General features: G+C 40.2%; 47 protein-coding genes (2 of these 47 cut by a window edge). 22 read left to right on the top strand and 25 right to left on the bottom strand.

Annotated features, from left to right (window positions below):
- On the top strand, positions 1–533 hold the 3' portion of the coding sequence (gene ltaE, locus MHO82_RS01625; protein ID WP_239182275.1) for a low-specificity L-threonine aldolase. 472 nt of this gene lie to the left of the window's left edge; only the last 533 of its 1,005 coding nucleotides appear in the window; its start codon lies off the left edge, out of view; the stop codon is at positions 531–533.
- An 86-nt stretch (positions 534–619) separates the two neighbouring features.
- Here the strand turns inward: ltaE and MHO82_RS01620 are convergent, their stop codons facing one another.
- Together MHO82_RS01620 and MHO82_RS01615 are read right to left on the bottom strand one after the other, a co-directional pair.
- Positions 620–3,691, bottom strand: coding sequence for an efflux RND transporter permease subunit (locus tag MHO82_RS01620; RefSeq protein ID WP_239182102.1), 3,072 nt, complete (start codon positions 3,689–3,691; stop codon positions 620–622).
- A 9-nt stretch (positions 3,692–3,700) separates the two neighbouring features.
- Positions 3,701–4,798: an efflux RND transporter periplasmic adaptor subunit gene (locus MHO82_RS01615; RefSeq protein WP_239182101.1), complete on the bottom strand. Its 1,098-nt coding sequence runs from the start codon at positions 4,796–4,798 to the stop codon at positions 3,701–3,703.
- 309 nt (positions 4,799–5,107) lie between these two features.
- Here MHO82_RS01615 and MHO82_RS01610 point away from each other — a divergent pair, with 309 nt between their 5' ends.
- Positions 5,108–5,290 (top strand): hypothetical protein, encoded by a 183-nt coding sequence (locus MHO82_RS01610; RefSeq protein ID WP_239182100.1) that lies wholly within the window; start codon positions 5,108–5,110, stop codon positions 5,288–5,290.
- Here MHO82_RS01610 and yieH read toward each other — a convergent pair.
- Both yieH and MHO82_RS01600 read right to left on the bottom strand, forming a co-directional pair.
- Positions 5,287–5,952, bottom strand: coding sequence for a 6-phosphogluconate phosphatase (gene yieH, locus MHO82_RS01605; protein WP_239182099.1), 666 nt, complete (start codon positions 5,950–5,952; stop codon positions 5,287–5,289). The genes MHO82_RS01610 and yieH overlap by 4 nt on opposite strands.
- A gap of 149 nt (positions 5,953–6,101) precedes the next feature.
- On the bottom strand, positions 6,102–7,856 hold the full coding sequence (locus MHO82_RS01600) for a bifunctional UDP-sugar hydrolase/5'-nucleotidase (RefSeq protein ID WP_239182098.1): 1,755 nt from the start codon (positions 7,854–7,856) through the stop codon (positions 6,102–6,104).
- 238 nt (positions 7,857–8,094) lie between these two features.
- On the opposite strand from MHO82_RS01600, the gene MHO82_RS01595 reads away from it, so the two are divergent.
- Entirely contained in the window at positions 8,095–9,732 is a 1,638-nt protein-coding gene (locus tag MHO82_RS01595) for a DUF2813 domain-containing protein (protein WP_239182097.1), read from the top strand.
- Positions 9,733–9,844: 112 nt separating this feature from the next.
- Positions 9,845–10,195: a HopJ type III effector protein gene (locus MHO82_RS01590; RefSeq protein ID WP_239182096.1), complete on the top strand. Its 351-nt coding sequence runs from the start codon at positions 9,845–9,847 to the stop codon at positions 10,193–10,195.
- A gap of 42 nt (positions 10,196–10,237) precedes the next feature.
- Here MHO82_RS01590 and MHO82_RS01585 read toward each other — a convergent pair whose 3' ends face one another.
- From MHO82_RS01585 to MHO82_RS01575, 3 genes are all read right to left on the bottom strand, one after another.
- Positions 10,238–10,606 (bottom strand): NADH:ubiquinone oxidoreductase, encoded by a 369-nt coding sequence (locus MHO82_RS01585; protein WP_239182095.1) that lies wholly within the window; start codon positions 10,604–10,606, stop codon positions 10,238–10,240.
- 382 nt (positions 10,607–10,988) lie between these two features.
- Positions 10,989–11,285: a YkgJ family cysteine cluster protein gene (locus tag MHO82_RS01580; RefSeq protein WP_239182274.1), complete on the bottom strand. Its 297-nt coding sequence runs from the start codon at positions 11,283–11,285 to the stop codon at positions 10,989–10,991.
- Between the two features lie 259 nt (positions 11,286–11,544).
- Positions 11,545–12,321 (bottom strand): helix-turn-helix transcriptional regulator, encoded by a 777-nt coding sequence (locus MHO82_RS01575; protein WP_239182094.1) that lies wholly within the window; start codon positions 12,319–12,321, stop codon positions 11,545–11,547.
- 402 nt (positions 12,322–12,723) lie between these two features.
- Between MHO82_RS01575 and MHO82_RS01570 the strand changes: the two genes are divergently transcribed.
- Both MHO82_RS01570 and MHO82_RS01565 read left to right on the top strand, forming a co-directional pair.
- A complete protein-coding gene (locus tag MHO82_RS01570; RefSeq protein WP_239182093.1) occupies positions 12,724–13,581 on the top strand; it encodes a hypothetical protein in 858 nt (285 codons plus the stop codon).
- Between the two features lie 31 nt (positions 13,582–13,612).
- Complete coding sequence (locus MHO82_RS01565) at positions 13,613–17,749, top strand: M66 family metalloprotease (protein ID WP_239182092.1); 4,137 nt, start codon at positions 13,613–13,615, stop codon at positions 17,747–17,749.
- A gap of 70 nt (positions 17,750–17,819) precedes the next feature.
- On the opposite strand, the gene MHO82_RS01560 is transcribed toward MHO82_RS01565, so the two are convergent.
- Positions 17,820–18,569: a ribonuclease H family protein gene (locus MHO82_RS01560; RefSeq protein ID WP_239182091.1), complete on the bottom strand. Its 750-nt coding sequence runs from the start codon at positions 18,567–18,569 to the stop codon at positions 17,820–17,822.
- A 230-nt stretch (positions 18,570–18,799) separates the two neighbouring features.
- Between MHO82_RS01560 and MHO82_RS01555 the strand changes: the two genes are divergently transcribed.
- Entirely contained in the window at positions 18,800–19,105 is a 306-nt protein-coding gene (locus tag MHO82_RS01555) for a hypothetical protein (RefSeq protein ID WP_239182090.1), read from the top strand.
- Between the two features lie 382 nt (positions 19,106–19,487).
- Here the strand turns inward: MHO82_RS01555 and MHO82_RS01550 are convergent, their stop codons facing one another.
- From MHO82_RS01550 to MHO82_RS01530, 5 genes are all read right to left on the bottom strand, one after another.
- Positions 19,488–20,105, bottom strand: a complete 618-nt coding sequence (locus tag MHO82_RS01550) for a hypothetical protein (protein ID WP_239182089.1) — start codon at positions 20,103–20,105, stop codon at positions 19,488–19,490.
- The gene (locus MHO82_RS01545; RefSeq protein ID WP_239182273.1) at positions 20,102–22,915 is read right to left on the bottom strand and encodes an EAL domain-containing protein; all 2,814 of its coding nucleotides are present in this window, start codon (positions 22,913–22,915) and stop codon (positions 20,102–20,104) included. Before MHO82_RS01545 ends, MHO82_RS01550 begins: the two co-directional genes overlap by 4 nt.
- A 173-nt stretch (positions 22,916–23,088) precedes the next feature.
- Complete coding sequence (locus tag MHO82_RS01540) at positions 23,089–23,631, bottom strand: DUF924 family protein (protein ID WP_239182088.1); 543 nt, start codon at positions 23,629–23,631, stop codon at positions 23,089–23,091.
- A gap of 37 nt (positions 23,632–23,668) precedes the next feature.
- A complete protein-coding gene (locus MHO82_RS01535) occupies positions 23,669–24,307 on the bottom strand; it encodes an HAD-IA family hydrolase (protein ID WP_239182087.1) in 639 nt (212 codons plus the stop codon).
- A gap of 14 nt (positions 24,308–24,321) precedes the next feature.
- Positions 24,322–25,881: an EAL domain-containing protein gene (locus MHO82_RS01530; RefSeq protein ID WP_239182086.1), complete on the bottom strand. Its 1,560-nt coding sequence runs from the start codon at positions 25,879–25,881 to the stop codon at positions 24,322–24,324.
- 335 nt (positions 25,882–26,216) lie between these two features.
- Here MHO82_RS01530 and MHO82_RS01525 point away from each other — a divergent pair, with 335 nt between their 5' ends.
- Positions 26,217–27,035, top strand: coding sequence for an alpha/beta hydrolase (locus MHO82_RS01525; RefSeq protein ID WP_239182085.1), 819 nt, complete (start codon positions 26,217–26,219; stop codon positions 27,033–27,035).
- A gap of 70 nt (positions 27,036–27,105) precedes the next feature.
- On the opposite strand, the gene MHO82_RS01520 is transcribed toward MHO82_RS01525, so the two are convergent.
- The 3 genes from MHO82_RS01520 to MHO82_RS01510 all read right to left on the bottom strand — a co-directional run bounded on the left by MHO82_RS01520 (position 27,106) and on the right by MHO82_RS01510 (position 32,357).
- Positions 27,106–30,255 carry a multidrug efflux RND transporter permease subunit gene (locus MHO82_RS01520; RefSeq protein WP_239182084.1) on the bottom strand — a complete coding sequence of 1,050 codons (3,150 nt, stop codon included), beginning with the start codon at positions 30,253–30,255 and terminating at the stop codon, positions 27,106–27,108.
- A gap of 11 nt (positions 30,256–30,266) precedes the next feature.
- A complete protein-coding gene (locus tag MHO82_RS01515) occupies positions 30,267–31,379 on the bottom strand; it encodes an efflux RND transporter periplasmic adaptor subunit (RefSeq protein ID WP_239182083.1) in 1,113 nt (370 codons plus the stop codon).
- A gap of 177 nt (positions 31,380–31,556) precedes the next feature.
- Positions 31,557–32,357: an EAL domain-containing protein gene (locus MHO82_RS01510; RefSeq protein WP_239182082.1), complete on the bottom strand. Its 801-nt coding sequence runs from the start codon at positions 32,355–32,357 to the stop codon at positions 31,557–31,559.
- A gap of 229 nt (positions 32,358–32,586) precedes the next feature.
- Between MHO82_RS01510 and MHO82_RS01505 the strand changes: the two genes are divergently transcribed.
- On the top strand, positions 32,587–32,763 hold the full coding sequence (locus MHO82_RS01505) for a hypothetical protein (protein ID WP_239182081.1): 177 nt from the start codon (positions 32,587–32,589) through the stop codon (positions 32,761–32,763).
- A 71-nt stretch (positions 32,764–32,834) separates the two neighbouring features.
- On the opposite strand, the gene MHO82_RS01500 is transcribed toward MHO82_RS01505, so the two are convergent.
- Complete coding sequence (locus tag MHO82_RS01500) at positions 32,835–33,710, bottom strand: PhzF family phenazine biosynthesis protein (protein ID WP_239182080.1); 876 nt, start codon at positions 33,708–33,710, stop codon at positions 32,835–32,837.
- 335 nt (positions 33,711–34,045) lie between these two features.
- Between MHO82_RS01500 and MHO82_RS01495 the strand changes: the two genes are divergently transcribed.
- The gene (locus tag MHO82_RS01495; RefSeq protein ID WP_239182280.1) at positions 34,046–34,186 is read left to right on the top strand and encodes a hypothetical protein; all 141 of its coding nucleotides are present in this window, start codon (positions 34,046–34,048) and stop codon (positions 34,184–34,186) included.
- A 55-nt stretch (positions 34,187–34,241) separates the two neighbouring features.
- Here the strand turns inward: MHO82_RS01495 and MHO82_RS01490 are convergent, their stop codons facing one another.
- Positions 34,242–35,948, bottom strand: a complete 1,707-nt coding sequence (locus MHO82_RS01490; protein ID WP_239182079.1) for an SgrR family transcriptional regulator — start codon at positions 35,946–35,948, stop codon at positions 34,242–34,244.
- Positions 35,949–36,179: 231 nt separating this feature from the next.
- On the opposite strand from MHO82_RS01490, the gene MHO82_RS01485 reads away from it, so the two are divergent.
- The 3 genes from MHO82_RS01485 (at position 36,180) to MHO82_RS01475 (ending at position 39,608) form a co-directional block, all read left to right on the top strand.
- Positions 36,180–37,202, top strand: a complete 1,023-nt coding sequence (locus MHO82_RS01485) for a YdcF family protein (RefSeq protein ID WP_239182078.1) — start codon at positions 36,180–36,182, stop codon at positions 37,200–37,202.
- 223 nt (positions 37,203–37,425) lie between these two features.
- Positions 37,426–38,535: an EAL domain-containing protein gene (locus MHO82_RS01480; protein WP_239182077.1), complete on the top strand. Its 1,110-nt coding sequence runs from the start codon at positions 37,426–37,428 to the stop codon at positions 38,533–38,535.
- Positions 38,536–38,786: 251 nt separating this feature from the next.
- Positions 38,787–39,608: an AraC family transcriptional regulator gene (locus tag MHO82_RS01475; RefSeq protein WP_239182076.1), complete on the top strand. Its 822-nt coding sequence runs from the start codon at positions 38,787–38,789 to the stop codon at positions 39,606–39,608.
- Between the two features lie 7 nt (positions 39,609–39,615).
- Here the strand turns inward: MHO82_RS01475 and MHO82_RS01470 are convergent, their stop codons facing one another.
- Together MHO82_RS01470 and MHO82_RS01465 are read right to left on the bottom strand one after the other, a co-directional pair.
- Positions 39,616–40,236: a DsbA family protein gene (locus tag MHO82_RS01470; protein WP_239182075.1), complete on the bottom strand. Its 621-nt coding sequence runs from the start codon at positions 40,234–40,236 to the stop codon at positions 39,616–39,618.
- Positions 40,237–40,354: 118 nt separating this feature from the next.
- Complete coding sequence (locus tag MHO82_RS01465) at positions 40,355–40,702, bottom strand: DUF3024 domain-containing protein (protein ID WP_239182074.1); 348 nt, start codon at positions 40,700–40,702, stop codon at positions 40,355–40,357.
- Positions 40,703–40,872: 170 nt separating this feature from the next.
- On the opposite strand from MHO82_RS01465, the gene MHO82_RS01460 reads away from it, so the two are divergent.
- Together MHO82_RS01460 and MHO82_RS01455 are read left to right on the top strand one after the other, a co-directional pair.
- Positions 40,873–42,741 carry a methyl-accepting chemotaxis protein gene (locus MHO82_RS01460; RefSeq protein ID WP_239182073.1) on the top strand — a complete coding sequence of 623 codons (1,869 nt, stop codon included), beginning with the start codon at positions 40,873–40,875 and terminating at the stop codon, positions 42,739–42,741.
- Between the two features lie 188 nt (positions 42,742–42,929).
- Positions 42,930–43,748: a phosphate ABC transporter substrate-binding protein gene (locus MHO82_RS01455; protein WP_239182072.1), complete on the top strand. Its 819-nt coding sequence runs from the start codon at positions 42,930–42,932 to the stop codon at positions 43,746–43,748.
- Between the two features lie 80 nt (positions 43,749–43,828).
- Here MHO82_RS01455 and MHO82_RS01450 read toward each other — a convergent pair whose 3' ends face one another.
- Positions 43,829–44,674, bottom strand: coding sequence for a rhodanese-like domain-containing protein (locus MHO82_RS01450; RefSeq protein WP_239182071.1), 846 nt, complete (start codon positions 44,672–44,674; stop codon positions 43,829–43,831).
- A 214-nt stretch (positions 44,675–44,888) separates the two neighbouring features.
- On the opposite strand from MHO82_RS01450, the gene MHO82_RS01445 reads away from it, so the two are divergent.
- Positions 44,889–45,899, top strand: coding sequence for a lipid A deacylase LpxR family protein (locus tag MHO82_RS01445; protein ID WP_239182070.1), 1,011 nt, complete (start codon positions 44,889–44,891; stop codon positions 45,897–45,899).
- Positions 45,900–45,983: 84 nt separating this feature from the next.
- Positions 45,984–46,268: a pyrimidine/purine nucleoside phosphorylase gene (locus MHO82_RS01440; RefSeq protein ID WP_239182069.1), complete on the top strand. Its 285-nt coding sequence runs from the start codon at positions 45,984–45,986 to the stop codon at positions 46,266–46,268.
- Positions 46,269–46,334: 66 nt separating this feature from the next.
- Here MHO82_RS01440 and MHO82_RS01435 read toward each other — a convergent pair whose 3' ends face one another.
- Positions 46,335–46,520, bottom strand: coding sequence for a YtxH domain-containing protein (locus tag MHO82_RS01435; protein WP_239182068.1), 186 nt, complete (start codon positions 46,518–46,520; stop codon positions 46,335–46,337).
- Between the two features lie 167 nt (positions 46,521–46,687).
- Here MHO82_RS01435 and MHO82_RS01430 point away from each other — a divergent pair, with 167 nt between their 5' ends.
- Positions 46,688–46,870 carry a hypothetical protein gene (locus MHO82_RS01430; RefSeq protein ID WP_239182067.1) on the top strand — a complete coding sequence of 61 codons (183 nt, stop codon included), beginning with the start codon at positions 46,688–46,690 and terminating at the stop codon, positions 46,868–46,870.
- A gap of 80 nt (positions 46,871–46,950) precedes the next feature.
- Here MHO82_RS01430 and ppsA read toward each other — a convergent pair whose 3' ends face one another.
- Positions 46,951–49,320, bottom strand: a complete 2,370-nt coding sequence (gene ppsA, locus MHO82_RS01425) for a phosphoenolpyruvate synthase (RefSeq protein ID WP_239182066.1) — start codon at positions 49,318–49,320, stop codon at positions 46,951–46,953.
- A gap of 649 nt (positions 49,321–49,969) precedes the next feature.
- Here ppsA and MHO82_RS01420 point away from each other — a divergent pair.
- A complete protein-coding gene (locus MHO82_RS01420; RefSeq protein WP_239182065.1) occupies positions 49,970–52,486 on the top strand; it encodes an EAL domain-containing protein in 2,517 nt (838 codons plus the stop codon).
- A gap of 71 nt (positions 52,487–52,557) precedes the next feature.
- On the opposite strand, the gene MHO82_RS25845 is transcribed toward MHO82_RS01420, so the two are convergent.
- Entirely contained in the window at positions 52,558–53,517 is a 960-nt protein-coding gene (locus MHO82_RS25845) for a chitinase (RefSeq protein ID WP_343299941.1), read from the bottom strand.
- Between the two features lie 846 nt (positions 53,518–54,363).
- On the opposite strand from MHO82_RS25845, the gene MHO82_RS01410 reads away from it, so the two are divergent.
- Entirely contained in the window at positions 54,364–55,197 is an 834-nt protein-coding gene (locus tag MHO82_RS01410) for a pyruvate, water dikinase regulatory protein (RefSeq protein WP_239182063.1), read from the top strand.
- A 79-nt stretch (positions 55,198–55,276) separates the two neighbouring features.
- The gene (locus MHO82_RS01405; RefSeq protein ID WP_239182062.1) at positions 55,277–55,819 is read left to right on the top strand and encodes a DUF1415 domain-containing protein; all 543 of its coding nucleotides are present in this window, start codon (positions 55,277–55,279) and stop codon (positions 55,817–55,819) included.
- A 68-nt stretch (positions 55,820–55,887) separates the two neighbouring features.
- Here MHO82_RS01405 and MHO82_RS01400 read toward each other — a convergent pair whose 3' ends face one another.
- Complete coding sequence (locus tag MHO82_RS01400) at positions 55,888–56,859, bottom strand: D-2-hydroxyacid dehydrogenase family protein (protein ID WP_239182061.1); 972 nt, start codon at positions 56,857–56,859, stop codon at positions 55,888–55,890.
- Positions 56,860–57,063: 204 nt separating this feature from the next.
- Between MHO82_RS01400 and MHO82_RS01395 the strand changes: the two genes are divergently transcribed.
- On the top strand, positions 57,064–57,671 hold the 5' portion of the coding sequence (locus MHO82_RS01395; RefSeq protein ID WP_239182060.1) for a methylamine utilization protein. It continues 64 nt past the right edge of the window; the window shows 608 of its 672 coding nt (coding positions 1–608); it begins with the start codon at positions 57,064–57,066; its stop codon lies off the right edge, out of view.

Raw genomic sequence — 57,671 nt, 5'->3', positions numbered from 1 at the left:
ATAATTTACAACTGCACCTAGATGGGGCCCGTGTCTATAACGCAGCGACAGCTCTTGACGTTGATATTAAAGAAATAGCCCAATACTTCGATTCTATGACGATTTGTTTGTCTAAAGCCCTTTGTGCACCTATCGGTTCATTACTTTTAGGAAGTAAAGAGTTCATTTACAAAGCGCGTCGTATCCGAAAAATGCTTGGGGGCGGTATGAGACAAGCGGGTATTTTAGCCGCAGCAGGCAAGCTAGCATTGACAGAACAAGTACCACAATTAGCCACCGATCACGCGAACGCAAAATTACTCGCTCAAGGCTTAAGTCAACTTGATGGTTTTCAGGTTAACAGCGATTTAGTTCAAACCAATATTGTATTTGCCAAGTTGGATAGCAGCATCGATATACAAAATATCGCCGAACAATTAAAACAAGATGACATCATCATTTCTCCGGGTAACCCTATCCGATTTGTGACTCATAAAGACGTAGCTCAAAGCGATATTGAACACTTCTTAACGAAACTATCTGCTTTGCTATAGCCTGCCTTTATAGAAATAAAAACGGCCAGAAAGTCACATACCTTCTGGCCAATTTTATTTATTCACACGATGTAATTCACTGAAAGTTACGCCGCTTTCATTACCGCAACATTCCACTTTTTATCTCTAAAAAACAAGCTGTACAGTACTGGCACCACACCCAGTGTTAAGAACGTGCCCACTGCCATACCAAAAATCATCACAATTGACATGGAATACCAAAACTCACCACCTGAAATGGCTAATGGCACTAAACCTAAGATTGTTGTTAGAGTCGTCATCATAATTGGACGTAAACGAGTCATACACGCTTCAACAATCGCGGTTCTCAAATCACTTCCATCTTCTCGGTTAGACTCAATACAATCAATCAACACAATACCATTATTAATAATAATACCAGCCAAACTAAAGATACCGAGCATGGCTGGGAAGGTAAAATACGCGTCCATAACGAGCAACCCAGTCACCGCGCCAATTAACGACAGTGGAATCGTCAGCAGGATAATAGTTGGCTTTCGAACTGAATTAAATTGCAGCAGTAGCAATAAGATCATCACGGCAAAACAGTGAGGTAAATACCCAAATAACGCACCATTGGCCTTACTGGCTCCCTTTAGTTCACCACCTAACACAATAGAATATCCGTTAGGCAAATCCAGCTCTGCCAGCACCAATTCTACTTTTTTATGAAGCTCACTGGCCTGTAAATATGCATGTTTTGCACTCACCGTCATGGTGCGCTGCAAATTTTCTCGACGAATGACGGCAGGCTCACGCACAGTTTCAAAATCAGCAAATTGAAGCAAAGGTAATGCCTCACTCCCTGTTCCAGCAACAATCTTCATGCTGAATAATTTACCAATTTCATTACGATCATTCTGACCTCGGATCACAACAGGAATGACATCATCACCTTTTCGGTAACTGGTGACTTCATGTCCTTCTAGGTAGCTATTTAAACTGATGGCAATGTCTCGACTCGATACCCCTGCACGTTGCGCGCGGTTTTGATCAATATCGATAATGATTTTCGGAACGCTGTTTTCCCAATTATTTTCAATACCAAGTGTGCCCGGGATTTCATGCAAAGAGGTTTGAATTTGCTTAGCGATAGAACGTAATATCAGCTCGTCTTCACCCACTACTTTATATTCCACTAAGCCAAGCTCTGTGCCACCAAGCCACATGCGTTTGGCTTGGCCACTTGCTTCTGGTAATTCCTCTTGAATAAACTGATTAGTTTTCTCAATCATGGCGAGTGTGGCATCAATGTCTGTGGTATTGACCACTAAAAAGGCACGGTTAGTGGCTCTGTCTACCGGGGATAACGCTAAGAAAAATCGTGGACCACCATCTCCGACATAAGCAATTGTACTGGTCACATCTGGGTTTGATTTTTCATCCAGCAACCAAGTATTTAATCGCTCAGTCACTGTTGTGGTTTCTCCCACCGTCGTTCCTGCTGGCAAATTTAAAAATACAAGATATTGATTGCGTTCAGAGCCAGGCATAAATTGCACCGTCACAAATTTAAAGCCATAGATAGCACAGAAGAACAAAACCAACACCAAAGAGACAAAAATAACTCTAAACCGAAGGGCTAATTGTATCGCCGCTTTATAACCGTGTTGAAATACGCTCAGTTTTTGATCTTTACAGTGTTGCTGGCTTTGAGGTTCAGCTTTCATGAACCATACACACATGACTGGCGTTGCAAACAAACACAAAAACCACGATGCCAAAAGCGCCAATGTAATCACCTGAGACAAAGAACGTAAGTACTCGCCAGATACGTCTTCGGCCAGCAGCAGTGGCATAAAAGCAAGAATACTGGTGAGGGATGATGTTAATAGCGGTACCGCCATGGTTTTTGATGCCAGTAATGCAGCATCCACTTTTACCATGCCTTCAGAGACTTTACTCTTAATGAACTCAGCCATCACGATGCCATTATCCACCAGCAGGCCAAGCGCAATAATAATGGCAGCAATGGACATCCGTTGCAGTTCAACGCCCCAAAGAGTCATGCCGATAACGGTCATTAAAATGGTCAATGGTACGATACTACCAACAATTAACCCCATTCTGATACCAAGAAACAACATCACAACAGCTAGCACTACGATTACGGTTTGCAGTAAGTTAGATGTCGCTGAAGAGACCGATGCCTGTACTTTCTCTGGCTGGAAGGTGGCAATATCTAACGTCATCCCCAGTGGTAATTGCGATTGTTGCTCTTTAATAAAAGCTTTGATGTCTGAACCAAAAACATCGCTGGTCACACCATCGTTCATGGAGGCAGCTAAAATAATAGCTCTTTCCCCATTAAAAAACACCGGAGTTTTAAATGAGTCTTCATAACCACGAATCACTGTAACCAGATCGCGAAGGTAAACACTGTTACCACTGTCACGTTCAAGTAACACCATGTCTTTAATTTCTTCAACCGAATCAAAGTTACCCGTAGGTTCAATGGTAACCTCTAGTGTACCGGCATCGATGCCACCACCGGGTAACACTACATTTCGATTCTGTAAGCCACTGCTTATCTGTTTGGCTGAAAACTTATTTTCTGAAATGCCCCCTTCATTTGGCTCCAACCAAATACGTTCTTCTTGAACCCCATATAAAGCTACCTGAGAAATCGTTGCATAACTACTTAGCTTATCTTGTAAAGACTCAGCGGTTTTACGCAGCTCTCTTGGTGTGAAAGCATCACCAGTTAAGGCAATTGTTGCTGAATACACTCGTCCAAAGTCATCATTCACGTATGGGCCATAAGTGCCTTCTGGAAGGTCCGTTTTCACTTCTTCCATTCGATTACGTAATGTGTCCCAGATAGGCTGTAAGTCAAAATACTTATCATGAACGGCAACACTGATCTGTGTAACGCCTGTTCGCGCCCACGATTTAATTTCCGTAACCTCTGGAATTTGTTTAATTTCCCGCTCTAATGGCTTGGTAATTAGCTGTTCAATGCGATCCGGAGACATACCGGGAAACTGAGCCACAACCACTGCGTTACGGATCAGAATTTCAGGGTCTTCTTTGCTGGGTGCTTTTAAAAAAGTGGGCACCCCAATAATAAAAAGCAACAGCAAGAATACTTGCGTAAACCGCGGGTTAGAAAAAGCAAAACGCGTAATATGATTCATGACGGCCCCTTACTTGCTCTGCCAAATTTTTACTTTTTGGCCTGGGTATAAGAAAGGAACACCCGCCACAACCACTTTTTCTCCTTGAGCTAAACCTTCAAACACACGAAATTCGTTATCAAGAGTACGTTCTGTTGAAACATAGCGCTTTTCCAATTGCATGGTTGTTTCATTAACCACATAAATAGAAGCATGGCGACGCTCTTTCGCTGCACTAGTGTCATCGAAATTAACGGCCGATAACGGTAAAATAATGGCTTTTGAATCCGTACCGCCAAAGTTAACAATAATATTGGCCGACATGCCATTACGAATGGTGGTGTCTGGGTTTAAAATACTCACAGTTACCGCATAAGCATTGCCTTTTTGCACAACAGCACCAATTTCTGCAATTTCCCCCTGAACCACTTTATATTGCAGAGCTGGGATCTCTATATCCACTTTCTGCTCAAAAGATAAATACTTAATCAAACTCTCTGGCACCAATACATCAACATCTAAAGAATTCGCATTAACCAGCTCAATGACTTTTTGGCCAGAGGATACCTTTGTGTAATCATCAATCAGCACTTCGCTAATCAAACCGTCAAACGGTGCAATCAGCAGCGTACGCTCAAGATTTAGCTTCGCATTACGTACATCGGTTTCAGATAACTTTACTTGCTGCTCTTTCGCATTAAAGTCGGCTTTAAATCCCGTTAACTCTGAATCACTGACAAACCCCTTCTGATTCAATTTTTCCGATCGTACGTATTTATCCTCTGCTTGAATTAATGCCGCTTTCGCTGCCCCTAGTGACGCTTGTGCTTTATTGTAAGCAAGGGTGAACTCTTCTTGCCCTAGCCGAGCTAAAACCTGCCCTTGAGTAACCAAGGTGCCTTTAGTCACTAAAATTTTATTGGCGGTCCCACTTACTTTGAAACTAAGTGGCGATGTTTGTGTGCTTTTAATGACGCCCGCTAACTCACGCTGTGTGGTATGAGAAACAAACTGCGTGTTAATGGTTTTTACGCTACGAATGACATCGACAATGTCTTCTTGTGCTTTTTGATCGGCTTTACAGCCCAAGAGATAGAAGCAGAAAGAAATGATAAAAAAATATTTCATTTTGTTGACAACTCATTTAACGTACACCATTCAAGTATATTATTCGGTAACGTAAAATAAAAGTAGAAAACGATATTTTGGGAGCAATTAGAACAATTGGAAATGCAAGAGACACAAACAAAAAAGCCTACAAAAAGGTAGGACTAGAACCCATAAAATGAGACACTGTAAAATAATTAAGATTTTATTTGCATATTTATGAGAGTTGAAAGGCAAAATCAGAACAAAATATCAGGTGGTCGTTTTCTTTATTCTAAAACACCTATATTTTATAAGCTATTAACATAATAAAAACAGTAGGAGCATGTAATGACAGAAACTACTTGCCCATCTTGCCACTGCGATGAATTTCTTATTTCTGATGATAATCAGATTTTTATTTGCGCTGACTGCGGACTTATTAAAACCCATTTTGGAACATGGAAATCAACTAATCTACCAGCCCCATCACTACAAAATGATGCAATCAATGAAGGTGAGCGACTCCATTAAGAAATAAACCTTTCGATATCTTTTAACTCATAAATCCTCGTAACTAAAGGGTGCTCAATATCAACGGCATCCTTGTTCGACTGAAAATAGATGGTTTTCATTCCCGCGTTGATGCCAGCCTGAACCCCATTTGGAGTATCATCAACAAACAAGCACTCATTCGTTTTCACCCCCATATTCATTGCTGCGTAGTACAGTAGATCCGGTTCGGGCTTCCATGTGTTGGTATCAAATGCACTAAACAGTCGACCGTGGAATTGAGCTAATAGGCCAGTTAACCCTAAAGAATGTTCTAGCTTACTAACAGGGGCATTAGAGGCGACACACATCTCTATCTTTTTATTTTGAAGAGACTCAATTAGCTCTACTGCCCCATTAATGGGTTGCAAATATTGTTCAAATAGCTCTGATACTTCTTTGCGGTATAACGGCTCTAATATATCTAAAGAGACACTAACCCCAGTTAACTGACGTGTTGCCATTAATATATCTGCTAACTTCCCACCTTGAAAACGCGCTAAGCACTCATCAAGGGTTATGTTCGCCCCATAGTTGGTGAAGATATTCACTAAAGCTTGACAGCACAAAGTCTCACTATCCACCAGCGTTCCATCGCAATCAAAAATGACACACGATACCTTATTATTCATGCTTTTTGTCATGACATATTCCTAACCAAAGCCCAGATTTAGCATGGTTCAGACTTTATGGACACAAAAGAAACACAAACAAAATTTGTTATCTGCGTAGCAGTTAAATCAACAATATATGGCTGATGTCGCATTTATACCGCAACACCAACCTGAAGCACTCACGCAACTGATGCTTCCGCAGCTCCAGCAATATATCGGTTCACACTAACTTCAAGCTTACTCAGACCTTTTTGATCAACAATGTAATCATTAAAACAATCAGCCATTGAGAATGGGGTAATAACTGGCTCTGACTCCACATTTAAAAGTGCCGAATAGCCTTCTTTCCCTTTAATGGTATACGCAGAAGATACCCCTCTGTAAACACGATCCGGTTGCAAATCCAACCACTCCCCAGCTCCTGTTTGAATTTGAATGTAAGTTAATCGGCTTCCTGAAGGCTGATTCGCGTCATATTCGTAACGTAGCCCAGCAGAATAAGGAAAGCTGCCACTACCAGTGCCTACAACACCATTATTTGTTGCGTTATCAATGGCACTTTCAATAGCAAGAGCTAAGTACTTTCCTTTAATCTCATACACAGATACAGGAACAGCAAATGGTAAAACTTTACCTGCAATATCAGCACTACTTACGGAACCTTCAGGAATTGACGCTCTGACTCCACCCGCATTATGTAAAGCAAAATCAGCTTCAAAGCCTTCTTGATTTGCTTTCCACAAAAATGAGAGAGTCACTAAAGGGGCAACTTCACTCCCCCCTTTTTCATCAGGAATACGCACATGACGTAAGCTGGATTGAACAACTCCAATCTCAGTGTTTTGCAAAGCTTCCACTTCCGGGCGATAACGTTCATTCATTAACTTTTCAACTTGCTCATCTTTCTTACAAAAATAAACATTTGGCTGAGCCATTAAATACTCTCGGGCTTGCTGGTATAAGTCTTCTTCTAACTCTGTCGTTCTTATCGCATCCAAACATAAACGTTGACCAAACAATAATTCATTGGCCCCTTCAAAGCTCACTACATTACCGTCAGTATCAAATTCAATTTCCATATGGCCCATTGCTAGAGCATGACATCCTGCTTGAACAACTCGGGTACCATTTATTTCTACGCCATAGTTATCTTGCTGGGAAAAACCTAAGTTCGAGAAATCCCCTTGCAGTACATGGCTGTGCCCACCAATAATCAGACCTATACCGTCTGTTTGCCGTGCTAACTCTAAATCGCCTTCATAGCCTAGGTGACTAAGTAAAATAATATTATTGATCCCTTCATTATGGAGCATTGCCACCGTATTTCTGGCGGTTTTTAATGCATTCACAAAAGGCGTATCAAAATCAGGGTTCGCGATATCAGCCATCATATCGATAGACAAGCCAAAGATCGCAACTCGCTCCCCATTTACCCATTTAGTCAGGTAATTCGCTGTTTTTGATTTTGGACTGTAAGAAAGTAAGTTAGATGCGTCTGATAGCCTTTTCTCTTTTTCTTTGCTTTCATTAGACAAATCCCAGTTCCCAGCGAGCAAAGGGAAATTAATATGCTGAATAAAATCCGCAACAGGCTCATTCCCCATATCTAGCTCATGGTTACCTAATGCCATCGCATCAATACCAATTTCATTTAATAAATCAGCATTAGCTAACCCTTTATACAATGAGTAATACAATGTGCCTTGAAAACAATCTCCAGCATGCAAGAATAAAAACTCAGAACCATTGCGAACAGATTCCGCTTTCAACTGTTTTACACGAGAGGCGATTCGAGAGAACCCGCCACAGCTAACATAAGCATGTACAGGATCTTTATGTTCAATCGACAACTGGAGGTAAACAGAGCTAGGGTCAAAATAGGAATGGGTGTCGTTAATATGGGCAATTGTTAATTTTGTGGTCTTTTTCGTCATTGCAATATCTTTTATCTTAAATACTCACTTCTCATGTTAGCAGCTTCGCGACTCAGCTCACAGACGTGCATATGATCTTTTCATGAATATATTTATTTCAAGCATATTGAAGAAAGAATAAGCACAAAAAAACAACGATCCATTGAATACCTTCACTAACTCTTTGATTACCTGAAACTGTGAAGTGTATTGCCTCTAATAATAACACTCTGATATATGCTTACATTAGAGGTGAATTATGAAATTAGACCGAATTGAAATTACAGGATTTAGAGGAATAAAACGTCTATCCCTTGCCTTTGACGATTTAAGTACCCTTATCGGTGAAAATGCTTGGGGCAAATCATCACTACTAGACGCCCTTAGTGTTGCCTTTCCACCGGACAATCAGCCTTACATGTTCACTAAACATGATTTTCATCTTGATCATGCCACCTCCCACCCTATGTCTAGCCACTTACAGATTGTGACTCGATGGATAGAAAGTTACCCTGAAGAGCACAAAGCTGGGCGATACAGAAAACTTCATCCCTTGTGGTCTACCGCGACTAAAGCCAATAAAAAAAAGTCATTGCACTATCGCCTTAGTGCCACTCTCTCTGATAATAAAGTAGAGACTCATTATGTTTTTTTGGATCACAATGGAGAGGTGCTTCCAACATCAAATACTGACGTACTTGTGAAAGAGCTTGTTGGCCTCCACCCTGTTATTCGACTACGAGATTCAAGACGACTACAAGACCACCATAGCCCAGACCAACTGCCCAATAGCCGTATGGAGCGAAGAATAAACAATACATGCCGAAGGCTGATATCAACACCGGGTCATGTCAATGATGGTGAAATAAGAAGCTCAATGAATGCAATGGAAAGCCTAATTGATCATTACTTTGCTTTTAAGCCCCACAATCGACAACGTTCAAAACAAATTCACGATGGACTGTATTTTGGTCGAATGACGGAAACCAGCCAGCTACGCCATATAGTAACGAAAGGACAAGACAAACAGATTAAGCTATTACTGCTAGGATTATTAAACGCCTACTTGCGCGCCAAAGGCCCAACTGTTCTACGGCGTTCAGCAAGGCCGATCTTATTAATAGAGGATCCTGAAGGTCGGTTACACCCAACAATGCTCAGCCAAGCTTGGTCTTTATTGTTACAAATTCCGATGCAAAAAATATTGACCACCAACAGTAGCGATCTGTTAACAACCGTGCCGCTATCTTCTCTACGACGCTTGATACGTCAGTCAGACAGAACCATCGCCCTTTCAATCAATAACAAAGTTCTATCCAACGATGAACTTCGCAGAATTACCTTCCATGTTCGCTTTCACCGCCCAGGAGCTTTGTTTGCTCGATGTTGGCTGCTAGTTGAAGGGGAAACAGAAGTATGGCTGTTTAACGAATTAGGCCGGATTTGTGGCTATAACTTTGCGGCTGAAGGAGTCCAAATAATCGAGTTTGCCCAATCAGGTCTACGTTCATTAATAAAAATAGCCAAAGCACTGCATATAGACTGGCATGTTGTTAGCGATGGCGATGCTGCCGGAAAAAAGTACTCCCACACCGCCAGAAGCTTATTGGGCACAGAGCAAGAAAGACATCGTCTTACTCAACTCCCAGAAAAAGACATTGAGCACTTTCTTTACAAAAATGGATTTGAGTCTTTGTTCAGAAAGCTGGCTAATATCTCCCCAGACCATACCATTCCTGCCAAGAAGGTCATTACTAAAGCACTCAAAAAACACGCAAAGCCTGACGTTGCTCTCAGTATCGTGGAATACAGTGAACAAAATGGCGTTGAAAGCATTCCACTACTGATTCGCTGGACTTTAAAGCGCGTTGTAAGCATGGCAAAAGGCAATACCTGATCACACCTCATCCGTGAATAAACATAATATTTGGATTATTAACATATATATTGACCACTTATCGCTGATTCAGTAGGCTCGATGCTTCTTTTATCATGATCAAGGACCGACTATGGACAGTATACTTTCTACCATTAAAGCTTCTCCGCAATTAGTGACATTTGAGCAAGTCATCGAGCACATCAATGAAAATTACGAATTTACACCAACTCGATTCACCAACGGAATAGGTCAAAATATCGTCATTAATGAAAAAGGCAGCAATGAAGGCTCCCTTCGTATTTTTTCATTTGCGAGGCTAAACAATTTAACGGAAGAACAGACACTGTCTTGTTTTGGAAAGTACTACAGAGAAGATGTTTTACAAAACCCTGACGGTGATGACCATGGAAATATTCGTAACTTCATGCGATACGGCTGGTCTGGGATTTCATTTGATAACAATGCTTTAGTTAAAAAATAATAAAGGGGCACTCAGCCCCTTTTCACAACAAATTAATATCACTTAAGACGCTTTCAATAAACCTTTCTCAACCATTAAGCGGTTCTGCTTAAGATCTTTAAACTTGAAATAGCCATATGTAACCACCCCAGTAAAGAATAAATAGGAGAACGCAAACGTGAGTGGGGAAGTGATAAGTTCAGCCTGGTAGCTCATCGCAATACCCGCCACTGTAATCACAAGCTTAGAAATCATCCCACATATTAATAAAAACAATGCCAGCTGTGGGTATCGGGTTGAACGAAAGGCAAACCAATAGCAGCTACCTACTGCTAAAGAAGCAATACTCAACCCAAGGAAAAAAGAGTGATAGTGCTCACCAGATGCCATACCACCAGCCATTGACACTAACATAATCAAAAGTAATTTCATGGAAGAACCTCATACAAGAAAATTAAGAAAGCATCCTTTCACTTATGAAATCTAAGTTTCCGGGTCATTTTCCACGATTAACAAAAAATTACAAGTCGTTCAAAAAACAAACAGCGCGCTTTAATTGTTTAAAAATGTTACAAGTTTGACCAATCAAGAAAAAGATCAAATACAGATCCCACTACGCAGGCGTTAATGTTAATGGCATGATAAATTATGGTTTCTAGGATGTTTCTGTAGAAGTTTGGGGCATTCTTTATCTTTTTTTGATGAATGTGAGCCAGCCGATAAATTGTATTTAATCATTTTTTCTTTTAAGCACTTAAGAAAAGCAGAAGACAAGAAAGTAATATCGGTGAAAGAATCCTATCAGAATACAGAGCTACATATTAGCAAGGCGCTCATCAATACATTCAGGTGAGGCCATTTCAAATTCACGGCAGATAAGGGGGCGGACTTCGTAAATCGTACACATAAGAGTGTCTCGGTCTAGAGCGGCACACCAACCATCATCTAAACGAGCCATTACTTCCCCACCCCAATCATCGGCATCGATAAACTGTTCTGGCACCCCCGTCTCTGTTATCAGCATAACTTCTAATCGACAACAGCAAGCTTGACAGTTAGAACAAGTAACTTGTGGCTCAATAATAGGAATAGAATGCACATCAAATTTCATAAAGCAGTTATAGTTGTATAATTTGGCTTCCAGCATACCGTATTAACGCCTTACTATGCGATCCATTTCTATATTTTATTGTAATAAGCACTTAACCAAGAAAAGAAAACGTTTGCTAATTTATTTTTTAATATAAAATACTGGCTCTGAAAGTATAAGGTTTTAGAGGAAGAATACCCAACTAAAACCTTATTCAAAAATTAATTTATTTTGTTAATAAAAATCAATCTCAACTTAAATAATTATATAAACTTCGGTGTCAGCATTCACTACTAACTGTAGCAAACATACCTTTCAAAATAGATGGTTCTATATTTTTTATACCATCAGATAATTTCAAATAATGACCATCAGTTACATTTAGTAATACATTTTTTCGCATTTCTTTATCATTCTTACTGTCTTTATTTTGAAAATGAAATTGTTGTACTTTTTCATACACACTTTCTGATATTTGCTCTATCTGCTCATTCGTTAAACAAACACGAGACATACCAATCTCTGGCCTTTTATCATATCGAAAAACTTCTTCTTTTAGTTTTTGCGTAAATAGCTCATCCAAAGAAGAGCCTTCATGAAATGAGTAATATGGTGGAGTGAGGAAATTCACTTTGCCATCTGGCTTCATTGCTAAAATCCCCATCATTTCAAGGGCTCGCAAATAAACATAGACACTTTGCTCTGTTAAATCATACTCTTTTGCCACGTCTGGTATTGGCCTTTCCATAACGCGTATTTCATAGAAGAAATCATATAGATATGGATGCTCATAGAAAATATAATCGTTTGTTGCCCCATCTAAACCTTCTTCTTTATTGTGAATTTCACGTGCTAGTTGAGATAGTTCTTCTAAATTAGTATTCAGAACTGAGGCATACTCTAATAATTTATCAATACCAATAGAATGACTGTGGAAATGTCGTTTTAATGTTGAAACAGGCACGTTCACTTTATTCGATAGTTCGTTATAAGTTAGATCGTTTTCCTTTAATTTAACTCGTAATGCATTTAATAATAGGCTTGCACATAAGCTCATAGTCATCGTCCTTAAGTCTTCATTTATAATTATATTTATTCTTTGTTACAGATCGGAGCTGTTCAATAGTTCGGTATTAATTTATAACAAATACATCACAAATTACAACGGTTTCACAAAATGAACCGCAAAGTTTCAGTTAATAGGTTCAGCATCACCTTAATTAAAAAACCTATTGATTGACATATTAGCTTCACGTTACAACTTTGTTAATCGTCAATAAAACAGGTTACATCGTCCTGTTTGATTTTAAAAATGACAAATTGGATTGGACGTGAATAAACACTTTATCGCATATAACGATAAAACATTTTATTGATACACCGAACCCATCAGGACGATGAGTACTTGGTTAGTGCTACTTATTTAAGCACTTAAATTTTATTTCATGGAAGTTGAACTATGCAACAGAGCAATACATGGAAAATAAGACTAACGGCATTATCTGTCGCTTCAGCGCTCAGCGTCACAGCATACGCTTCTGACGAAGTTGAAGCTGAAAAAACAGATCCTGTCGCAGAGACACTAGCAACGGAAAAAGGCATCGATTTAGGAGGTAGCTTAACGCTCGGATACGACACAAACATTTATGACAAAGACGATTACCGTTCAGTTAGAAATATTACCTGGAGTGGTTCTTTAAGCTCTTCATTTAAGAAGAATTACTCAGCCTATCTATCTACAGGTGGTTATCGTGCTTTAGAAAATGAAACTGGAGATTACTTTACAGATACTGTCGTGGGTCTCTCACGCTCAGGTCTATTCAGTTTCGGTGAAACAGGGAAAGTTGGCTTAAGTGGGCAGCTTACTATTCCAACATCCGAGTTTTCACGAAAAACAGATCTACATACAGCTTTACGACTTTCAGCCCCTGTAGGCGTAACTGCGCTGGATACCCGCTTCACGATAACTCCTCGTTTAAGAAAAAACTTCCACGAGTACAAGACTTCAGGCAATAGAGCTCTAACAGAGTGGGTTTATTCCTTATCTCTAGCTGCGAGTTACTCATGGGAAAGATTAAGATTTAGCACCTCCTTACTTGGTGGTAACAGCATAAGTTACTACGGAACAAGACGTAACGATATTACTTACGCAGGTAGTGCTTCTGTTAAGTACAGAGTCAATGAATCTCTCTCTTTTTCATTTTCTGCGGCAACTTCCGGCGTCTATGCCGATGCAGAGAAAGGAACATTAGGCAATGTTGATCTATTTGATGATGACAAAGCGACTTACTCAGCCAGCGCTACGTTCTCATTCTAGGAAATAACAATTACAACAAGGTAGTACAATTATGGAATTTAAAAAATTAGCACTTGCTTCTGCAATTGCGGCGACTCTTGTCGGCTGTGGTGCAGACGATCAAGAATACGACTCAGTGGAACGTGACTCCAAAGAAATGGCAGTCAAAGACCTAAAAACCGATGGTCGTTGGTTCTACGTTCCAACAACAGGCGCAGCTCCACGTTTTGCTTTAAACCAATTTCCATTCCTTCAAGGTATGGGGCGCTATGTTGAACTTTGTTTCACCGAAGATGGCTTAGACGTTCGTCACTTTGACCGCAACAACCCAGAACTGAACATTCCAAAAGACTCAAATGGTTACTGTCAAGAGCAGTCAATGGTTGGCTCTGACGATCTGACAAATTTCGCTCATGTTTTAACTATTCCAGGTGACTTTGCAGCCTATCGCTGTGCTGAAGATCGCTACGGTGACTGTACCAATAAAGAAGAAACAAATGGCGATGCAAACCTTCCATACACAGCCAAAACACACTTTACGCCAGATCCTGAATCTCTAAATGTTTCTGAGTTTAACTATGAAGATCTTTATGGCTTAACGGATGGATTAAAAGAAACAGACGTCACTTTAATTTCTTGGGACTTTGATCCTAAAGGTGGCGTTCTGAACTTTGAATTAGAGCGTACTTTCCAAGTCGATATCGACAAAATCTCTAACTACATCAACTTTGGTACAAAAGCTGGCATTGAAGACGCTCTTTCTGATGGCGCGTTTAAAGCTCGTTTCTACTACTCACTGGTTCATGAAAGCATTGTTGCTTCAAAAGATTATGAACCAATTTTATACCCAGTTGGTGATGAAAATGACATCGGCTTCTTCACAACTGCAAGTAAAAAGCTTAACCCGATCACAAACAAATACGATCGTGAAGTTGTTTATCTGAACCGTTTTAACCCAGATCAAGGAACAATTAAATACTACTTGTCTGATAACTTCTTTGAAGAAAAAAATAAGCTATTTTTAGATTCAACAATTGAAACGGTCAAAAAAATGAACCTTGCATTGAACATGTTTGGTGCAGATTCAGGAAAACCTGAGATCGAGATTGTTAATACATCAGAAGCAATGGGCATTCACCCAGGTGATTTACGCTACAACATCATCAACCTTGTCGATGAGCCTTTAGCAAATGGACTGCTGGGTTACGGGCCTTCCGTTGCAAACCCAATGACGGGTGAAATCATTAAAGCCCATGTAAACCAATACTCTGGTGTTGCTCGTACTGGTGTGCCTTATTACTGGGATAACCTGACGCGTTTCTACAACCGAAACCAGCTGCAACTGAATGGTTTACAGCCAGTTGACAGTACTTCAGGCTCAGCACAGGTTCAGAGCACAACTCAAGAAGTAACTGACCGTATGTCTGAGTTGTCTCTGCTAAGTGCAATTTCTAAGCTTGAAGCTAAGGAAGTAACGGCTCCATACGTTGATGAAGCTCAAGTAAAACAGCAATCGAAAGCAGTTCGTCCTACTGAGTTAATCAAGAATTCAGATCTAAATGATGATATGGATCTTGAAGAAATCGTAAAAGCAGAAGAAAACCGTTTGGCTTTCTGGGCTGAAAATAATGCCTACCCTATCGAAGCTTCTTGGGTTTCTTCCTCTAGTAAAGCGATGCTAGAAAACCTGAAATTAGACGATGAGCGCTATTTCAAAATTACTAAAGACGACGCTGGTAATGTTGTTAAAAAAGAACTACTGCGCTGGAAGTACCTTCCTAAAGATCTACAACAAACAGCCGCAGATGCTATTACCGTAGCAACTTACAGCAACACTCTTGTGCATGAATTAGGCCATAATGTTGGTTTACGTCATAACTTTAAAGGCTCTAATGACAAAGCAAACTATTACAGCCACGAGCAAGCTTCTGCACTAGGTTTACACAACATTCCTGCATATAGCTCAACCATGGATTATGCGCCAAGTATGCTGGATGAAACTCCAACCTGGGGTCTATACGATCTAGCGGCGTTTAAGTTTGCATATGGCCGTAATGTCGAGACAATACAAGACTCATCTGGCCCGGCTGTCGCACCAGTAACATTACCAACAGACAGAGAGCCGACTCAAGATGAATTGGCAGCTTATAATGCATACCAAAACTACTTAAATTCATTTGGATATAAATATGGTTCTGGTGATAATAATATATCCTTGATGGTTTGTACTGAAACAAACACACCTGTCACTGAAGCTGGTAAGTCTTTATATAACTGTGATTTTTCTCGTTTTGATGCAGCAGCACGAACAGATAATGAAGAGAACTATGCAAAAACACGCTATGGTGTGCTTCACTACTTAGACAATGTTGCAGAAATCGAACGTAAAGACTACGCATTCTGTACTGATGGCAATGTTTCACTAAACAGTGACTGTAACCGTTTTGATGAAGGTACAAGTCTAGAAGAAATCGCAACCTACAAATGGCAAAGCTACCTAGATAGTTACGATCGACGTAATGCAGCTGAGTATGGTGTTAATGGTGTGTATCTCTCTGATTACCCAAGCTACATTGTACGTCGTTTCAGAGAAATGAATCAGATCCGTGACAAAATGGAAGATTTAGAACGTATTGATAGCATCTTCGCCGATCCAAATGGTAAACCAGGTGATTACCTGAACCAGTTATCGTTAAATCCTACCTACTGTAACACAGGTGACGCGAATAACTATTGGTTCTGTGACTACGCTTATGGCGCTCAAAAATCAGCAGCCTTCTTCCTAGATGTACTGCGTACACCAGAACATCAATGTGTTGTGCAGAATGCAGATGGTAATCAAAAAGTAATCTCTCTTGGTGCTGCACTAAGCTCAATTAGCTATAAGATCCCTGCAGATTACGACATCTTAGAAGCTAACTGTTTTGATGCTGTTGCAGCAGATGCAATTGAAACTGACTTTGATACTAAAGGCTACACAGCCGTTGCTGAAACTGCCTCTGGACGTTTCCTAACTTCTATTGGTAGCTTTGACCCTGACTTCCCATGGTCAAATGCAGTTTCGATCTTAGGTAACTGGCCTGATAAAGCACTAGCAAGTCACTTCCTAGCTCGTCGTTACTCAAACCGCTACACGGATGAAGTTAGCTTCGCATCAATGCTAGATATTCCTGGCGTTAAAGCGGAATACGATGCAATCATGGCAAACCTTTTAGTACAAACACCATTGGCAACACCGATCAAGTTAGTTGATGCAACAGGTGCTGAATTTACAAGCTTAAATGGCGTATCAGTAAACCTTCATAAAACGACAAAAATGGAGTCATTGAATGTTTTACCAAAAGGTATAGCGAACTTCTTCGATATTTCCTATAAGAGTCGTGACCGTATTGCTGATGTAATCCTTAAAGCAGGTTTACGCCAAATGCGCTCTGAAGATTACCTCGTCGAAAACCGTGGTCAAGCACAGTTTGACAGCCTAACTAAGCAGCAAGATCGCTATGGCCTAATCTCTGGAGACAAAGTTAAATTTAGTATTGGTGGTGAAGAATACGTTGCAACTAAGGCAAATACACTTGCTTATGAATACGCAACCAAAATGACCACAACTGACGGTTACGCACTAAAAGTACACTTTGATGGTTATGCAAAATCTGACCTTCAAGCAATCGCTGATTCAATGACTACAGCATGGGGTACAGTAGTTCCAGGATGGAAACCAGAATATCAGCAACCAGTAAACCTGCTTGATTCTGCATTTGTGAACGCATTTGCCACGTTTATTGCTGCAGAGATTGCCGTAAATCCACCAACATCAACTTGGGGGGAAGCTATTGTTCCTGCATTTGATAAGTTTGTAAATCAAGAAATTACAGCTGGTAACCTTGTTAATGATAAAGATGCAAAAACATTCGTTTACAAAGGTGGTAAAACTCACTTAGAAACGACTATCTATTCGTCTTTCTTCTCGACATACCAGTTAACTTTCTGGGACTCTGCACCAACTCTACTAGCAGCTGTAGATGCAGTACACGAAGGTTATACTGCAGCAAGTGATAAGGACAAAGAGGTATGGCTAGCAGGAACTAAGCTAACAAATGCATACCTTGATGGAGACTATGCAGCTGTAGCTGGTGAATACTACCAATTACTTGACCAACTACCTACAGCAGCTGACTTTGAGCAATAAGCTGAACAATAACCAATAATTTAAAGCCCTATCAAATATTGATAGGGCTTTTTCTTTGCAAAAATAACTATCAACCAGCTCTTAACTTTAATAAAGCGGTAATATCTAATTTTCCACTGTACTGACAGAAAGTTGCTTCTTTTTGGTCAACCCCATATATGGACATGCGATCCGCTAATTCGTTACCTTCAATTCCGATATGTGCTTTTACATGTGAAACTGTAAGCTTATTTTTTAACTCATCATACAAGCTATGGGCTTGCTGGATGAGCTCTAAGTTTTTAATGTCTCCTTCCACCTTGCGCTTCCACCCTCGTTGCTTCCAACCATATGCCCAGTTAGTGACGCAGTTGATCGAATATTGTGAATCACAAAAAATAGACACACTTTTCCTTAATAAAAGTTCTTTTTGCGCTATCAGCAAAGATTGATTCAACGCATTAAGCTCAGCACTGTTATTTGTTCCATGCGGGTTATACAAACCATACCAAAGCTGAGTGAGCTCACCTTGGCTGTACACTGCCACCCCAGAAGCCGCTTCACCGGGGTTAGGGTCACATCCGCCATCACAATAAATCGTCACATCAGTATCGCTATTCCACTGAGTATCCATTATTTTAGGCTGCTGCTTTACCTGCTTAATGGTTACTGCACTTAATTGCCTTCCTCCGTTTGAGAAAGCAGCCTCAGCCTCTGCTTGGGTTTTAAAAGACTTATAGCGAGCTTTTGGGTACTTATCTATAAGGGGCTTAGTGTAATCCCAACTTGTAAACACACCAGTTTCTCTGCCAACCCACACTACGTAATATTTTTTAGCCATCAAAAGCCTTTAATATTTATTTAGTTTAAAAATCCAATAAAACAAAACTGATTGATGTTTTATAAATATTTAATAAAAAATTACAGACAAAAAAACCAAATAAGCAACTTGTTTTACATGTTAATTCTTTCAATAGAATGAATTATTAATGAAATCCAAATATGTGATCGCCTACATCATTTTTGTTCTGCCTATACTTAGGTTGCCACATTCAACGCAAGGAGCAAAGTATGTTAGTAAAGCACCGAGACTATATTCTTGAAGACATGACGCACCATAAGGTGCACGTGGCAGTTGTCCCCACTGGAATAGTAAATCTCGAACTTGATGATCACACTGAGCGCTATCAAGCTGAATTTGATCTACTTGCCTTTATGCGAAATGAAGATACAACTTGGTTAGTGTGCAAATCTAAGTTAGACAACGGTGTTGAAAAATGGAAATTACCGCTAAAAGAAAAAGATGCTTCGGATCTTGAGCACCTCATAGAAGATGCTGAGCAGGAGCTGAATACGTTATTCGATGATCTCATCTGAGCTTTAAAGTAAGACAAAGCTTATTATCATCTTCAGCTGCAGTTTCCGCAAAAACTGCAGCTTTTTATTCTGTCACACAACTGATTAAGACATTATTCTTTATTACTCTGGGACATTGCATAATCCAGACGTTCTTTGAGTTCTTTACGCTTTCTGTCTATTTTTTTTACTTTTCGTCTAAAAACTGCATTTTTGATTTTTTTCAGCATGCTTAGTTTCCCCATTGCAAGCTCGCAACTACTTTTAGCAATTTAATATGACATTTATCAAAAACATACACAAATAGATATTTGGGATATATTAAGTAACATCATATCGAAAGCGAGCTACCAACCTGTTTCATAAATAAGACGTAAATGTATCATTTTTCAGACTATTGCTACTAATTTAAAGAGAAATAAATCGATATTGATCCATTTACTGTCCTAAAAATAGCTGTTCTAAATTTAATGCTAGACGATGAAATACAAGTTTCATATAGTGCGTGTTTTTTTTCTAAACAATGAAAAAGTACGTCACTAGGTAAGAGGTGATATTCCCTTGGAAATTGAAAGGGATAGCCATTAACAAGAACAATAAGATTCGCATCTATGCTTTCAATACTTTGCTTTCTTGACTGAGTAAAAACATCTACAGTTTTATTATCTATAGCAACCTTCGCTATTGCAAACCCATCTTTCCTTAAAGAAGACTGTAACACTCCGTAATGATGAAGTGTCAATACGGAAACCAGTTCCACCGAAACTAAACGTGAATCGACTAGATGAAATTTAACGTTAACTGGTATCGAATAATACAACTGATCGTCTAAGCAAAGTTGCTGAGGCGTCGTTTCGTCAGAACATTCATAGATATCAGAATCGTATAGCAAATCTTCTGCCGACATATTGTTTTTAAAATATGAATACAACTCCGTCCCCATTACAACGGAATTAAAAGCAAATAGCCCTAATAGCGTGCATATAAGCACCCCAGTTTTCCCAACTATCCTATTTTTCACACTTGCTCCACTAAACGCGTTGATGATAACTCATTCAACCCTTTAACCGAGTTAAGTGAATGGCGCTCCAATAGTTGAGACATAGGCTCTGGTTGATGCAGATAATACCCCTGAGCATAATGCATCCCCATTTTTTGACAACGATGATACGACACTTCATCCGTTACAAACTCCGCAACAACTTTGGCATTAAGAGAATCTGCAATAGAAATGGTAGCTTCAACAAGGGCCATATTAATGGGATCATGCCCCATTGTTTTAATAAATTCACCGTCAATTTTGATACTATCAAATGGGATTTTATTCAGATATTGGTAGGAAGTATAGCCAGCACCAAAATCATCAATAGAGATATATACGCCTTTATTTTTCAAATCAGACAAAAATGTGGCTGCATCATTCAAATTTGTTATGGCGACACTTTCAGTGACTTCAATACAAATTTTATTCAGTGGAATCACTGACTGAGTCATAAGAAGTGTAAATAACCTATCTCTAAACACTTCATCTTTTAATGACTGCCCTGATATATTAATACCAACCCGCTCTATATCATCTATACAACGGTTGTACTTAAAGACGTCTATAAGCTTGGTAGCAACATACATATCAATATCGGGCATTAAACCATACCGTTCTGAAGCCCCTAAAAACTCAGCTGGAGAAACAAGCTCTCCATGTTCATCAATCATCCGAATTAACACTTCAAGCATCAAGCTATCAGGGCATTCGAAAGACACAATTTTTTGACTAAATAAAGTAAAACGATTCTCCTGTAACGCCTGCTTCACCTGGATGGACTTTTCCATGTATTCGTATTGTTCATTGTTTTCTTCTATATCCGCATCGATAATAATATAGCTATCCCTTCCTTGTTCTTTGGCACTAAAACAAGCAGTATCCGCTTTAGCCAAAAGGCTTTCTTGGCTCAATTTGCCAGCAGAAAACAAGACTATGCCTGTACTTGAAGAAATAGAAAAACTAGAGCCGTTATACTCAAAGCGTAAACTTTTCACTTGGGCATTTAACATAGTCGCAATTTCAACCGCTTTCTGCCGATCTACATCTTTTATCAACAAAGCAAACTCATCACCACCAATGCGGGCAAGAGTATAATCCCCCTGTAAAGATAACTGCCAAACTTGAGCTATTTGACGAATCAAATCATCACCAACATTATGCCCTACCACATCATTCACCAATTTGAATTGGTCCAAATCAATGTAAAACAGCGCAGATTTCCCTGTATACTGGCTGGATAGGCGTTGCTCAAGAGTTTTCATAAATGAATAACGGTTACTTAACTGGGTTAACTCATCCGTAGTAGCCAGTTTTTCCAAACGTTTATTAATTAAAACTTCTTCTGTTATGTCCACAGCACACCCTTCGAAAAAAGATGAGTCAGCCAAAGAACGAACTTTAACCTTAATTGAACGAACCTCACCCGATGAGCTATGTAACTCTAGTATGTTCACTTTGCCATTATAAAATAGCTCAGTTAAATTTATCTCACTGTCTCTTAGCACATCACGTAAATTAAATTTCCCCATAGATGGCTGGCCAGACAGCGTCTTAAAAGTCTTATTCGATGCCAATACCTCACCATTTTTATCAATAGTAAAAAAGCCATCAAAAGAGTTCTCATAGAGTGAACGGTAACGCTTTAAGGCGCGATTAGCCTGTTTTTCTAACGCCACTTTCTCAGCAACTGAAAAACTAATAATTCGACTATAAGAAATGGTAAGGATAAGGACGGTGAGTATAGGACTATATGGTGCAAAGAGTTCAACAAATTGAATCTTATCTGCAAAACCCATATGAGAAGCATTAGCAACTATTCCTAGGACAAGATAAGCAGACCAACCTAAAAAAAACAGCCCGGCGTGCTTATTTCCATTCATCATCATATACATTGCTCCCAGCAATATGAGCAAGTTAGTTGAAGAAATGGAAAGAAGGATGAGACTAATCAATGCTGAGTAGCTAATAATTGGCGTTAAAACAACCACCCCAATATGGAAGACAGAGCTTAGAACTAGCAATTTACAAAGCCAATTTCGCCAAGATAACTTTAAAACCAGACAGGTATAAACACAGGCCATTATCACAGTAAAAGATGACAAGTAAGGAATAATATAACTGTTTATTTTAGGGCGCTGAGGCCAAACCTCAGCAAACAAAAAGCCAGATTTAGTCAGACTTAAGGAAACAATAAAAGCCAATAAAGCAACATAACAAAAACTGGTAAGGAAATGTTCACGAGTAACAATTGTGGAAATGAACATCACAGCTGAAACAAAAACGCCAACTAAAAAAACATTAATCTTATTGGTAAAATTAACATCTTTTTCTTGCTGCAAAGCATCGATGATAGAAAATGCAGGCCTTTTTAGCGACGCTCCAGACAGTTTAATATAAACCCAGCTTTCATTATCATACTTAATGTTTATTGGAAAACTGTACGTATACCCTTTAATCAAACGATAATCGAAAGGTAGCTTATCACCAGCTTTCAAATAGTTAATGGTGGTATGGCCTTGTTCACTTTTATTTACTTGCCATATATCAATATAATCAATGTACGTATCATCGTAATTTAAATACGGCTCTACTGGTAACTGACTTGAATCTAGCTTTATCCGATACCAAACCGCCTCATCACTAAATCGAGCTTGCCACTGATTCTTATCTACCCAGAGGTTACTATCAAGCGCCTCTTCTAACGTATCAACATACGTACTATCTAAATATTCCACCTTCAGTTCAAAGCCCGAAAGCTCAGCCTTCGCATGAAACGTGAAGCAAAACATCACGGTCATTAACAGTACGTTTGTAAATTTAGCCAACAATGAGACTACCATCGAGGATCCATCCATGAATCTCCTAGATAACGGTTTAAATTTAGGCAATCACACTTTTATCCTAATACCATTGCGCAGCTTGCTACGATTGGCAGTGTAAGGAGCCACAATATGGATTGTTATTAAAAGGAAGAATTAGGCTGAGTCAAAAACTCAATCTCTTCTGGTGTAGATTTTCTATCCAAGATTTTATTTCTATGTGGGTAGCGGCCAAATTGGTCAATAATCTTTTTATGCTGCAATTCAAAGTCAAGATTACCAACCTCAGGGTCAGAGAATAACTGTTCAGCCACTTGATGAATGATTTTTGATTCGCTGTGCATAAACGGCATATACATAAACGAACGATAATCTCCTTGAAGCTCTAAGTGGCAGCCATTTTTAATCGCTTCCTGAGCCAAACCCAATGCTAATGCATCAGCTCCAAAAGCCTGTGGTTGATCTCGATAAATATTTCGTGAGAACTGATCTAATACAATAATCTCAGCCAAGCGCCCTACGGCAGACTCTCGCCAACCAAACAGCTCACCTTGTACCGCTTGCTGATGCAACTCTCCAAATCGCTCATGAATTTGATTATCAAAATCTGCATCTTTTACCCACCACTGTTTCGGGTCTATCTCTTTAAACCAAAAATCAATTACTGTACGAAAATCCACAATCACCTCCAAATATTAATCTGAGAATAACAAACAAAAGTATCTACGGCTCAATGTGCTCTATCTGCCAATAGCGCTCTTTTTTAAGCTTCAATAGCTCAAAATTATCCACTCTGGCCACTATGTTCGGGTGCTTAATATCATCACAGCGATCCCCTATTACAATAACATCACACCCTGCTGATAAAGCCGCTCTAACTCCATTCGGGGCATCTTCAAATGCTAAACAATCACTGCATTTCACCCCCATGGCTGAAGCCGCGCGTAAAAATGACTCTGGGTGCGGCTTCCCATTATCCACTTGGTCAGCCGTAATTAAAGCAGCCGGTTCAGGGAATTGACACGCCGCTAAACGGGGCTGAGCGGTTAATAATGAACCTGATGTCGCAACGGCCCAACATTCTTTAGGTAGTTTCGATATAAATGACAACGCACCTGGAATCTCTTTTAATTGTGTTACTTTACTGCATTCAATCTGTTCAAGCCGAGATACTTCTTGCTCTATATCCAAATATGGAGCCACTTTAGTGATCGTATCGGCTGCTCTGGAGCCAGTATTTGCCTTTCTCACAGCATGGTAATCCACATTAGTCACCTGACACCATTCTTGCCAAGATTGGCGAATAGAAGGAATAGAATCAACCAACGTTCCATCTAAATCGAAAATAAATGCCTGATACATATACGCTCCTTCGATTACGCCATTTCCACCTTTTGTCCTGCCTTGTTCACCTTTCCTTGTACGCTCAACAAGTCAACTAACTCATTAATTGGCAATGGCTTACTAAACATAAACCCTTGAAATAATTCAACACCGCTATGCTTTAATTGTTTATATTGGTACTCAGTTTCTATTCCTTCAGCAACCGCAGTTAAATTTAATGCTTTTGTTAACTCTACAATAGAATGAAGTAAAGGTGGAAAAGGTTGGTTGGGAACTAGGTCTGAAACAAAACTCCGATCAATTTTAATTATCGACATGTCATTCCGTGATAAAAGCTCTAACGAATTGTACCCCGTCCCAAAGTCATCAATCGCCAGTGTGACCCCCATATTAGATAACTGTTGAAAAATCATTTTATTATGAATACTACTTGTAATTTTCTCACGTTCGGTCAGCTCTAAGGTCAGATTGATGTATGAAGGCAGTTTTACTAATAAATCAGAGGCGTCTCGAAGTAACCCTTCATGTAGATGCGCACTTGCAATATTAACATTTAAGGTCAGCGGAATGTGATTAGGGAGTCGCTGACAATCTTCAATGACTATCCCAAACAAATGTCTCGTCAGCTCAACGATTTGATCCGATTTTTCCGCTTGCTCAATAAAAACATTTGGTGAAATATTCCCTTTTGTCGGGTGCTGCCAACGTAAAAGCACCTCCACGCCATATAGGGTTTCACCATCATTTTTATAGACTGGCTGGTAAACTGGATAAAACTGATTATTCTTCATTGCCCAATAAAGGTTAAAAGCCATCCATTTTTTAGATAGGACAGGCCGTGCTGGAAGCAGCAAAATATAAATAGATAAAGTGAGAACAGTAATGCCAAAGAAAAAAGATTCTAACGTATCAGATACCACGTCATAAACACTCACTTTCCATTCAATGGCAAACGGCAATTCAGAGCCAGAGCCAAACGAACTTTCTTCGATAGGCATAACCCCATCAGCGGTTAAACGTGCGTTCTGAAATGCAATACTCACATGAAGAAAAAATTCAACTTCCTGCAATAAAGTTTGAAGGATAGCGGTTTCAAATATCCATACTGCACCTAGGTTTTCAGCCTCTTTATGCCACATCAATACCACTGGTTTATCAGGAATAACTGAAGTGCCACTAGAAAGAATCAAAGATATGTTCTTCTCAAGATCTAAATTGGGAAAAGTACTTCGAACATCTTGAGAAAAGACACCAATAATAGGCGAGCAAAAAGCAACTTGATCTTTCACTAACACGATCGAACGCAATTGATCGTCTTGTGCTGTAATCGGTCGAATATGCTCTGACGCCTTCTCACACATTGACTCTACGTTATGTGTTAATTCATTTGTCGGAAATATAGTTTGTTTTTTAGCACGCATCAGCATACTGTCGAGCTTTGCATGCATCGTCTGTACGTGCTCGTTCTTCTCTTTTCGTTCAGCATTAAAATGCAACAAAGAAACTAAACTAAGGGTAAAAAGAAAAGCCCCAGCCAATACAACAAGCTCTTTTTTTAGAGTTACAAAATAGTTGCTTTTTTCACTTTTCAAAAATGACCCAGCCTAAAATATCTTTATAATCCTTTAAATCAATGTTCTATATTTTGTTCTACATTGATTTTCATTCGTTTTCTGTTGCTAACATACACAACATATAACCAAATGTTATTGATGTCATTATGATAAAGGATGTGTAAATAAATAAAATAGCTTAGCCTCACAAGACATCATCAAAAGTGCGAAGCATTAGGCATAGCTCCTGCCTCATTTTCTTTTTATTTCACTAAAGTGGGTCACATTATAAATGACTGTATGAAATAAATGTCCCAAATCTGCGTTCTTATTACTATCTGGAGCTCTGCTCCTCGCAGCATTAAAGGAAATTTATGAAGCTACGTTATCTTTCAATGATTGTTTGTCTTTTTCTTACCTCTTGTGGCCAAACTATTCATTCCAAAACGAACCTTACAGTGGGTGAAATAAAAAAAACACCTAATAAAGAGGTGACTTATCTTGAAGTAACACAGCCTCATACTGATTCCCAAATTATTTTTATTCATGGCTCTCCTGGTGAAAAAGAAGGTTATCTTGATTACCTATCAAAGACAGAGCTGCAAAGTAAAGCAACATTAATTTCTATTGATCGGATTGGATTTGGACAATCAAAACTAACTCCAGAGCCTTCTATTATTGCTCAAGCTCAAGCTATTGCACCATTGCTCAGCCAAAACACGATTTTAGTTGGGCACTCACTGGGTGGCCCTATTGCCCTTCAAGTTGCCTTATTATATCCAGAGCAAATAAAAGGTATGATCATCGTAGCTCCTGCTTTCGATCCCTCTCTTGAAGAACCTAAATGGTATAATTGGTTAGCCGCATACCCACCTGTCAGCTGGGTATTATCGGAACCCATGCTCACCTCGAATAAAGAAATGATGCCTCTAGCAGATGAATTAACAAAGCTGGCAGAGAAAAACTGGAATAACCTCAACATGCCAATCACTCTTATTCATGGTGAAGAAGACAGTATTGCCGATCCGAGAAACAGCTTATTTGCAATGAAACTCTTACCAGAATCAAATACAAAGCTCATTATGGCTCAAAGAGAAGGCCACTTTGTTTTATGGCAGAATGTTGAATTGATCAGCCGTGAAATTGAGCTTATTTTAGACAGGGTAAACGCAATTAACCTGAGCTTGGAATAATTAAAAATCTAATGGACAAAAAGCCCCATTCACACTTTTAGTAGAATGAGGCTTTATCAAGCAGTAGGCTCTAGTCGTCTAGTTCAATTAATTTTGTTGAACCGCCGTAAAATTTCTCACGTCGCCTTTGTACCAATGCATAAAAACCAGGAATCAACAAGGTACCGGCAAGAAGAACAAACAGAAGTCCACCTGTTAAAGAAATACCCAGCGAATTTTGGCTAATATGCCCAGCCCCAGACGCAAAGATCAACGGTAAAATACCTAAGATGAATGACCATGATGTCATGTTCACCGCTCTAAAGCGTAATGTACCACCACGAACAGACGCTGCGTCTAAATCCACATTCTTATCTTCGCGTTCCATTTTGGCAAATTCCACGATTAAGATTGCATTTTTTGCCGCTAAAGCAATCAAGAGAACCAATCCTATTTGAGCGTATAAATTCAGCGGAATTCCCGTCAGGTTTAGCGCAATAAATGAACCCAATGTAGCCACAGGAACCACCAGTATAATCGCAATTGGTATGCTCCAACTTTCGTACTGCGCAACCATGAACAAATAAATGAAGATCATCGCTAAAGCAAACGCATAAATTGCTTGGTTACCTGCTTTTACTTCCTGGTACGCCATACCTGTCCATTCGTATTGGTAGCCCTGTGGAAGCACTTCTGCCGCCACTCGCTCCATCGCTGCAATGGCATCACCACTTGAATAACCAGGTGCAGGGCTTCCCTGAACCACCGCAGAACGATACATGTTGTAGCGCCAAGCAACATCTGGTTCAAACACTTGCTCCATGGTCACTAACGTACTCAGTGGGATCATTTTTCCACCAGCAGAACGTACATGAAAACGCGCTAAGCTATCTAGATCATTACGGTAGTCGGTATCCGCTTGCATGGTGACACGGAAATTTTTACCGTACATAGTGAAATCATTCACATATACTGACCCAAGGTTACTTTGCAATGTTTGGAAAATGTCCGTCAGTGGGATCCCTAGCTGCTTGGCTTTCACGCGATCAATATCCACGTAATAATGCGGTACATTGGCTCGGAAAGTACTAAAGGTGAATTGAATTTCCGGTTGCTGATTCGCCTTGCTGATCATCTGTTGCATAACATGAGCTAGGTCCGAACGGTTCCGGCCTAATGTATCTTCTAATACAAACTCAAAACCTGATGCAGCTCCCATACCTGGTACTGCTGGCGGGCCCATCGCAAATACCACCGCTTCTGGCAATTGCATCGCTGCTTTCGCATTAATGCGGCGAACAATATCAAAAGAGGTATGTTCTCCTTCTAACTCAGAGCGAGTCTGCCAATCTTTCAGTTTTATGAACATCGAAGCCCCGTTAGACTGGGCCGCACCAGTTAAGAATGCATAACCATTTGCGACAGTAATGCCTTCAATTGCCGGCTCTTGCTCAACGATGTGCCTTAGCTTTTCGGTCACCTCTTCAGTTCGAGTTAACGAAGCGGAGTCAGGCAGCTGGATATTAACCAGTAGAACACCTTTATCTTCCTGAGGAACAAATGCTGTTGAAGTTGTTTTTGAAAGCCATACAAGGGAGGTCACCGCAATACCAAAAACAGCAACTAAAATAACTGACTTGCGTACTAAGAAGCCAGCAACAGCACCGTACTTGACCGTTACTTTATCTAAGCCATTGTTAAAGGCTTTAAACCATCCTGCCGTATTATTTTGACCTTTCTTCAATACAAGGGAACACAAAGCAGGAGATAAAGTCAGTGCGTTAATAGATGAAATAACAACAGAAATACAAATGGTTAAAGCAAACTGTCGATACATGATCCCGGTAATACCCGGTAACATTGCCACAGGTAAGAATACCGCTAACAAAACAAGCGTAGAGGTAATGATTGGCCCTGTTACTTCTTTCATGGCCTGTAATGTTGCTTGGCGCGGGGACAGCGTTGGATCTTTTGCCATATTGGTATCAACATTTTCAATCACCAAAATAGCATCATCAACCACGATACCAATTGCTAGGATCAAGCCAAACAGAGTCACCGTATTGATAGTGAATCCCGTGGCCAACATCACTGCAAACGTACCAATCAAAGAAACTGGAATCGCCACCACCGGTATAAGTGTCGCACGCATACTGCCAAGGAAAAGGTAGGTTACGGCAATAACAAGCAAGATAGCTTGAATAAGAGTAACCACTACCCCTTTGATGGACTCTGCCACAAAAACCGTCGTGTCATAACTGGTTTCGTAGCTCATGCTCTCAGGCATTGCATGTGACAATTGCTCAAGCTTGTCCATTACCGCTTGACCACTTTCTAATGCATTTGCCCCCGACTGAAGTGACATTGTCACTATAGACGCTGATTTTCCTTGATACAAGCCAGCCGAATCGTAAAACTTTTTACCTAATTCAATGTTTGCGACATCTTTTAAGTAAATCATTCGTCCATCAGAGTTGGCTTTTAAAATAACATGCTCAAACTCTTCAACGGTTTCTAAACGGCCTTTCGTTACCAAATTAAATTGGACTTCTTGTGCATCATTGAATGGTGGTGCACCAATCTTACCTGCCGCAACCTGTACGTTTTGCTCTGTTAAAGCAGCACGAACGTCGCTGGTTGTTAGCCCCAGTGCTGCCATTTTGTCTGGGTCTAACCAAACACGCATGGCATACTCACCACCACCAATCACGTTTACCTCACTGATCCCTTTTACCCGTGCCAGCTGATCTTTGATGTTTAGGTTTACGTAATTCGTTAAAAACTGATCATCATATTTGCCGTCAGGTGAATAAAAGTTCAATACCATTAATAAATCTGGAGAACGCTTTTTCACCGTAACCCCGACCATACGTACTTCTTGAGGAAGCTTCGATTCAATCTGAGAAACACGGTTTTGAACATTAACCTGAGCCATATCGGGATCAGTGCCAATATCAAAGGTCACATTTAAATTATACGACCCATCATTAGCACTTTTAGAAGACATATAGATCATGTTTTCTACCCCGTTCACAGAAGCTTCTATGGGCTCTGCAACGGCTTCTTCAACCACCTCTGCACTCGCACCAGAATACACCGCAGTCACACTCACCGACGGAGGACTGATTTGCGGATATTCCGATACAGGCAAAGCAAGCAAAGAAATAAGGCCCGCCAATGTTAGAATGATAGAGATCACTAACGCAAATTTAGGCCGCTGAATAAAAAATCGACTTAACATACGCGACTGCCTTATTGTTTAGGTTCAGAAAGACGAACTGGCATACCATTACGTACCCGCTGCAAGCCAGAAGTAATAATATTATCTTCTGCGGTAATACCTGACCGGATAATGATCCCTTTGCTGGTTTGCTGCCCTAGTTCCACGTTTCGTCGCTCAGCCACATTATCGCCAGTCAGTACCATCACAAAGTCCCCTTCCAAATCCGTTTGTACTGCTCTACGAGGAATCACAAGAGTTTCTAGCGCTTCATTTTGCTGTAAAACCACTTGCGTGTATTGGCCTGGCAACAATTGATGTTCAGGGTTAGGAAACAAAGCTTTCAGCGCAATGGTGCCCGTATCTACATCAATTCGGTTACTCACATAAGCAATATCACCCGAATGTGAATACACATCGCCATTACCTAGTTTCAATGAAACAGCCACATCTGAAAAATCACTTTCAGTGCCAACTCTATCAAGGCCAAAATTCAAGCGCTCTTTTTCACTAAGATTAAAGCTCGTAAAGATAGGATCTAAACTGACCAATGTGGTCAATACACCTGAACTAGAGGAGACTAAATCCCCAATACTCACTTTACTTTCACTAATACGGCCAGAAATAGGCGCGGTGATCAGAGTTCGAGATAAATCCACTTTCGCTGCGGTTAATTGCGCTTGAGCAGACTTAAGTTGTGCTGTTGCTTCTAACTGATTAGCCACCAGCCCATCATAGTTAGATTGGCTAATGCTTCCTTTTGGTAACAGGCCCTCTCCACGCTCTAGCTCAAGGTTAGCCACACTTAAATTGGCTTTTGCTTGAGAAATCGCCGCTTCAGCACTGGTCACCTTTGCTTTGTAACTGGCAGGATCAATTTGGAATAGTCGATCCCCTTTTTCTACCAGCTCACCTTCAACAAAATACCGCTCAAGTAAATAGCCAGACACTTGAGCTGTGATCCCTACATCTTCTAGCGCTTCAGTACGGCCAACATAACTTTTACTTGGTTTGTATTGGCTAACAACAACGGATGTTGCTTCAACAAGTGGTAAAGGAGGAGATGATTTATTTGATTCACTTTCACTACAGCCAGCTAGAACAGCTACACCCAGTAAAGCGACATAAATTGGTTTTAGTTTCATTATATTAACTCATCAAGAATTGATTCTTTCTCTTCACCTAAAAGTGGGAGAAATTAAACAGATGAGTTCATATTAATTGTAGATAGTTAACCGAAGCTGAACGGAAATTCAGCTATGGGTGAGAAAATGTAATTAATAGTGTCTAACGAATAATATTTGCACAATTATTATCTTTAATTATGACTCTATCGAGAAATCATAGCTAACTGATGCTTTCGCAAACTGGCTGACTTTGGTTGGCCTACCTAAATGAAAGCCTTGCATATAATCAATATTAAGCTCAAGCATGGCCTCATATTCTAAGTTCGTTTCAATCCCTTCCACTAGAACTTGAGATTCAAGTTGCTCCGATATCGCAATGGCATCAAGCAAACCTGACGGCTCTCCCAGCATGTACTGTTTAATCAAGCTTTGATCAATCTTAATAAGATTGGGCTTAATCTGACGCGCTCGATCTTCTAATGAAGCTCCAGAACCATAATCGTCAATCGCCAACTGGCAACCCTCAGAACGAATATTTTGCACCACTGAAGAAAGCTCCTCCTCACTTGAGCAATCATGCTCTAGCACTTCAATATAAAGTGGTGTCGAATCTAACCCAACAAGACGAATGTATGATGGGTCAAGATCATTCACTGCTCTGGGGCTGAGCAAGGCTAAAGCCGATGCGGGAGAAACATTCAAAAATAACGCCCCACCTCGGACAAATCGTACAAAATTTTTCATATGCAAAACACGGCACCACTGATCGATCATCATTAACTCATCAGATGATAAATAGCTCGCACTTAAGAAATGGTTAGGTGCCACAGTAGCTGAACAAGAATGATCATAAACTCTCAATAAGGCTTCATGCCCAAAAATTTGGTTATTACGCGTAAAAATTGGCTGAAAAGCGCTCGTTAACGTGAAGTGTTGATATTGGATACAGCTGCTACCGTCACTCCTTTCCATTAAGTATTCTTGTATATTATTCATTCTCTTACTGACATTATCATATGCTTTTTTAAAAGAGTAATGCACTACATGGCATAATAAAAGTGTGATCTAGCTCATTGAGTCAATGTCTTAAAATCAAAACACATTTCTTCGTATCACATCTCAGACAACAGATCCGGTCTGTATAATTTTTCTCGACTTTGTCACTAATTAGACATATATATTGAGTACTGTTTATCAGTAGGGAAACCGGTAGAAGGAAAAAAGGATGATATGTCAATTTAGGGAGCAACCTAGCTTTGAACCTGATCATTCAGGTTATATTAATGGCGCACTCAGCTTATATCAGGATGATGACAGCGAGGCTCAACATGTAACTAACCCAGATCCAGTGTTATCCAATAAAGCTAATAATTATGACAACGGTTCAGTCACTAATTGGTAACTGATTTTTCGCGCTGTAGAAACAAAAAAATAGGTGCTCCTCGCACCTATTTTTTCAACTCTAACAAAATCTTATGCGCTGGCTTGTAAATCTACCCAAATCGTTTCGACTTTAGAGCCTCTGCCACCAACCTGAACGTCTTTGATCTTTCTCTCAACTTCAACCACTTTCGCTGAAATCAACGAAGGGCTCCCCAACGTACGTCCTTGTTCAAATAAAAATTTTCCAGATGAGCCTTGGTATTTTGTTAAATAACAAGCTAGAGCACCACTAGCACTACCCGTTGCTGCTTCTTCATTAATTCCAATTGACGGAGCAAAATTTCGGCACTCTGCACTAATATCAGATTCATTTGGCGTTAATGCAAAAACATGAAAACCAAAAGTCTGCGTTTCACTATTAAAACGAGCGATGGCATCTAAATCCGGTTGAATAGCATGTAAGGTTTCACTATTCACCACAGGAACAAAAATATCAGTCAGCCCAGTAGACACAGCCTGAATCGGCAAGCCTGTCGCTAAAATGCTTTCAACCGATAACCCCAAAAGATGCGCAATATCATACTCATCAAACTTATCACCAAAAACAGGTGCTGGCTGCTGCATGGTAACTGAAAAATCCTCCGACACTTTAACACTCAAAATACCTGCTTTGGTTTCTTGTCGGTACTGACCAGCTTCTATGATCCCTTTTTGTGCTAACAACGAAAAAGTCGCAATTGTCGCATGACCACACAAATCAACTTCACTAGTAGGAGTAAAAAAGCGAACGGTAAAATCAGCGTTCTCAGACGCTGAAACAAACGCGGTTTCAGATAACCCAACCATAGAGGCAATACGCTGCATTTGCTTATCCGATAATAGATCAGCATTTAAGACAACACCTGCAGGATTTCCGCCTTTTTCGCCAGCAACGAATGCATTTAACCTAAAAACTGCTTGCGACATAATCTCTCCTTGAATTATTTCTATAGGTACAACATGTCGCAAATAATGAATAAAGACAAGAAATTAAACCCCTGCCCTCTATAAAAAAGTACCGAAATAAAAGAAATGTGACTTAAATCGATGAAAATATTATTAAAACCCTATCACAAAAATGAAATCAACATTAACAGAATATAAATAGAGTTAAAGTACGACAGAATAGATATGCACTTGTATTTATATCTTGATTTACTCGCCAAATAATTCAAATACGAAACAATTTGAGCTTAATAACAAAGAAACTCGTCACTCACTTATCAATAATACCGCCATAAAAATAACCAAGGAGAAGTAAAGTGACAACATTAGCATATCAAGCCATGGGGATTGGCCCATGGGTGTCAGCCATCGTGTCACCAGAGGTAGCAATGAGTTTAGCTAAAGAATATCGTCAATATGGCTGGCCTGTGAAAGTGAATAATATTGATTTTGAGTAGTAAAAAACAAGATAAATAAGCTTTCAATGGATGAAGGCTTACTTACCATCATCAACTAATCATTTAAAGGTGGTCTCATCCAAACTTGACTAAAATCGAACCAACCTAAGCCATTGCTATTTGTATTTTGTAATACTCCATGCTGCTCATCATTAACACCCACCCACGTATGATAAAGGGGTAAAACCTGACCACTTTGAACCAATATTCGTCCAATATCACTTGCAGGAAAAGAACTAAAGCTATTTTTACGCCAAGCCTGTACTAACTCATCAATAACCCGATATTCAGATTCCGGCATAACACGTTTTATTTCTCCAAAACTGTATAGCCAAGACAGCAACGCATCTTCACGCTTTGAGCCTAAACTCATTCCTCTCACCCAGAAGTCAATCTGATCGTTACGTGAACCATGAGCAACATCTTCCGTTGGCAGCTCAAGGGCAATAAGCTTTATTCCATCCTCAGCCAGTAACTCTTTAAGGATGGCCGCTAATTCAGTATAAATCGGGTGATCTTCATGGAATGCAACAGTAAGCGTTCTTTTTTCTGGCACCTGAACAGGCTCAACAATAGGTACTTGATGGTGCCAACCAGGTAATACACCGTAAGCATTGATAACACTAAAATCTCCAAGAGTATGGTGTGGTATTCGGCTAAAAAGCTCCATGGAAGACAACTTAGATCGCAGATACTTAATCCACTTTGGATCCGTCGCAATACCAGACTTTCTATTGAACAACACATAGCAACAGCCATGATCAAGAGTTAATGTTTCTGAGGGCCGAGAAATATATGTAGAAGGGTCTTCAATACTTGGAGTTAACTGACACGCAGGGATTTTATCTAACACCCAGACTTCAACCGTATCCACCAAAGACCGATAACCAAAATAATAATCGTGAGCTTCTAATACCAAACGCTGTTGATCGTTTCTCGCTACTTTATAAGGGCCCGTGCCTACTGGCAACAAATCAAAATCCTCACGCTTAAGCCAGTCATGAGGCAGAATCTTCGCCTGATTTGTACCCAATAGTTCATGAAAACGCACATCATCGCTAGACAAATAAAAATCGATGACATTTGAGATAGGGCTTACTACGCGCTCCACATGCGAAAACAAATCGTGTAGTTGAAGCTGTTTAAACGTCGTGATCACATCATGGCTGGTGAGTAAGCTATTATCATGAAAACGAATTGCTGGCCTTAAATAAAAGCGCCAATGACGAGGGGAAAAAGACTCCCAATGGTGAGCAAGATCCCCTTCAATTTCCTCTTTTTCCTCATTAATTTTAGTCAAGCCACTGAAGATTTCATTGATAATATGCTGCTCGGATCGGCGAATAGGCTTTAATGGATTTAAGTTTGCAAGCTGACGGTAATATGGAAGTCGTATAATTTGCTTGCCCTGCTGATGGGATAAACCCAGCTGATCTTGAATCACAAGGGCAAGCTGGCTGTTGTCATGATTAAGGGCCGCTAGAGCTTGATCCAGTCGCCCTTCTGCAACAAAGCGCTTGGCTTGAGATAAACTGATTTCCTGATCAGTTTGTAAAAACCTCAAGCGAGATAGTTTCCCCCTACCAACGGCAGGTTCCCACTCAATCCACCCTTCTTCGGCCATTTTGCTAATAACCATGCGAGTATTTCTTCGTGTGCAAAACAGAAGTTCAGAAATACATTGCAGATGAGTATCGCTACTCTCTCCTTGAAAGTGCTGATACAAGCGTTCGAATTGAGTACGTAGCCGTTGACTGCTCATAAAAGAGGAACCTATTTAAAACAAATATTCTGTATTTAGTTTCCTACTTTAACGCAATAATAGCCAGTAAATCAGGCTGTTTGTTTTCTTGAATGAGAAAACATGGCCTTACCTCACCCCCTAGAGGTAGGGCCAACCTTCCTCTTTAAAACAAAATTCAACACTTATTTCCATACACTGAAGATGATTTCAGCTATCCTAATCAATGTTGATCTTAAACAGTGAGAAACTATGGCGATTCTTCTAGACGATTCAAACCAAACATTAATAAAAAACAGCCCTTATTATAAAGAGATTGATAAACAACTCACTCTTGCCCAACAAGCCCTAGAAAGCCCAATACGTGGTAGTTTTATAGACAGAAAAGGAAAACTAACCAATAACCTTTCAATCATGTTAAGCGCACTTCAAAACGCAGTAAAACATGATGACACTAATCTGGATTTACTCGCGAACCTCGCCAGTGCTTATATCTTTAACAATAAAATAGAGCAAGGAATCAATTTATACCGCACCATTCTCTACTCAGAGCCACATAACACCAACATACTATTTCGCTATGGTTACTGGTGTCATTATGCTGGAAGAAATACCGAGTATAATGTTGCCCTTCATCGACTAAAAAAACTCTCCTCAGACAAAGCAAACTTATTATATGCGCTCCCTAAAACACTCACGCGCTGTATATCTAGGCCAATAACCAACACCGTTCCCTCATACACAAAAAATATTGACGCTCTGATCGTTCTTGGTTTCAAGTTAAACTCCGATGGTTCTGTTCCATCGATGCTTAAAGAACGATTAACACTATGCCGTCATATCGCAATACAATTCCCTCTGGCTAAAATTATTGTCACAGGCGGTGTTCAACAAAATGGCATTACGGAAGCTGAAGCGATGGCTGAATGGCTTATCGGTTCAGGAATAGAAAAAGCAAGAATCCTCATCGAGCCCTATGCAAAAAATACCATTGAGAATATTCAGTTGAGTGTCAAATTACTTACGCATCACCATTTACACAATAACCTAATCATTACATCAGCATGCCATGGCCACCGAGCCCATGCTCTATTTACAAGCTACAGTCTAAATCAACATTTAAATAACCACACATTCATGCCAGTTACCGTAATCAACCCAGCAACAGACACTTACGACAGCCCCACGAGGAATCAAAAACTAAGTATCTACCTAGATTGTTTAAGAGTGTGTCAGTTCAATGCATTCAGTTATCGTCAACTGCAATACATGTAACCGACTCAATCTAAACTAACCTTCTGTTTATATTGACAAAAGAGACAGCATGATAAAGATATACATGTTATATAAATAAAAAGGATATATTCCAGAGACTTAACCTGCGTCAAAATAATGGCAGTTATTTTTGACTTACTAGGAGAAAGCCATGATAATTTGAACTGTATACTCATAGCTTTTGATACATAGAGGCTATAAAAAATTAAAAGAAAGGCCTTTAATGCATTTTTACTCACTACTAAATTATGTAAAACCCTTTGCTCGGATCTGCTCGAGGTATACCTTTCTGGCTGTACTAGCAGGGGGAAGCATCAGCTTTTTAGTCACTTGGCCTTCTATCAGCTTGCATTTGCATCAACTGCTCCAATACCTTTCACCGCAACTTTTTCATGGTATACAACAACATATTTTGGCCACTCAACCTGAGCATTTCTTTTTTACGTTTTTACTAAACTGGCTCAGCATTACTCCTATCTTGTGCCTAGTGGCCATGATATGGGCCTTATATCAAACCATAACTGGTAGCCATCACTTTTTTCATAATGAGTTGCGTAGAGCACTAAATCGCTCCGAACTTTTTCCTATGTTTCAACCTATCATTGACGCTAAGTCAGGTGAGATATACGCAGCTGAGCTATTGTTGCGCTGGCGCCACCCCCAACTGGGTTATGTTGAGCTCAGCCAATTCATTCCTTTATTAGAAAAGAATAAGCAGCTCAATCAGTTGGTCTACTCTTTTTTCGTAAAAGCGGAAAATATGCTACCGCACCAAACAAAATTGAAATACCTAAGCATCAATATCACGCCGAGCCAAATTAGAGACAAGAAACAATTTAAAGTACTCGTGACAATTTTACGCCAGCATCAACATATCGCAGAAAACATTCTCTTAGAACTCACAGAGCAAGACTGGAACCCCGTTTACTCAGATGAGTTCATCGATAGACTCAATACACTAAAGAAACTGGGATATAAAATCGCTCTTGATGACTTCGGTACAGGGCAAAATGGACTGGAGCTTTTGCACCGCTTTCAACCCGATGTCATTAAAATCGATCGGAGCTACATACAACAAATTGATTCTGACAATACGTGCAGCTCTGTCTTAGATGCCATTATTCATCTAGCTCGTAAAATGAACATATCGTTAATCGCAGAAGGTGTCGAAACCCAAACACAACGTAATTATTTACTTGCTCATGGCGTCTCTAAAATTCAAGGTTTTCATTACTATAAACCACTACATGAGAAAGATTTCATTCAAGAAATTAATGCCAACTTAACTCCTCTTCATCCTAATTACCCATTTAATTCACCCCACCTTGACTAAATAATGTTCTGCAATTATTCACATCATCGTAATAGATCGAAACTAGGCCTCACACATAGCCTCCCCTTACCTTGTCCACCAAACTGGAACTGAAATAAGCTCGAACAAACCTATCTGACTATTCTGTTATTAACCATAAAAATTACAAACAGTTAGACTGGTTGCATAAATAACCCATCATCCCTTTATTTCTTTACTTATTGATACAGATAATGCTTTACTGTACCCCACACTTTTAGTCTGCCGTAAAAATGCCACTAATCAAATTACAAAGATTCCAGACCACTCTAAATAGAAGAAATGAACGCTACCCTGTTGTACAAAATGGAATATTTAGCCTAATCACAGGAGAAATCGATTTTACATTACCAGATGGAACAAAAGGCATGTTGCAGGCTGGAGACTTCACTCTCTATAGTTCTGGTGAGATTTCTGATTTTCAAATGAAAACGAGTGAGGGAGACTTTAGTGCTGAAGCACTCATAATCGACATTTCTATCTTTCAAAATTTTTTATCGCAGCTCGACGACGATGCCTTCCAAATAAAATCGGGCCAGTACGCCTATTTTTCGAAACAAGACACTTGCGTGTACCGCTTGTTCATGCAGATTCGGGACATATTAGATTCTGAGCTAACCATTCACCCAATGACACTGACTCAGCTTGTCTATGCGCTACTCAATGAAATGATTGCCCAAAAGCCACACCTATTGCCTTTGATCCGTCGAGCAGCTGAGCTCAGTTCAACGCAAAAAGTGATTCATTATATAGAAAAAAACTTAGAGCAAGACATCAACATCGACAGTGCCGCTCAATCTATTGGTATGTCAGCAGCAACTCTAAAAAGAAAGCTGGCTTCAGATAAGATTTCTTTTGCTAATATTTTGAAAGTAAAACGCATTACTAAAGCCACTACAGAATTACGGCTAACAAATAAAGCCATCACTCAAATAGCTTATGATTGTGGCTTTAAAAATGCAGCCCACTTTAGCACTGCATTTAAAGCCCACACGGAGTTAACGCCCAAAGAATTTAGAGTAAAGATCAAAAAGTGCAGCCAAATAAAACCTTAGCTGAACCTTATTCCCCCTGAGCTTGAACCATTTCGATCTGCATCAGCATGGTCTTAGGGTTGTGATAGTCCAAATTGATCGTATAAACAATTTGATTATGCTCTAAAGCCAAAGATGGGAAACCTTGAACAGGTAAACGGCGATAAAAACCGATTTCCTGCTGTAGCAGGTTTTCCATTTCCTCGTGAACCATATCCGCTTCAAACTGCACTGTATCTAACCCAAGCTCGGCAGCTAAAGCTGTTAATGTGCTCATGTCTGATGGGTTCATTGCCTTGAGATAATAAGCTTTCTGGATTTTTTCTATCATCTCTTCTTCTTTACCCTGTACGCTTGCCGCAATAACAGCACGACATGCAGGGTAAGTAGAACGACGAGGTTGGCACTTAGTCCAGAATTCAAAGTTAAATTCAGTACCAAGCTGTTGGTGTATGTGATTCCAGGTTTTCTGGATAGCCTCTTGCATCTCCTGATCCATAACTTGATCAGAATCGGGCGCTAAACCACCTAGAATATTAATTACTTCAATATCTTGTGGAAGCTGATCGCGTAACGCTTGCCATGTTGGCTTAAAACCCCAGCACCAACTGCACATAGGATCATGAAAGTAATAAAGCTTGGTTGACATAAAAGAGATAACCTTAATTTCTATACGAAATGAACATAGAAGAGTTATCGACAAACAGATGAAAAACTTTATGTCATTAAAAGAGTTATATTAAAAACGATATGTACATCACGATTGCTTAGAAGCACCAAAAACAATCAAACTTATCTTTCGCGATGGTATCGAGCAACTCATGTAATTGGTTTGATGATGGATGAGGCTGATAAATCTGCCATGTTGTATCAGATGGACGCCAAAACAAATGCCATCGCCTCTCCTCTTTATCATAAAAAAGCTTGGCTACAGAAACCGTATCATCCGCATGAGCGCCATCCACTAACCAATGAGAAACGGTAACATAAAGCGAGTTAGTATCTAAGTGATAATCAACGCAAGCCAGATCCACAGGCAGGTTTTGATTACGCTCTGAGCAAAACTTAGCAAGCTGATGCTCCACACGATGGCGATCCAATTCATTCAAAGACATACATCCTCCAATCACACATCACATTCAATCAGCGAATAAATCGTGGCCATTGAATACTATTGATAAACTTCTAAACCTTTTGATTACACTGTCGATAACATTATTTACAAATTAGTATAAAGTTATAAATAACAATTAATAATAATAGGCGTTCCACTGAGGTCATAATTATGAAGTTTAACCACAAAGTTGTTGCCACTTCGTCTGCAATTTTGCTTGCTGCGCTATCCATTTTATCCTTTAGACAATACTACCAAGTTAAAGGGCACATTGAATCGTTAATCCAGCACAGTATCAGCGAAATTGTTAATGGTGTTAAAAACACCGTTGATAGCGAAATGACGTCCAAAGCTCAACTTGCTACCTATGCCACTCGGCTGATCGAAGACGATCTATCTGAGCAGCACATTAGTAACGTTATTAACAAGCCTAGCATTAAGAACACATTTTTACTTGCAGGGATCGGTTTTGAAGCAGATGGTACGCACCAAAGTAATGACGCCAGTTGGGACCCGGGTAGCTCATGGGATCCACGAGTCCGCCCTTGGTATAAAGACGCCAAAAATGCTGGTAAAACAATCGTTACGGCCCCCTATGCAGACTCCGCTACCGGTGAAATACTGGTATCTGTAGCTGCACCTGTACGAGAAAATAGCCAATTTACTGGTGCTATCTTTTATGACGTCAGCTTAGCGCAACTCGCTCAACAGATTAATCAAGTATCGTTGTTTGATGCGGGTTTTGTGTTCATGGTAGATAAAGAAGGCACCATAATTTCACATCCAGAAGCTAACATGAACGGTAAAAACATGTCGGAATTTCTCGGCTCAGCCAGTATTTCGAACCAAATTAAGTTGATTGACTACCAAGAAAAACCCACTTATCTCAGTTTCACTCCAATCGATAGCCAAGAATGGTTTATTGGTGTGATCCTTGATTATGAAAAAGCCCATACTTCCGTTTATGAACTTAGAACATCAGCAATTTGGCTAACAGCATTATCACTTATATTTGCCATTATTGCGCTGTTTATTGTGTTGAAATACTTAATGAAACCATTAACGGTTCTGAATGATGCCATGAAAGATGCCGCTTCAGGACAAGGTGATCTAACTCGTCGTTTGAACACAAATACCGATCAGGAATTTGCCGAACTGGCTTCAAACTTTAATGCCTTTACCGAGAAGCTCCAATCTTTAATCTCTGAAACAAAAGTTCTCAGTGAAGAAATTCGACACAGCACCGAGCAAACCTCACAAGGTGTACAACTTTCCGCAGGAGACATGACAACTCAGCTAGCAGAAGTAGAACAACTGGCAACGGCAATGAATGAGATGGCTTCAACCTCTGCTGATGTCGCTGGTAATGCGCAAGGTGCAGCTTCAGCCGCTCAAGAAGCCGATAATGCCGTTGAAGATGGGGTCAGCGTGGTGTCTCATACCACAGAGTCCATTGCGACACTCTCAGGACAAATTGATCAAGCGGTAGAGGTGGTGCAAGACTTAGAAAATGCGACGGGTAATATTGAATCCATTCTTTCCGTTATTAATGAAATCGCCGATCAAACCAACCTGTTAGCACTAAATGCAGCTATTGAAGCCGCCCGTGCAGGTGAATCTGGCCGTGGTTTTGCGGTGGTTGCCGATGAAGTTCGCACCTTGGCACAACGTACTCAGCAATCCACTACTGAAATTCGTAACATGATAGAGCAACTTCAATCAGGAGCTCGCTCTGCTGCGAATGTGATGGGACAAAGTAAGAGCCTCGCCTCCGACACTGTCATTAAAGCAAATGAAGCGAATGAAGCTCTAAACCGAATTAAAGAATCTATTATTCAAATTTCAGACATGAACCTTCAAATCGCCTCTGCTGCAGAGGAGCAAAGCCTTGTCGCTGAAGAAATTAATAGTAATACCTTCAATATCAAAGATCTTTCCCAACAGGTTTCAGATAGAGCGGTAGAAGCCTCGTCTCAAATGCAAGATCAAGTGGCCCGAGTACAACAACAAGATACGATTCTTAACAAGTTCATTGTATAGCGGATTCGTATGACTGGTTTACACTCAAACAGTCATACGACCCCTAAGCCTTACCCATAACAGCAGTAAAGTTATACCTTTGCTGCTGTTTTCATTATTAATGACTTAACCCAAGTCACAAAAATGTCACATGCCAGTAATATCATAGCGCCCTCAACAATACCTAACTGAGATGGAGATTTACTATTATGTTTCGCAGGGCTGTCATTACACTTACCTGTTTAAGCAGTTTTCTCGCTGCGCCTTCTTTTTCTAAAACGGTTTCTGTATCAGGCTCTACGTCTGTGACTCACGTAATGGAAGTGTTGGCTGAACAGTATAACAACGAGCACAAACAAGACTTCATCGCAGTACAAGGCACGGGTTCTTCTGCTGGTATTTCTCTGGTCGAAAAAGGAATATCAGAGATTGGAATGAGCTCTAGGTGGTTAAAACCACAAGAGAAAAGTAACACGATTAAGATTGTGCCTATCGCGTTCGATGGCATCGCAATGGTCGTGAATAAAGACAATCCAGTTCAAAACCTCACGAAACAGCAAATTCTTGATATTTACCATGGTGAAATCACCAACTGGAGCCAAGTCGGTGGGCCTGAAAGAGAGATCGCCATTGTCACTCGTGAAGCCTCTTCTGGATCTCGTTACTCATTTGAAACCTTAGTAGGGTTAACCAAGCAGGTGAATAACGAAATGGTTTCTGATATTAGCGATAAGGTATTAGTAGTAAACAGCAATAGCATGGTAAAAACCATTGTGAACCATAATTCTCATGCGCTTGGTTATATCTCCCTAGGCTCAATCGATAATTCAATCAAAGCCTTAAAATTTGAAGGCGTTGAAGCCACAGGTAAGAATTTACAAAAAGGCGACTATAAATTTTCTCGACCTTTTCTCTTAATTCACAAAAACAATAAGCTTTCTTCTGTTGGGCAAGATTTCTTACACTACGTTTTATCTGCTGAAGGACAGCAAACAATTAAAGAAAGTGGTTATGTTCCGGTAAAATAGCACCTTCAGATACAATAATATTCAGCTCAGCAATAGCACTATACGACGCTGAGCTGATTACTTCCGTTACTTACACACCACTACTTCACTACCGGGTAACGTTCATCACTGCCCCATTCCGTCCAAGAGCCATCGTATACAGACAATTTATATCGTCCCGTTAATGACGCTGCCAACGCTAAAATACAGGCTGTAACACCAGAACCACAGGTAAAATAATAATGATCTTGCACTGGCGCAAGTGCATCAAACAGATCTGATAATTCTTGCTTCGACTTTAACTTCCCATCCACCAGTAATTCAAGAAATGGTAGATTTTTAGCACCCGGCATATGGCCGCTTCTCACTCCTTTCCTTGGCTCTAGCACTTGTGCTAAAAAGCGATTGTTAGGACGTGCATCCAATACCGTGCAATTTTCCGACTCAAGTTTCTGCTCTAATTCTTTTGCACTTATCACCCAATCTGACTGCAACTCTGCTTTGTAGTCCGTTTTTTCAACAGGACTTGGCGCATCTTTATGAGTTTTACCACCAGCAGACAACCACGCTGGTAGTCCCCCGTCAAGCACAGCGACATTGTTATGGCCCATCGCTTTAAACATCCACCAAACACGTGGAGAAGCAAACATGCCAACTGAATCATAAACAACAATATCAGAATCGTTTTGTACACCTAACAGACCAACCTGTTCCGAAAAATAGTCGGCACTAGGTAACATGTGAGGTAATTCACTTTCTTGATCTTTAATCACTTGATCAAAGTCGAAGAAAACAGCTCTGTCTATTCTTTCACCTTCCCACTCTTTAACCCCAGAGCGTTCACTGCCAGGCATAAACCAACTGGCATCGATTATTTTCAGTGTTGGTTCTGAAATGTGTTCTTGTAACCATGAAACAGACACTAAATCGGTGTTTAAAATACTCACATTACATTCCTTATCAACCTGAAAAATACAACCAATAGACTCATCCACAAAACCAATAAGCTCTTAACTTAATTTGAATTTTGTGTTTACAAAAACAAAGCGACCATGCTAATAATGCCGCTTACTTAATATAAACCATTGCCCTGTATGCTATAGAGTTCACTTAATTTCCACCTTAGCATTCAGTTCTATAAAAACCAAAAATAAAAATTACATGCGCTCTTTTTTTATTCAAAAATCCAAAACAACGCTCTTAAGCTTATGCTGTGCACTTTCTGTTGTCCCATCACTACATGCAAGTGAAAGTGGCACATGGGCACTGACTCATGATAATGATGGTGTTGTTGGCACAGACTATAACTACACCAGCGGGCTGTTTTTCCGATGGTCTTCTCCAGATTCAGAAGATCTCACCAAAACCGCTCCATTTTGGATAAGTACTCCTGCAGAGTGGCTATCTCTTAATCCAAATGCGCATCAAGGCTGGGGAGTCGAAGTATCCCAGCAGATGTGGGCCCCTAAAGACATCTCCCAGACACAACCTCAACCAAATGAACGCCCATATGCTGGCTTACTATATGTCAAAAATAGTATTTATGAACAAACAGACTCCGTCGCCAACCAATATTCATTTTCTCTAGGTTTGGTCGGACCCGATTCTTACACGGAAGAAGCCCAAAAAATCATTCACAGCATCATTGGTTCACCAGACCCACAAGGTTGGGATAACCAAATTCAGTACCAGCCCATTGCTCAACTTGGTGTAAGTACAGATCGACTTATTTTTAGAAAACCAGTCTCTATATATAACGACATAGACATGGGATGGATGGCTAGAGCGGAGCTCGGTAACTACCAATCAGAAGTTGCATTAGGAGGAACGTTCCGGTTTGGAGAAGGGCTAAGCGATAGCTTTGGTTCCACGGGTTTCACTCATGGCAATTTCATCAACACCAACTTCCTCAGTAACAGCAAACAAGGTTTATCCTTTTTCTCTGGTTATGAATTCCGCTACCGTTTTTACGATTTAACTATAGAGGGCGACCTGCCAGATGGCTCACCAAGAGTTGATACACAGCACCTACAAACTACAGTCGTGATTGGTGGTGTATTTTACCAACCTCGTTGGGGGGTCGGGTTAAGCTTAGCCACCAGCAGTGCTGATTACGAGCAAGATCATAAAGAGATATACAGCTACGGATCAATCACGCTCTTTTTGCGTTAAGCAATTGATCAAAAACACTTTCAATACAATAAATGTTCATGCTACATTGCCAACAGTTTAAAATATCAACATGGAGAGTTGAAAATGTTAACCGTAAATAGTTATTTCGAAGACACTGTAAAATCAATTGGTTTCGAGCAAGATGGTGCCACAAGCTCTGTGGGTGTAATGGAAGCAGGTAGCTATACGTTTGGTACGAAAGCAGCTGAAAAAATGACCGTGGTAAAAGGCAACCTAACCATCAAGCTTGCTAACGAAGAGAAATGGAAAACCTACGCTGAAGGCGAATTTTTTCATGTTGCTGCCAATTCATCTTTTGAGGTTCAAGTAGAAGTAGACACGGCCTACCTATGTGAATACTTAGCGTAGCGCTCATCAATACATTAAGTGGCCTTCTTAATTTCAGTTGGCCACTTAGAAAGCGCAGAAAGTATTTTAAAGATCTTTTAGCTTTTCTTTTACTTCATCTGTCCCATTTTCCAGTGCTTCGGCAATACCTTCTATTCCATCTTGCACTTCTTCCATAGGAGCTTTATCCAGAACATCTTCAATTTCATCTTGATAGGTCATACCAATATAAATACCAGCACCCAATACCATCAGTAATAGATATTTTGTCACATTACTTCCTTTCTTCCACATCGAGTATTTTTTGCCGATTATAGACAAAATTAAAATTTATTGAGCACTATTTTTTATTTTTGTTGTCCAATTTTACACAACGCTGACATTGTGACTCAATACTAAGCTTACATTAATAAAACACCGTTTCTATAGGGCGTAACACCATGAAAGATTATCGTTACCGGATACTAAAATCACAGCTCAATAAGCTGACACCGGAACAACTTCGTCTACTCCACAGTGACATTTCACAATTACAGCAACAACAAAAAGCTGAAAAACTATTGAGTGATGAAGAGTTGGATTTACTGCACGAACTGTTTAATAAACCAAGCTTCGTTGCATAGAAAGGATATTGGATGAAGCATAAAAATCGGTTATCTCCGAACAGATGAGCTCTGTTTCAGAGATAACCAATGATAGAGTATTACTTATTATCTTTACCTAGATTTAACCAGGTTTCTACCACCGAATCTGGGTTTAAAGACACAGAGTCAATACCCTGCTCCATTAACCATTCCGCTAAATCTTCATGATCCGACGGCCCCTGGCCACAAATCCCTACATACTTACCCGCTTTATTAGCCGCTTTAATCGCCATAGACAACATGGCTTTCACCGCTTTATTACGTTCATCGAATAAGTGGGCAATGTCTCCTGAATCACGATCCAAACCAAGCGTCAGCTGAGTCATATCATTAGAGCCGATTGAGAAGCCATCGAAGTATTTAAGGAAGTCATCCGCCAAAATAGCATTAGATGGCAGCTCACACATCATGATCACTTTTAACCCTTGATCACCACGTCGTAAACCATGAGCAGCCAATATATCAATCACTGAAGCTGCTTCACTTTCTGTTCGAACAAATGGGATCATAATTTCAACGTTCTTTAAGCCCATTTGCTGACGAACGCGTTTTATTGCTTCACATTCCAGAGCAAAACAGTCTTGGAACTGTGGAGAAATATAACGAGAGGCCCCACGGAAACCAATCATTGGGTTTTCTTCCGTTGGTTCAAAATGCTGACCACCCACTAAGTTGCTGTATTCATTTGACTTAAAGTCAGACATACGAACAATAACGCGTTTAGGCCAGAAAGCAGCACCAATTGTAGCAATCCCTTCTGTCAGCTTGGCAACATAAAACTCAACAGGATCAGAGTAACCTGCAATACGCTTCGTGATTTCCGCTTTTAATTCATCTGATTGCTCATCAAAATTCAGCAAAGCTTTCGGGTGAATACCAATCATTTTATTAATAATGAACTCTAAGCGAGCAAGACCAACCCCTTCGTTCGGCAGACATGCAAAATCGAACGCACGATCTGGGTTACCCACATTCATCATCACCTTCATTGGTAACTCAGGCAGTTTATCAACCGATGAACGCTTCACCTCAAAATCAAGTTTACCTTGATACACAAACCCAGTTTCACCTTGTGCACATGAAACGGTAACCACTTGTCCGCTTTGTAAACGGCTTGTCGCATCATGACAACCAACAACCGCTGGAATACCAAGCTCACGAGCAATGATCGCCGCGTGACACGTTCGTCCACCACGGTTAGTCACAATGGCCGAGGCTTTTTTCATCACAGGCTCCCAATCAGGATCTGTCATGTCAGCAACCAATACATCACCCGTTTGTACCTGATCCATTTGGCTCAAGTCACTCACTACGCGCACCGTACCCGTACCGATTCGCTGGCCAATTGAACGGCCTTCTACCAATACAGCAGAGTCTTGATTTAGATGAAAACGCTCCATCACGTTTGCATCATCACGAGAACGCACAGTTTCAGGACGAGCTTGAACAATCAAAAGCTCACCGGTAACACCATCTTTTGCCCATTCAATGTCCATTGGACGGCCATAATGCTTTTCAATGATCAGCGCTTGCTTTGCTAACTCGTGAATTTCTTGATCCGTAAGAGAGAACGTCATTTGTTCTTCCGCTGTCGTATCAATCGTTTCCACTTGGGTGCCTAACGCTTTACCTTCGCCATACACCATCTTAATTTTTTTAGAACCAATAGTACGGCGAACAACAGCATCATTACCCGCTTCTAGCATTGGTTTATGAACATAAAACTCATCGGGGTTAACCGCACCTTGAACGACCATTTCGCCCAGCCCCCAAGATGAGGTAATGAACACCACCTTATCGAAACCAGATTCTGTATCTAAGGTAAACATCACCCCCGACGATGCAATATCAGAGCGAACCATGCGCTGAATACCCGCCGACAATGCGACACCTTCATGTTCAAAGCCTTGATGCACACGATATGAAATAGCTCGATCGTTGTACAATGATGCAAATACATGTTTTACCGCTTCAATAACAGCGTCAATACCGCGTACATTTAAGAACGTTTCTTGCTGGCCAGCAAAGGAAGCATCTGGTAAATCTTCAGCGGTTGCAGACGATCGCACCGCAACCGATAACATGTCATCGCCATCACCTAAGATTTGATAACACTCTCGGATTTCTTGCTCTAACGCTGCCGGTAATGGCGCTTCAAGAACCCAATTACGGATGGTTTCACCAGCTTTAGCCAGTGCGTTTACATCATCCACATCCAATTTGTCCAACAACTGATAAATTCGTTGCTGTAACCCTTCGTGTTCTAAAAAGCCGTTAAACGCTTCTGCTGTTGTCGCATAGCCATTTGGAACTTTTACTCCCGCTCCGGTTAGATTGGCAACCATTTCGCCCAGAGAGGCATTTTTACCTCCCACCTTGTCTACATCGTTCATAGAAAGTTGGTCATACCAAACTACATTCTGCAGCACGGCGAGTCTCCTTACGTTATTGGATAGTGAAAAAGGTTGATAACAGGTAGAAAAAGCAAAAAAGCTTTCGCCACCAAGCAAACGATTGCGCAGCAGGGTGTATTTATTGTAAGTAATGCAAACGCTTTAGTTATCATTAAGCCCTGAAAATTGTTTTATAAGTGTAGTAGAAAAATTTTTACAATAATTGTTTAACTGTTCAACTTTTTACGCATCGAAAATCAACGATTCGTGATACAAATGACATTTTGGCAGTAAGAACAAGAATAAAGCGCTAGAGCTTATATTTAATAATATTCACGGTGGAAACTTATTGTTGTTTAAATACTCAAAATAGTGGCACGATATATATGAACCACATAAAAAACAAAATTAAAATCATGTACTTAATAAAAATCCAAATACATTTAAATGCATATAAATATAAAAATATGGAATACCTCCCTGTTTATATAAAAGACTCATAACTTATTTTATGAAGTGTTAAATGTCTGATTATGTCGGTGTTCCATACCTAAAAAGTCTTATTTCATTCCTTTCATTTCAAAATTTAGAAAAGTTTAGACAATTATTCAGGCATAGTGTTGGACATTTCCCTCTGAGAAACTTATTCTCGTCAGTTATATTTGTATACAGATATGGCCCTGTCGTGAACTATTCCAATCCATCTCCTCATTTACTGACAAGTGAAAAATCCGTTCTTGAAGCTGTTGAACGTAGAGTCGTAACGTGCGCACCAACATTGACCTTAAAAGAAGCAACAGCAAAAATGTACGCACGCCATTGCAGCTCCATCATTGTCGTTGAAGAAAATAGAGCGATTGGAATTTGGACTGAAGCTGACGCATTAAAAATTGACTTCTCGACACCTGAAATGTTCGAGCAGCCTATCTTTAAGCTCATGACAAAAGATCTATACACCGTCACAACAGATTTTCCCTTAGAAGAAGCCGCAATAAAGCTGAAAGAAAATGGGATCCGACATCTAGTTGTATTAGATAAGAAAGGCGATCTATTCGGCGTGTTATCACAAAGTGATGTGGTTAATCATCAGGGTGCCGAATACTTTTTAAACATGACGGACATCGCCTCCATCATGTCTAACCAAATGCCTCCATCTTTAGAACAAACGGCATCGCTTCAACAAGCTGTTCAAGGGATGAAAAAAGCGCGCAGTGACTCTTTGATCGTTACGAATAATCAAAAACCAGTTGGTTTGATCACAGAACGAGACCTAATCCGACTCATTGCCCACGACACGGTTGATGCCACTTTAGCTGATGTTATGAGTAAACCACTTATCAGCGTTCCGGAAACCATGAGCCTACTTACCAGCCGCTCATTGATGGAAAAGCGCCACATTCGCCATATTGGTGTTAATAATGAAAATGGCAATCTAGTCGGCTTACTCTCTTTTTCTGATATTTTATCGAATATTGAACACACTTACGTCAAGCGACTTAGAACAGTTCTCGCCAACCAATCTGCAAGCCTGAGAACCACTGAACAACATCTTTATATGGCTCACACCCTGATCAATGCCTCTATGGACGGTATCATGGTTACTAACGAGCAAGGCATTATTGAGTCCATTAACCCAGCATTCAGTATTTTAACTGGTTACTCAGAAAATGAGGCGCTACATCAGCCCGCAAGCCTAATAAGCTCTGGCCGCCACGATGAGTCTTTTTACACAGCCATGTGGGACAGCATTAATCACCACGGTCGTTGGCAAGGGGAAATTTGGAATCGTCGCAAAAATGGAGAAGTCTATCCAGAATGGTTAACTATTACTCGCATTAAAGAGCCAAACACTCATCGCATTTTATACGCGGGTATTTTCAGTGATATTACAGAACGTAAAAAATCTGAACAGGTGATTCAGAATCTAGCCTATTACGATCCACTGACCAAACTGCCCAATAGACAATTGTTGTTTGATCGATTAGACATTGCTCTTTCTAGTGCGCAACGTGAAAATCAAAATTTAGCGGTCATGTTTATCGATTTGGATCACTTCAAACGAATCAATGACACGTTAGGGCATACCGTTGGTGATAAAGTATTGTGCGAAGTAACAGAGCGCTTAAAAACCGTCACACGTGAAGTCGATACCTTAGCGCGATTAGGGGGCGACGAACTTGTATTACTACTGACCGAACTCAGCAGTGTTGATACAATTTCCCGGATTGCACAACGAATGTCAGATTGCCTGACAGAGCCTGTAAATATCGATGGTAACCAACTTTTCATTACTTCAAGCATTGGCTGTGCTACCTACCCTAATGACGGGCAAGATCGTGAAGAGTTACTAAAAAATGCCGATACCGCCATGTACCGTGCAAAGCAATCAGGTCGAAATACGTTCCGACTTTATTCATCAGAAATGAACGAGCGCTCTCACTTTCGTTTAAAAATGGAAAACTGCTTACGCACAGCACTCGATAACAATGAGTTTTTCTTGGAATATCAACCCAAAGTATCACTACAAGATCAAACCGTTGTCGGGGTTGAAGCACTTATTCGTTGGCAAAGCCCAGTACTTGGTCGTATTCCACCCGATCAATTCATCCCTTTAGCTGAAGAGCTGAGCTTAATTGAACAAATCGGAACTTGGGTTCTTCAGGAATCGACCCGTCAGTGTAAACACTGGCACCAAATTAGCGCTCAAAAACTGCCCATTTCGGTGAACGTTTCTGCACTACAGTTCAAAAGCCAGAACTTTATTAAGCATGTAGAAAAAGCCCTCAAAGACTCGGAACTGGAAGCACAATATTTAGATTTAGAAATCACAGAGAGTTGTTTGATGGAAGATCCTCAATCTGTCTCTGAAGCGCTTAATGTGTTGAGAAGCCGAGGAGTAAGCATCTCAATGGATGATTTTGGTACTGGCTTCTCAAGCCTAAGTATGCTGACATCACTGCCTATGGATTTTCTAAAGATTGATCGCAGCTTCATGGAAGGAATTCCAGGAAAACAAGAAAATGAAGTATTGGCCTCTACCATCATTTTAATGGCACACAATTTAAAAATGGAAGTCATTGCCGAAGGCGTTGAAACTCAAGAACAGCAAGACTTTTTACACTCTCTTGGCTGTAACCAAATGCAAGGTTATTACTTTAGCCGCCCTGTTTCGGCACACGATCTACAAAACTTACTGCGATAAAAACAATGGAGCCGTTATAATGATAACGGCTCCAAAAGTCTGTTATACCTTATTAGTGGCTTCAGTAAACATTATTGTCCATCAGGAATAACATCTCCGTTCGCATCATACGCTTGTACATTGAAATGATACTCAACACACTTCTCATAATCTCCTTGGAAGAAAGCATTAAATGCATACTGATAAGGAACCAGCTTACAAGCAAAACTATGATTTCCTGGTGTGTTTGGATTCCAACCCCAGTCTTTATCCCACGTGATCAGCAACGCTCCAGCGCCATCGGTATCAAATGGCTTCATATCTGCACAGCCTAACTTTTCACCCGTAATATCAAGGTTTAATTCTTTCGCAAACAGCTTGTAGTAATCAATTCTATTTTGCGCCAAGACAGTTTCAGCCCCTTTGCTGCACTCATACGCGCCATTAATGATTTGAATGGTTGCGCCAAAGCCCGCTTCGATACCTGCCGCTTTATCTGAAGCATTTGGCTTCCATGTGCCATCTATCACATGCAACATACTTGGTTTCGGCGGTTGAGGATAAACATAGAAAAATACCGCAGATGCGAGGTTCAACCAAGTATCAGCGACCAATGCAGGGTTTTCTAATAAGATACTTTGATCACCAAACATAGCCTCAGAAAACGGACCATAGTTATAGTTCCAGCTTAACTGTTTAGCCCCGCGCCCAAAGTAACTTTTGCCCGGCGCACATGGCCATTTTTCACCTTGCCAACCACCACATTTACTGTACGTACCATCCACGACGTCTTCTGATTTGTACCTTTCTCTTAAGAAATACAAACCTTGTCGCCATTCAGGCACTCCTTTAGTCGTTTCCCAATTCGGTGCATGTGCGCCAGTCTCTTGAACAAAGTGGGCAAACATGGTGGTAATAGAGCGTTTACAAATATCGTCTGAATTACGACCATCAGAATAAGTTCGGCAAAAAGCAGGGAATTTAGCGATAGCCTGTAGGAAGCGAGTATAGGTATATTGTTCATTTCTCAAAGGGAATAAATAATTCCACATAGACTCAGAAACCACACTTTCTGCACGACGAACATTATCAGGATTACTGATTTTTAAAGGCGCAACCGCTTCAACACTTGCGTTATCCAAAGTAGCAATGTCAGAACGAACTAAGTTAAAAAGATCGCTACTTGTTAAGTTTTTCTCAATAGCCTCTAACTCACTACGGGGCATCAGGTACCCCCCTTTACCATCTGGGATCACCGTCAATCCCGTGTTTGGATCTGGTAATGGATCCGGTGTTGGATCTGGGTTCGGGTTAGGATCGGGGTTAGGCGTTGTTGTCGGGCATGTTACCGCTTCCCAAAACCAACTGCTTGTAGAAGGAGACTCCCATGAACCTGGGCTATTTTGAGCTTTAAAACAGGATCCGTTATAAATAACAATTTCACCATTAGTGACCGTGGTTGATCCCGGAACCCAAGGCGTTGGCTCTGCTTGTGCAAACACAGAATGACTAATGCCAGCCGTTAACAGCAGTGTTGCGAGTCCTTTTATTTTATATTTATGTTCTTTTTTCATTTTCATTCCCTTCACGTTCAATAAAGTAACTGTTCATTATTTGTTCAAAATAAGTCCAATGAAAACCAAGATTTTATAAAATAAGTGAGCTTTCGAGTGTCATCACATAGCCACTGTGTTGTACATATAAAATGCTCGAAAAGTTAAGACATTTTTCACAAGCATCACACACAAAGAAAGGAAAAACGATTCAACTCACAGTTAAATTATTTATTCGATACAAGGTAGATCTCACCCCTCATAATTAATGAAAACCATTACCTTTTTAGCCAAAAATTCTTTAATTTCTTCTCTAAAGAACGCTGGGTAGCAAGAGAGCACTGTATGAATAACGAAATGCCAATTCGTGATGTATTTTATGTTTCAGATGGGACAGCCATCACCGCAGAAACCTGTGGACACGCAGTATTAAGCCAATTTCCCGTTGAATTTAACCAAATGACATTGCCTTTTGTTGAAAGCATTGAACGAGCAAAAGATGTTAAAAACACCATCAATAAACGAGCTAAACAAACGGGTGAAAAGCCACTTATTTTCTATTCCATTGTCATTCCGGAAGTAAAAGCCATTATTGAAGAAAGCGAAGCCCTTTTTTACGATGTACTGAACATGTTAGTTGCCCCTATTCAGCAAGATTTACAGCTGCAACCAAAGCCTCATTTGCACCGTACCCACAGTATTCATAAAAACATGGAGACCTACGACGACAGAATTGCGGCCATTGAGTATACCCTCGCTCATGATGACGGTATTTCTCTCAATGGATTAGAACAAGCCGATATCATTTTACTCGGGGTTTCACGCTGCGGAAAAACACCCACCAGCTTATATTTAGCCATGCAGTTTGGCATTAGGGCCGTAAACTACCCTTTTATTGAAGATGATATGAGCAATCTAAAGCTGCCCGCTGCTATTGAAGCTTACCGTTATAAAACCTTCGGTTTAACGATCCACAGTCAGCGACTTCAAGCAATTAGAAATGAGCGCTATGCCAACAGCCAATACGCAACGGCACAGCAATGTGAATTTGAATTAGGAAAAGTCGAGGCTATGTTCCGCAGAGAAGCTATTCCATACCTAAACACCACCGATCTCTCTGTTGAAGAAATCTCGACCCGACTGCTCGACATGAGTGGCTTAAAAAGGAAAATGTGCTGAGTAACAAGGGAATCTGATATCCTTAGCGGTATTACACATAGCCAGATGGCTTTTTAATCAAATATCAGTAGTAAGAAGTATGAGTCAGATAGAAAAAGACGTCCAGCAGTGGTTAGAGCAAGTCGTAATAGGCTTAAACCTGTGCCCTTTTGCCGCAAAACCCAACCGAAATAAACAAATCAAAATAGCGGTTAGTGAAAGCAGCACCGAAGAAGCCCTACTACAAGATATTTTGGTTGAACTTCAATTATTAGATCAAAAAACACCAGAAGAGTTGGAAACAACATTGGTTGTTATTCCAAACATGCTAGAAGACTTTTTTGATTACAACCAATTCTTAGATTGGGTGGATGCACTAATCAAACAGCAAAATTGGGAAGGCATCTATCAAATTGCTACGTTCCACCCAGACTATTGCTTCGGTGGCGCGCACCCTGACGATGATGAAAACCTAACTAACCGCTCACCTTACCCTGTTTTACACCTGATCCGTGAAGAAAGTATGGAACGCGTGTTAAAACACTACCCAAACCCTGAAGCGATTCCAGACACAAACATTGCACGAGTTGAGTCTCTAACCGATGAAGAAAAACACAAACTTTTCCCTTATCTGTTTGTATAAACCTACTCGTTTATAAGCGATGAATAGGCACAGGTTAGCCTTGCGTTACTGTGCCTGCATTCCCTGAATCACTCTAGCTCTGCTTTATTCGCAATATTGGCTAGCTTACCATCGAAGTAATTCACTACATTTTCAAACGCGATCTGAAAATACAATTCATAGCTATTCTGCTCTACATACCCTAAATGCGGGCTACAAAGTACATTTGGCATAGTAAACAACGGGCTGTTTGTTATGGGTTCAGCTTCAAACACATCCAATGCCGCAAACCCCGGCCTGCCCTGAACTAACGCCTTTTCAAGCGCCAACGGCTCAACAAGCTCTGCACGGCTAATATTCACAAACAACGCATCCGGCTTCATGACCTTTAGATCTTCCAGTTTGACACAAGAACGAGTAACTTCATTTAATCGTAAGTGCAGCGATAATACGTCTGATTGTTGAAAGAATTCATACTTAGACATCGCAGCAAAAAAACCATCGGCAGTGGCTTTACGACGAGATTGCTCACTTCCCCAAACAAGCACTTTCATACCAAATGCATTGCCGAACTGAGCGATTTGTTGACCTATTTTCCCATACCCCCAGATGCCTAATGTTAAACCTTTGAGCGTTCTTCCTAAACCAAGGGAACCTGAATCTTGCCAAACTCCAGATTGTAGCTGCTGTGTGTACGCACATAAATGACGGCTTGACGCCATAATCAAAGCCCAACACAACTCTGAGGGTGCTACTGGCGATCCTCGACCTTCAGCGACAGCAATATTATATTTTGAGCATTGTTCAACGGAAATATGATTAGAAACTTTCCCTGTTTGGCTGATGAGTTTTAAATTAGGAAGCTGAGCTAAAAGAGATTCTGTTATCTGAGTTCTTTCCCTTATTAGTACAATGGCGTCTCTATCTTTCAGCTGAGCAACTAGCTCATCTTCGTTATCATAAAACTGTGTTAGTATTTTTACATCGTGATTACGAAGCAAAGAGAAACAGTCCAGATCTTTGACCACATTTTGGTAATCATCTAACACCGCTACTTTCATCCGGTTTTCCTTATCAACTAAAACGAAAATCATGACATAAATAGACGGCATTTAAAGCTGATTATTTTCTGAAATCGTTACAAGCTTCAAAGTCTCAATCGTCATAAAACAATAAAAATCAACATTAAACCCCCTATATCTTCTTTCATTATCAGATAAAGCTTCTAAGATTCATCTATACATAGTTAATAAGGGTTTGTTGATATGAAGATAAGACAGTTGGCTACTTCTTTTTTTCTTTTCTCATTTTCCATGCTCAGTTTCGCTGCCGGACACGATATAACAAATGTTCAAATTCAATTAACGGATAACCAAAAAAACACCCTATCACAAGCCGTAATTTGGGCTGTCGCAAAGTCTGGTCAAGCAGTACCCAAAATGGAAGATAAAACTTATGTGATGGATCAAAAAAATAAAATCTTCACCCCCTTTGTTTTGCCCGTTCATAAAGGAGGTACAGTCACGTTTCCAAACTCTGATTCCATAAAGCACCATGTCTACTCTTTTTCCCCAGCCAAACGTTTTGAGCTAAAACTATATAAAGGAATCAAACACAAGCCTATTGTTTTTGATACCCCCGGTGTTGTCGAAATGGGGTGTAATATTCACGACTGGATGTTGAGCTACATCGTGGTTGTGGATAGCCCATACTTCTCAACCACAGACCCAAATGGCTTCATTAACTTCCCGCTAGAACAAGGGGAATACGATGTTTTTATCTGGCATCCAAGATTTGAAAATAAAAACCAACCCGTAAAAATTGAGCTAAACACCCGTGAAACACCCAAATTAACCATACAATTGCGCCAAGA

The organism is Vibrio sp. Of7-15, from assembly GCF_022347565.1.
Lineage (GTDB): Bacteria > Pseudomonadota > Gammaproteobacteria > Enterobacterales > Vibrionaceae > NORP241.
Note: the sequence above shows the minus strand (reverse complement) of the source record. Positions and strands in the feature narration are given on the sequence as shown.

Excerpts from the sequence above, each read along its gene's own strand:
- MHO82_RS25845 (WP_343299941.1), bottom strand. The coding sequence starts at position 53,517 with ATGTGGAATTATTTATTCCCTTTGAGAAATGAACAATATACCTATACT.
- MHO82_RS01555 (WP_239182090.1), top strand. The coding sequence starts at position 18,800 with ATGTTAGTAAAGCACCGAGACTATATTCTTGAAGACATGACGCACCAT.
- MHO82_RS01500 (WP_239182080.1), bottom strand. The coding sequence starts at position 33,710 with ATGTCGCAAGCAGTTTTTAGGTTAAATGCATTCGTTGCTGGCGAAAAA.
- MHO82_RS01545 (WP_239182273.1), bottom strand. The coding sequence starts at position 22,915 with ATGTTTTGCTTCACGTTTCATGCGAAGGCTGAGCTTTCGGGCTTTGAA.
- MHO82_RS01400 (WP_239182061.1), bottom strand. The coding sequence starts at position 56,859 with ATGAAAGTAGCGGTGTTAGATGATTACCAAAATGTGGTCAAAGATCTG.
- MHO82_RS01485 (WP_239182078.1), top strand. The coding sequence starts at position 36,180 with ATGGCGATTCTTCTAGACGATTCAAACCAAACATTAATAAAAAACAGC.
- MHO82_RS01470 (WP_239182075.1), bottom strand. The coding sequence starts at position 40,236 with ATGTCAACCAAGCTTTATTACTTTCATGATCCTATGTGCAGTTGGTGC.
- MHO82_RS01590 (WP_239182096.1), top strand. The coding sequence starts at position 9,845 with ATGGACAGTATACTTTCTACCATTAAAGCTTCTCCGCAATTAGTGACA.
- MHO82_RS01460 (WP_239182073.1), top strand. The coding sequence starts at position 40,873 with ATGAAGTTTAACCACAAAGTTGTTGCCACTTCGTCTGCAATTTTGCTT.
- MHO82_RS01565 (WP_239182092.1), top strand. The coding sequence starts at position 13,613 with ATGGAATTTAAAAAATTAGCACTTGCTTCTGCAATTGCGGCGACTCTT.
- yieH (WP_239182099.1), bottom strand. The coding sequence starts at position 5,952 with ATGACAAAAAGCATGAATAATAAGGTATCGTGTGTCATTTTTGATTGC.
- MHO82_RS01600 (WP_239182098.1), bottom strand. The coding sequence starts at position 7,856 with ATGACGAAAAAGACCACAAAATTAACAATTGCCCATATTAACGACACC.
- MHO82_RS01445 (WP_239182070.1), top strand. The coding sequence starts at position 44,889 with ATGCGCTCTTTTTTTATTCAAAAATCCAAAACAACGCTCTTAAGCTTA.
- MHO82_RS01615 (WP_239182101.1), bottom strand. The coding sequence starts at position 4,798 with ATGAAATATTTTTTTATCATTTCTTTCTGCTTCTATCTCTTGGGCTGT.
- MHO82_RS01535 (WP_239182087.1), bottom strand. The coding sequence starts at position 24,307 with ATGTATCAGGCATTTATTTTCGATTTAGATGGAACGTTGGTTGATTCT.
- MHO82_RS01525 (WP_239182085.1), top strand. The coding sequence starts at position 26,217 with ATGAAGCTACGTTATCTTTCAATGATTGTTTGTCTTTTTCTTACCTCT.
- MHO82_RS01620 (WP_239182102.1), bottom strand. The coding sequence starts at position 3,691 with ATGAATCATATTACGCGTTTTGCTTTTTCTAACCCGCGGTTTACGCAA.
- MHO82_RS01490 (WP_239182079.1), bottom strand. The coding sequence starts at position 35,948 with ATGAGCAGTCAACGGCTACGTACTCAATTCGAACGCTTGTATCAGCAC.
- MHO82_RS01480 (WP_239182077.1), top strand. The coding sequence starts at position 37,426 with ATGCATTTTTACTCACTACTAAATTATGTAAAACCCTTTGCTCGGATC.
- MHO82_RS01610 (WP_239182100.1), top strand. The coding sequence starts at position 5,108 with ATGACAGAAACTACTTGCCCATCTTGCCACTGCGATGAATTTCTTATT.
- MHO82_RS01575 (WP_239182094.1), bottom strand. The coding sequence starts at position 12,321 with ATGAGCTTATGTGCAAGCCTATTATTAAATGCATTACGAGTTAAATTA.
- MHO82_RS01595 (WP_239182097.1), top strand. The coding sequence starts at position 8,095 with ATGAAATTAGACCGAATTGAAATTACAGGATTTAGAGGAATAAAACGT.
- MHO82_RS01455 (WP_239182072.1), top strand. The coding sequence starts at position 42,930 with ATGTTTCGCAGGGCTGTCATTACACTTACCTGTTTAAGCAGTTTTCTC.
- MHO82_RS01520 (WP_239182084.1), bottom strand. The coding sequence starts at position 30,255 with ATGTTAAGTCGATTTTTTATTCAGCGGCCTAAATTTGCGTTAGTGATC.
- MHO82_RS01440 (WP_239182069.1), top strand. The coding sequence starts at position 45,984 with ATGTTAACCGTAAATAGTTATTTCGAAGACACTGTAAAATCAATTGGT.
- MHO82_RS01475 (WP_239182076.1), top strand. The coding sequence starts at position 38,787 with ATGCCACTAATCAAATTACAAAGATTCCAGACCACTCTAAATAGAAGA.
- MHO82_RS01505 (WP_239182081.1), top strand. The coding sequence starts at position 32,587 with ATGATATGTCAATTTAGGGAGCAACCTAGCTTTGAACCTGATCATTCA.
- MHO82_RS01515 (WP_239182083.1), bottom strand. The coding sequence starts at position 31,379 with ATGAAACTAAAACCAATTTATGTCGCTTTACTGGGTGTAGCTGTTCTA.
- MHO82_RS01410 (WP_239182063.1), top strand. The coding sequence starts at position 54,364 with ATGAATAACGAAATGCCAATTCGTGATGTATTTTATGTTTCAGATGGG.
- MHO82_RS01570 (WP_239182093.1), top strand. The coding sequence starts at position 12,724 with ATGCAACAGAGCAATACATGGAAAATAAGACTAACGGCATTATCTGTC.
- MHO82_RS01585 (WP_239182095.1), bottom strand. The coding sequence starts at position 10,606 with ATGAAATTACTTTTGATTATGTTAGTGTCAATGGCTGGTGGTATGGCA.
- MHO82_RS01580 (WP_239182274.1), bottom strand. The coding sequence starts at position 11,285 with ATGAAATTTGATGTGCATTCTATTCCTATTATTGAGCCACAAGTTACT.
- MHO82_RS01465 (WP_239182074.1), bottom strand. The coding sequence starts at position 40,702 with ATGTCTTTGAATGAATTGGATCGCCATCGTGTGGAGCATCAGCTTGCT.
- MHO82_RS01430 (WP_239182067.1), top strand. The coding sequence starts at position 46,688 with ATGAAAGATTATCGTTACCGGATACTAAAATCACAGCTCAATAAGCTG.
- MHO82_RS01405 (WP_239182062.1), top strand. The coding sequence starts at position 55,277 with ATGAGTCAGATAGAAAAAGACGTCCAGCAGTGGTTAGAGCAAGTCGTA.
- MHO82_RS01510 (WP_239182082.1), bottom strand. The coding sequence starts at position 32,357 with ATGAATAATATACAAGAATACTTAATGGAAAGGAGTGACGGTAGCAGC.
- MHO82_RS01560 (WP_239182091.1), bottom strand. The coding sequence starts at position 18,569 with ATGGCTAAAAAATATTACGTAGTGTGGGTTGGCAGAGAAACTGGTGTG.